Raw genomic sequence first — 57671 nt, 5'->3', positions numbered from 1 at the left:
ACCAACAGACGGGTAAAACGCTCCATATCATGGTTGTCGATAAATGTTCCCATTAAATAAGGGTCATCGTAAAACGTTTCATTGTATTTCCAGAAATTGAACAATCTGTCCATGGATGTATCTGGTTTCTTAAATACTGTACGCAATTCTTCAGCTTGAGGAAAATTAACGAACCCATCAATTCCAACATCGTTATATTCAGCTATCTTCTGGGGATCACGATCAAACACTTCACCAAGAAGATAAAAATCATCTTTCACTGATTTAACTTCTTTACTGAAATCGCTCCAGAAATCTTGAGGGACATGGCGCACCGTGTCCAGACGATAACCGTCGACATCCGTTTCTTTAATCCACCATTTGGCAGCATCAAAAAGATATTCCCTTACTTCGGGATCCTCTGTGTTTAAATCAGGAAGATCATACAACCATGCGTTCTGAAGACTTTCTTTGTCGGAAAAGTTCATTGGCTGTTTCTCATGGAACCAGTCTTCTTTTGCAGGATCATTAACCCAGGTATGTTCCGGTCCGACATGGTTAACTACAAAATCCAGTACGACCTTCATATCTCGTTTATGTGCTTCATCTACAAGTTTTTTAAACATTTCCATTGAACCGAAATGTTCATCAGTCTTATAGAAGTCTGTTATCCAATACCCATGATATCCTTTAGGCTGGTTGTCAAAGACCGGAGTCAGCCATATGGAAGTGAACCCCATATCCTTGATATAATCCAAACGGTCGATAATCCCCTGAAAATCACCGCCATGATAAGCCCGCGGGTCCTTTGTGTCCACTTCTTTATCATTGCTTGTATCACCATTATTAAAGCGATCTACCATTAGAAAATAAATTGTTTCATCCTGCCACTTTCGTTCTTCTTTTTCAACTGCACCTACCGGAAGGGCGTAAAAAAGAAGAAACGGGACTAAAATGAGAGATAGTACTCTTCTTTTCATCTCCGCTCCTCCTCAATAGTTAGTAACGCCTATAAGATTATCCTTTTGTACCCCCTGCCGTCAATCCTGAAACGAAGTATTTCTGGAAGAACAGGAATAAAAATGCGATAGGGACTGCAATTAACACAGAGCCCGCTGCAAACGTTGTGAATTCTGCACCGAATTGCTTTGCAACCATGTCATATAGGGCAACCGGCAGCGTGTACATTTCTTCTGAACGCAGAAGGATACTCGCCAGGATAAAGTCTGCGAATGGTGCAATGAACGAAAACAAAGCGACGACCGCAATGATCGGCTTAGCGAGAGGCATGACGATTTGGAAGAAGATTCGCAAATGTCCTGCACCGTCCATTTTTGCAGATTCATCAAGTTCTTTCGGAATTGTATCCAAATAACCTTTCATCAGCCATGTGTTCATCGGTATCTGACCACCGACGTATACAAGGATCAACCCGATATGAGTATCCAAGAGATCCGTTAACAACGCCAGGACGAAAATGGCGATCAATGCCGCGAAGTTAGGAATCATCTGCAGGATCAAGAATGTCATCAACCCATTTTTCCGTCCCGCAAAACGATAACGGGAGAAGGAATAAGCCGTCAAGCTTACCAGGAGAACCGTAAGTGCCATTGTTGACAAACTCACCTTTAATGAATTCCAATACCAAATCAGATAGTTGCTTCGTTCAAGATCAAATAATTCCTTATAGTGAGCAAGCGTTGCATTTTCAGGAATGATCGATGATCCTGATAGACTCTGCCCTGGATTAAAGGAAGATCCGATGATCCAGGCTACCGGGTAAAGGATGATAGCAAACATAATACCGATGGCGAGATAAGAAAATGTTAAACGTATGAGTTTCTGTCTTTTCATATTCATCTTTACATCATATCCTCTTCTTGGAATGATTTCGTGCGTTTAAACTGCCAGATCGCTACAGTGATAACGATAATGGAAAGTAATAATGTAATGGCCGCAGCTTTGGAGTATTGAGCCGAGGTCATCGTCAGGCTGTAGATCCATGAAATCAGGATATCTGTTCCACCTGCATTTTGTCCTGTTAAAGCCGGTCCTCCGCCATTGAATAAGTAAATAACATTAAAGTTGTTAAAGTTGAATGTATATTGAGTGATGATGATCGGAGCCGTTGCAAATAATACAAGCGGCAGCGTGATATTCTTGAACTTCTGAAAAATGGAAGCTCCGTCAACCGTCGCAGCTTCATACAATTCATCCGGAATAGATTGAAGTACACCTGTCGTCATTGCAAAAATGAACGGGAACCCTAACCATGTCTGAATGAAGATCAGAGCGAGTCGTGTATACATCGGCTCCGTCATCCAAGGTAATTCCCCAATTCCGAGGGCCGCGAGAATGTCCCTATTGATTGTCCCAAACGATTCATTGAACATACCTGCAAAAACTAGAATGGAAACGAATGCCGGAATCGCCCAAGGCAAAATGAATACGGTACGGATAACCGCTTTCCCTTTCAAATCCTTTTGATTCACAAGGATGGCCAGGAAAATACCAAGTGCAACCTGAAGTGTCGTGGCTCCAAAAGTCCATACAAGCGTCCAAGCCAAAACTGTGATGAAAGTTTCTCTCCAAATATCAATTTTGAAGATATCTACAAAGTTCTGGATCCCTACCCAATCCACCAGCTTTGCAGGCGGTGAATGATAAAGATCATAGTTAGTGAATGCCAGCAGCACAACGAAGATGATTGGGAAGATGACTACGAAAACCAGCAATAGAAAACCTGGGGACATGATGAGATAAGGAAATCCGTTATCTACCAGATTTCTGTATTGTTCTCTGATAGTGCTAAGCTTTTCCCCTCTATCCCTTTTCTCTCCATTTACGTATGCATCTCGTAAATTAAATAGATAAAAACCGATTCCGAATAATAAAACGATGATTGCGAGAATGCCATATACCATCAGGAAGATGGAGTGATCTCCGTATGATATGTCTGTTCCAAGCGTTGTGATTCCCCACAGACCGTAACTGATCAAATCACTGAATACCAGAATGAATGCGGCTGTCATAATCAGGAAAAATCCGCCTTTTAGATACTGTTTATGATACAACTGACCTAGACCTGGGATAAGGGAAAGGGCCAGCGCTGTTTTTCTATGTTTTGTTTGATAGGATTGTTGCTCCATCCTATATTCCCCCTTCTATACTTCAACTTGTTTACTTAAGCTTCAAGAGCTTTAGGAAGCAGAAACGCCTTTCTTCCTCCTAAAGCCCTTGAATAGGTCCTTAAAAGGATAGCAGTACCTCTCCATCCGGAGAAGGTACCGCTACAATTTTATTAATTTGAATGATTCGCTTCGATATTTTGCTGGATTTGCTTAACTGCTGCATCAAGAGCCGCTTTAGGTTCTTGCTTACCAGTTACAACCGTTTGAAGTGAATCAGCCATTGGTCCCCAAACCTCTCCCATTTCTGGAATGTTAGGCATTGGAACCGCATATTGAGACTGTTCAGCAACCGCTTTTGCACCTGGGTTTTCAGCAATTGCAGGATCTTCGATCAACCCTTGGTTTGTAGGTACTTCCTGTGTTTGTTCGAAACGCTGCTTAGCATACTCGTCTTGAGTGATGAACTCGATGAACTTTTGAGCCCATTCTTTATTTTCAGAGTATCCAGATACATGCCATCCTTTAACACCCATGAATGTTTTCATAGGCTCTCCGTTTGGAAGCTTAGGCATAGCAGAGATGCCGATGTCAATTCCTGCATCTTTATAACTTTGGAAAGACCATGGTCCATTCATAACTGAAGCCACTTTTCCTTCATTGAATAAACCGTCCATTGCAGAACTGCCGTTTTCACCGACGATACCTTTAGGGAATAAACCTTCTGTGTACCATTTTTGAATATATTCAGTACCTTCAACAGCACCTTCATTGTTTAAACCAAGATCTTTCGCATCTAATGCTCCATCATTTTCAGCAAACACATAACCGCCGAATCCGCCGATTGGTGCATGAGCGAAGTAGAAGTTATCCCAAAGAGCTAAGAAACCGTAGTTTCCATCTTTAGTGAAATCTTTAGAGAATGAATACACTTCATCCATTGTTTTTGGTGCTTCTTCCATTAATTCTTTGTTATAAACAAAGACTGGAGTTTCAGAAGATTTCGGAAGCCCATAGAGTTTCCCATCATAGCTTTGAGCTGTCATTGAAGATTCAGTGAAGCGGTCTTCAACTTCCCCTTCAACCTCTAATGGTGCGATATGACCTGCAAGAGCAAGCTCTCCGATTTGGTCATGCGGTAAAGTCAATACGTCAGGACCTGTACCTGCAGGACCATCCAGGCGTAATTGTTCTTTCATTTTAGTAGCCATTTCTACTTCTTTTACTTCTAGTTCGATACCAGTTTCTTCTGTAAACTTGGCACCTACTTCATCCAGCCATCCAGATTTCTCTTGATCTTCCCAGATAACCAGCTTTTCAGGCTTGTTGGCATCGTCTGTTTTTTTCTCGCTGTCTTTATTACCTGAAGATTGTTCTTCACGGTTAGGACCACAAGCAGCCAAAGCCCCTAGTACAAGCATAACTACCATTAATAATGATAATGCTTTCTTCATCTTGACCCCTCCTAAGTATAGGTGAATAAGTAATATTTCCTGGATTGTACAACCGTTTGCACACATAAGTGAATTCAAGCGCAAAATGTAACGCTTACATTTATGTGTGAAAGCGATTGCACAACCTATTTCCTATTATACAAATTAAAACTCATTTAGCAATAGTTTTTTTAATATTTTTAAGTTTAATAGAAAAATTAAAAACCGCTTTCATAGAGATTGCACGTTTTGTTGACAACACTATGATGGTAGAACACAATTAGTTTAATCTGTATTAATTATTCATTTTTAACGTTGGTATAATAAGGTTTAACGATTATAACAGTATTTTTATAATGGGTATGACAGAGTCATTGGGGACGAATTGGGGACAGATATTTCAAACGCTTGTCCTAATGGCTGATATTCTCTAACCTAAAAGGTAATGATAGACTATTCGTTTCTGTATAACTTATGTATAGTTTTTTAGTTTTCTTGTATAACCTCTCAACTAAGATAGAGGACGTTTTTCACCGGATTCATGTCCCCACGTCCCCAGGTACGTCCCAACCCTTGATACAATAGGCTTTTATCTGGGGACAGGCTATGTCCCCACGTGTCCCCTATGTCCCCAGGTGTCCCCAGCAGCTTAGAGCAAGGTAAAAAAACAGTAGTATTTTATATACTAGTCGCACTTCATTGTACTGTTCCTAACCATAGTGGACATTATGGCGTGATTGGATCGGTACTCTTCAATGAATTGTACACTACATGACCACCACTATGTCGCTTCTAATGACCCTTACTATGTAAAGGTGAAAGTAATTTTGTTGTAGAGCGTTTCTCACACATTGAGAAAAGAGTGACATTTACAAATCAGCCTAAAATAGTTATTGCTTTATCTAGTCCTTTGTGACTATACTTGTTTACAGAAGGATTCCACCCTTCTATTTTGAACAGTCAGTTAAATACCTGGCTGCTTTTTTTATGTCTCTTTTGACTCTATAACCTTCCAATCCTTCTTAAATTGGCCTAAATGACTCGCCTGGACTGTCCATCTATTTTCAGACCCTTCCAGACTCCTTATACAGCACTCTGTTTCTGTGTGTATTACCTTACCAATCATAAACCCCTCTTTGCTTCTTACAATGTCTCCATGCTTCATATAGACACTCCTTATATATCGAAGAAATCATCCATTTTCTTCCCTGGCTCTATTTGTCTAACTGTATCTAATATCTTTTTCATCACTTTCGGGCTGGGGATATACTCTTTATCATTACATAGGGTAGAAATGGTATTCCTAGACACACCAGATAGTTTTGAAAACTCTACCTGTTCGATACCTTGCTGATCTAACCACCTTCCAAACCTTGAACGTGGCTTCTTCCATCCTCCTACCATCTTGAGCAGCTCCTTTCACTTGCACAAAATATTTTATCTATTTGGGCGTTATTGTGCATATTGGACAAACAGTATCAAATATCCTCTATTAAGGGCGTCATTAAGGCGTCATGCTGACGTCATTTACAATAGAAAGGGTGTTTGCTTTGTATAGACCTACTGTAAGGTATTCAGACGTTTACAGGGCTTATGTGGACGATTTATTTCACGCTACAACATTAGACCGCAATCAGATTATAAGGGCAGCGTTATTTGTAGCTGGTCACTCTAAAGAATTTAATGAGATATTGAAAGATTACAAGAAAGGTGACGTCCCTACTCCCTCCTGGTCGCTATCTGAAAGGGCGTTATGGCTGGAAAGCAATCCAAAAAGAGAGGAGAGGAAGGACGTCAATGATCACACTAGAGGAAAGACGTCAATTAATGCAGCTAATGAGAGAGGACTCCACAAAAACGTGGAATCAAGACAGGACGAGGGACGAGAAAGGGCGTTTTCTTCCAGAACGGAAAAAGGAGGCATCACCATTACCATCGGTTAGGAGCATCAAACTGAAGAAGATAAAAGGCAGCTATAACTCATATCATGTAAAAACTCGTTGGTTATCATCTGAAGATAAGATATATTTGTGGCTATTCGTTGGGTTTATCGCCCTGGCCGTAGCTATATAAAGTATGCCTAAAAGAATTATTAATCACGTTCCATTTATAGTAAAATAGTCCTATGAGAGCATACTGCTTTCAAATATATGAGTAGGGCTTCTCAACCCCCATAATTAAAGGGCGTACCAATTAGGTACACCCTCTTTTTATTCAAAGAAAACCCCAAAGAAATTAAATTTAATAAATAACCATGAAAAGAATACAAAGAACCCTACTGCAAAAAATAGCCCCAATACTATATCACTAGTATCTTCACTTTTAGAACCGGAAGTGGCATATCCAGTTAATACAAACGAAAAGATTGCAGCACCCAAGAGATTAACTCCTATATCTCTCATGCCTGTTACACCGAATTTCATAAACAGTATTAAAACTCCCGCGGCAATTATTAACCATATTGTTAGCCATATATATTTTTTATATTTCGCCCACTCCATTAATATATAACCTCAGTTTCATATTGGCATGTTACACATTTATCATTTACGCATTTACTTTCTGAAGCTGACACATGGACTGTACTGATCACCATAAAAGATAATGCAATTAGAATTATTTTCACGCTTCACCACTCCCTAAGAATATTCTATCGTCAATCTTTACGTATTCACCAAAAGGAATACTTTTTGTCTTAAAGCGTTTCGCCTCGATCATACCCTCTAATTCTTCCCTGGTGTTAGCATCAATGAAATATGCCGCAACAGGCTTTCTATTCTCCATAAAGATAACTGCCGGTTCTTTTACTTGCTTCTGAAGTGTGTCTATTTCCTCGTATGTAGTGAATCCTGTATCTACTGTGTTAGAAAAAATCAATGCTTCATTCATTATTAGGACACTCCTTATATTGTATTTGTGCCCCATCCTCTTTATAATGAGGACAGGGCTTACTTCACTTACTCAACCTGGCCGGGTTAGTTTTTGATGTGAGCTTTTTTCTGTTTCCACTGGCAATAAGCTACATGCTCCAAAATACACATTTTCGTTTCTATACTTGTATTCGCCCATTCAGATACTTTAACCTTCAATTTCTTCACCTGCCAGAACCTTAGTGACGATCTCCACAATCTCACTGTCCTTTAACTCCTGGTCTTTCAATCCATGAATAGCAATTTGTAACATTCTTAAATTGTTCATTTTCTTCATTCCTTTCTTTTACTTTCTAAAGATAATATACATAAAATAAAAGTATACGTCAAGCACATTTCTTTAATAACTTGAATTTTTTCTTTAGATTAGTGTAGAATATATGTAGAGAGGAGGAGAAGACGTTATGCCATTCACGTATGATCCGTTATGGAAATTACTTATTGATAAAAAAATGTCCAAAGAGGCATTAAGAGAAAAAATAAAAACATCGTCTACAACTATTGCGAAAATGGGTAGAGGTGATAATGTCTCTTTAGATGTAATTGATCGCATCTGCAAAGAATTAGACTGTAATATTGAAGATGTACTTAAGCACGTAAAGAAGTAAGCCTGTAACAGGGCTTTTTTTATTGCAAAGAAAAAAGGTGAGGATTCCCCCACCTTAAATAGAGTATTGCCCCCTGGACTGAAGGAACAGCTGCATGAATACTTGAGCGTTAATCCTACCTAGTCCATTAGGTTCTATTTCTAATGTATGGTATTGCCCTCTTAGTACCTTTCCTTCGCTGTCCTTATCCATGTAAGGCACTAGGTCTAAACCATCGCCACTTGTAGAAGTATGAGGGACTGTATTGCCATCTACCTTAATAGTAACACTTGACGGTACTGTGCTTAATGTGAAGATACCGTGCTTTATAGGGTGACTATGTGGATCGATTTCAAAGCCATGAGAGTGTGCTGGGATATTTACGCTTACCTGGTGTGTATGATCACTCACTGAATGAGTATGGCTGCTCACTGTATGGGTATGATCGCCTTCTGCTTCATAAGTGTAAATGTCTCCGCCTGTGTCTGCTTCAAAGTTTACTGAAGTTGCTACATCACTATCTTTTAAATAAGCAAAGTATCTTCTTTTCGTAAAGGTTGCAGAAGCATTTTCCCCACCAACAAAGAGTCTATGGAAATGTGATCCATTCTCTGAAGATGTTTGACCCCCACCAGATGAAGTTGTTTGTCCTCCGCCACTCGCAGAAGTAGTTGATACTGTTGTACTCCCCCCGGAGGCTGTCGTCTTGCTTACCTGTCCCCCTGCCTCTGTAGTGCCTCCATACGTCCTAAATTCAGTCGTTTCAAAGGTAAGGTCTACCTTATTAATATTAACGGCCTCTGGTGGCACGTAGAAGCGTATAACCGCCGGATGATTACCATCTGCATTATCATCGTAGTTATAAGCTAGGATAGAGGTCGCTCCTTGACTATATGCCTCGTTGGTTTGAAGCTTTCTTTCAATATCTGCCTGTATGGTCGCTATATCATCGGTAAGGCTGCCAATTTCTAAATCAATGACCCCTTCACCTCCGAATATGTCACTTTTAGCCTCATACATGACTCTTTTATCAAGCGTCCCTAAATCTGGATCATAGATACGTCCCTTTTTACCCAGTCTATGCTTATCAATGGACTCGCCTGTTATAGAAGAAACATCTGCCGCATTGGTTCTATAAACTACTTTTGGATTTTTCCATTGGCTTAATAGAGATTGTCCATTGGCTTTAAGTGTTTCTGCGTTCTCAATCCTGCGATCAATCCAAACATAAGACTGTAAGCCATACTTATTAATGGATTCCGTATCTTCCAGGTACGTTACGCCATTATTTACATCTGAGACTGTCAGTTGGTTCACGCCTTCGCCCACGCCACGAGGATAAATCCTATTTACAATCTCTGTAGGGTCTTCCTCTTTTTCGATACCGACAAGATTATGAGCGTACCGGATAACCCATTCTAATTCTTGACTAGGTTTCACCAGGCTTAATTCAAAAGGGAATACCTGCGTATTAAATTGCCATTCATACTCTTCTGCGAATGGTTGAGGAATGGAGAACAGTGGTGCAAGAAGTCCGTTTTCTGATTCCCACTTATAATGGAATCTTGATGAAAACTCACAATCCTTTAGTACCCAGTAGGTCGTTGTCTGAAAGCCCAGGATAAACTCTATATTCTCCCTAGTAGTAAGGTTCGTGGTCTGTTCATATCCCTCTATAACGTCACTCACTAGCGTTGAGAGAGCATGTTGAAGGCTATACTCTATCTCATGGGTATTTGAGTCCCTTCTAAGGATATTCGGCATGATTCTAAACAAGCCAATGTATTCATCATACTTATCAATGATCTCTACAAAGTAGAAAGGTTTGCAATGTTCATTCTTCTCGTCGTCCAGGGGAAGAGTGAAGGTGGCACTCCATAATTGGTTATAATATTTCTCATAACCCACGTTATAAGCGTTCTCTAGGATTGCCACAGGCTGCATACTCTTATCAAATACTCTTAACATTCAATCCACTCCTGGAGACTCTTTTTAGAGCCTCTAAACTCTAATCGTTCAATCATTTTACTATGGAAGCTAACGGGACGGATGGAGACCCCTTTACTTTTAAGGGATCGCACCGTTTTTAGAATCTCGTTGTATGTCATCTTTGTATGAAGTTGGATCATCCACATGAATGTACCTTTATCGGCTAAACACTTTAATAAATTGCGTTCTTTTAGCGTTAATTTCATCGTATTTCCTCCTTTTTATTATCTGTTGTGTATGAATTTCATTAACTCGTCATCGTCTTCGTCCTTATCATCATCTTTTAACAGGTCTGTAAGTTGTTTAACGATGGCCATGTGATTCTTAATCATTGAATTATAAATCTGTGCTTCTGGAGAGATTTTTGTACCCCATTGATTAGCCCCATTCTGATATTCACTGACAGTCCCATTCTCTGCGATATGTTGCTGTAACTCGTCCAGTATTACTGACATAAAGGCAGCGTTTTCGATAAGGGAACGGACAGTATCTTTTTTACCTTGTTCTATATCCTTAAAGATGTTGTTAAGTCTGCGTAATTCCTTTTTAATCTTCTTTTGTACTTCTTTATCCTTCTTTAAATCGCTAACTCCTGGCATATTTCCACACTCCTTTTTATGGGTTACCTAGACCCCCTCTTAGACCCTCCAGAGAGATACATTATTCTCCCTATCTCGATGTCCCTATATCCCCTATAAGGGTACGATACGGGGGGATGTAAGCTTTTATCTTCTGATTAGATTACCTTCACTATCGAACATTACATCTTCTCTAACAGGAACAAATTTATTTTTATGAATAGAATTGTGACAGTCATGGCAAAGGGTAATAAGGTTACTGTGATCTAACCTCAACGCCCATCCCTTCTCACCATCCAACAACTCAACCTTATGATGAACGACATCACCACTTACTATCTTGTCCCTCTTCAGACAGTCCTGGCATAGTCCTGTATCTCTCTGGAATACGATGTTCCTAGTCTTACGCCATGCCTTGCTGTTGTAGAATTTCTCTGCTTTACTGTCCCTTTTGTATTTATCAAACTTACTCATAATCTCACCTACTTTTTATAGAGAAGGCAGGTTTCCCTGCCATTCCCATTACTTCAAGTGTTTATCTAATAGTTCCGTTAATAAGTCCCTAACCTTAATTGCATCTGGCTTACCGTACTTATCTTCATAGCGTTCTAACAGTTGCCCTCGTAGGAAGAAGTCTACATGCTGCCCTTTGTTTACCTGTGTTTTCCTGCGTTGCTTATCAGCCTTCTCCTTTTGCTTCTCAATAGCTTCTTTCGATACTGTCCATAGGATAGCCCGGATAAAGTCCTTCAGTTCCGTCCTGGAGTTCCTAGCCTCATTCACCAGTGCTTCTTTATCCTCTTTCTCAAATTCGTATGTCAGCCACTTCTTAGTACCTTCATCCTCAACCTGTGGAAACTTTAACTCTTGCATACTCTCAAAGTTCAGTAGAGCTTCACGTACAAAGGCGTGATAACCTTTATTGGACATTCTTACAGCTGCAATAACCATTTCATATTCTTTATTCGTCACATGCACTTCTACGCTGCTATCGTATTTCTCTTCCTTTGGTTTAGGCATCATTCGTTTGAATAGGTTTTCCTTCTGCTGCTGTTCTTCCTTAGTGTTGACTCTCTCTTTTACGATTTTCATATTAATCAATCTCCTTTGAATGTTTGATATATAGATAGTTCCTTGTATAGCCTGGATTCTCTGAATCATTTCCGTTTAGAGAGGCTTTTAACTTAAATTTCTTACCTCTTACAATGTTGTAATACATAATCGACTCTTTACGCCTTGCTGTGCAGATGATTTCACCAAAGTTATCATCAAGGAATTTAAAGGTTAAAACTCGTTTGTTTTTTCCAATGATTTTAGTTACATATCCTTCTAATTCGACCAATGGCATATCATTCATCGATGGTCACCAATTCTTGAACAATGACATAATTGTGTGAGTAACCATTGTTCACAACGCCCTTTAAAGTACATTTCATGAATAACTTTTTCCCAACTTCAATCTGATCTGCGTTTACCAGTCCTGTTTCAGTCTGACAAATCAATGTCCCTGTATAAGGTACTGATACCGTAAACGTCTTATATCCGTTCTTTTCTGCGATAGCTTCCTTAACTTCTCCAATCAATTCAATCTGCTTCACATTTTCCACGCCCCTTTTTCGTTTGTTTAATCTCAATTAAGATAAGTCTTTATTTACTCGATAAAATTCTAATAATGGTGATAGTCGATTCTTTACAAACTCCATATAACTTGAATCATCAGATATACAGTAGTAAGAAGGAAAATTGTCGTGGATCTCCATCTTGATAAGGTATTTAAACCTTTTAGGTTCTTCAGCAGAAAACACGCTGGCTTTTATATATCCTTCAGTACCGAACGCCATTTCATAGATAAAGTCACTGTCCAGTACGCCATTAAATATCTTTTTATCCTCAAGCTGCAGGAAGTTTTCTACTCCTATGTGATGGACTTCATTCCCTTTAACCTCGTACCATTCATCTATACATTTCATTATGAGCACCTCGATTTATACTCAATTACTGATTTTCTCAGCATTTCCTTACGAGCTTCTTTTTCAGCTACATGCTTTTTATAATTCATGTCTCCGATGTACTTACACATCTTATCCTCCGCTCCATATAGAGAAGCTTCATCAGATGGGATGTTCTTGAAGTAGTAAGCCTTAATGATGTTTTGTTCTGCCTCTGATAAGGTGTTCAACGCCTCGTTAAAAGCCTCTATCTTCTCCATATAGCGTTTAATCTTCTTATCAAACATTTCCCTTGTTTCAATAATCTCTATAGCCTTATCCTCAGTATTAACTCCTGTCTTGAGCCATCTATCTGTACTTGCATCATAGAACCGGGTAGAAGGTGAACAGTCATCATATAAACTTTGTATCGCTGCTTCCTTTTCCTCTTTCAACTGAGCCGCAAGTTTTATACTCATAGCATAGGTTCGCAACTCATACCGGGTAAATTCATCTGATATCATTGGCTGTAACCTCCATCAAATTGTATTAAGAGAAGTCACTCCTTTCCGCTTCCCTTTTCTTCTGTTGTCTGCTTCTAAGAATGTATTTGCCTCGTTTTATGCTCTCTTTCCATATCACTCGATCCAACTTGAGCAGGGTATGGATTTCATCGTGAGTCAGAAATACTGTGTGTCCTGGAAGCTTTACCTCGATAAATTTATTTTTCATGTTCAAACAATTCCTTTGTAATCCCCAGTCCATTCATAACCTTGTCATTAAATGAGATAATCGTTACCTTTCCATCACGACTAGGACACTCATGCTTATATTCCAGGTACGCCTCTTTAAATGATCTAATCGCTGTTGTACTCGCATTTACCTTCTTCAGATATTCGAGCATTTCATCATAATCTTTTGTGTTCGGAAAACACTGGTCATGCTTCACACTCCACGCCACCATACTAAAGCGATCGTCTGGACGTTCCTTATAGTGTTGAGCCATATACTCTTTAAATGTCATTGATACTCCCCTTTTCATGCTCCCATGTGCGTTCCATGAGCCTATTCTTTTTACGATTAAGCTTCATAATCTCGAGCCGCTGCTTAATTAATGTAGTCACTAGATACCTAAATGATCTGTTCATCATTTAACGCTTCCCCTTTCGTGCCGCTTCTTCTCCATGTAGTCAAAGTATTGTGAAACTTTAACTAGCACGTATTCAAGGGTGTTACCTGTCATAATGACTTTAGTGGAGACTGTCTTTCCCTTTTGGTATGTCTCTCTCCACGCTTCCCATTGATCACCAATCTTTTCTACATAGACATTACTTTTGTGATGAAGAGACTTTGTATAAATCTCACCAGGGACACCAACCATAAAGCCTCTATTTCTTGCCTCCTGGTCATTCTTGAGCGTTTCGACTATCTGTGCCTTATGTTCCTTTATCCTCTCTAGGAGGGAAGCAGGGAGGCGTGATATCCCCTCTACTTTAATGCGTTCCCCCTCAAGTGATAACGGACAGCCTATACTCTCCGCCGACTGAATGAGTTCGTTCATAACAGCCCACTCCCATCTGATTTCATCTCATATAGAGGCTTGTCCTCAATAACTTCTGGTTTAAAGTGAACAGGCTTAACCTCTTGTACCGCCTCTTCTTTATGTTTCATGTCCTTTGTAAGTGGATTGACTTCGATTGACTTAATATCTCCGCTTTTCTCTTCCAGGTGGATATAGTTCATATCTTCTAACTCTTTAAGAGCGTTCTTAAGCTTGTCAGCCTTAAACCTTCTTTTAACAGCGTGATAAAGCTTCCTGTAAGGAGTTACGCCTTCATCTTGTAAGTCGCAAACCCTTTTGAATAGATATTTCAAATCTCTTTGAGTGCCATCTTCCCCAACAATTCCGAAGGCTGTTTTTGTCATCGAGGATAAGTAAGGGAGTAGAGCAAATCCTTTTTCTATGTCCTCGCTTGTCAATTCATTAGAGATAACTTTTCCGTTTAAATCAATCTCTTCTGCGATATGCAGCAGTGCGATAATTCTTAAGATTGTTCCTGTCAACTTACCAAACCAACCTTGTAAGATTTCCGGATAGTCTTCGTTAAAAGCTTCTCGCTTGATTTCATTGTGTAAGTCTGTAAAACGTTGATACGCTTCCTCAGATACCGTAATCGTCCCCACATCGTCCATTTCTAATAGTTTAGTAATGTTTTCTTTGTACCTGTCCTTAATCACCTTAGGAATCGCCACTCCGAATCCTTCCTGGTACTTAGGAGACTTTAGACTATATAGGAAACGTTCTGAGAATCCCCTTCCATTAAACGCCCTTAGTTCACCTAATACACTAGGTTGGATGAATAGTCCCATTGTCAGTAATGGTCTGTTTAATACAATCGGATCGCCTTTCATCCTCTCAACTGTTGCACGTTCTCCACTGAACGCCTTTAGGAGTAAATCAATATCAACTTTGCCGCTATACTTACCAGACAGGATACTGATTAACTCGAATCCTTCATCTGTGGAGATTGTTAATTTTTCATCGCTATCCCTCAACAAGTGGAATAGTTTTTCAGTCGTGATGTTTCCGCTAGTTGTGAACGTTGGGACTCTCAGTTTCTTTTCCAATTCAGCCAATTCATTATTCAAGGCTTTCATTTCATCAAGAATTTTACTTTCTTGTTTGTCAGCATATTTATTCTCTAACTTTTCGAGAAGCTTCTTCTTTGCCCTGTATTCCTGTTTGTTGTCCCTTAACTCTAATTCCAATACTTCACGCTTTTCCGCTGCGTATTCCTCAACTGGTTGCATAATCTCCTTGTGTACGCCACTCTTACTACTCGAAGGTGGGGCAACCTGGATAATGTAAGTATTTAAAGGTTGTCTCCAATCTGTCTGAGCAAAATACACATCATATTTCCCACTGATTGACGTACTCAATGGTGTTATAGTAGCCATTGCAGGAATATCAATCGGCACTAACATCTGACTGGCCAATGCTTTAGAATAATCTTTCAACCATGAAGGAAGGACAGTAATTGGGAAACTTACTCCACTTTCATCTTCAAAAGGCATCGGAGTCTCCCACTTGTTTTCTTGTACTTCGTTGTATTCATTTAGAGTCCGATCTAATTCATTATCAATAGTCAATTTACTCCCCCTTCCTTCTCCTTATTTCAGCTTTCAATACTGAATTGAATGTTATTTTTATCTCTTCATCACTTAATGGTGGAGAGTTCCTCTCATTCCACGCTAGCACCAGCGACAATGCAATCTTAGGTTCAATGTTCTTTCTAAGCAGATAGCCTGTTAGTGAAGCTGTAGCGTGATTCCTTCCACCTTCACCCTCTCCACTTAGAAGGTTTAACCAATAATCTGTTGGTTTTCTTTGTTCTGTTTTCTGTTCCTTGAGCATGTGCTTAAAGTATTCTGGTAGTTCCGCTATTGGCGTATTTGAAGGAGAAGAGGATAATTCCCACTCGTAATCCCTACCGCTTATATGCCTTGATGGAGCTGCCACTATATAACCGCCATCACTTCGTATATCTACACCAGGTAAGAAGCCTACTTTATTTTTAACGTCTTCCTCATATTTGAAGAATAAGTGCCTGCCCTTACCTGTTATCGCTTCAACTGTTTCTGGAAGTTCATCGTATTTATCTTGTAACTCTTTGATTGATTCCTCACCTTGTTCACCGTCAATATCTACCACAATGATGTTATTTATCTTCCCTGTAGGTAGTCCGATATTTGACTCATAAGGTTTACTAAACCATTCGTTAATCTGATCAATGTCTTTTGAAGCTTCTTTCACTCCGTTTTGTACTCTAGGATGCTTACCAGGTGATTTACACCCATGATTTCCGCAAGTACATTTACCATCTGCAATGGAGTGTAATGGAAACACTGACCAATCCAGTATCTTCACATAAGCTTGTACAAAGTTCTGTACTTTTGATTGAAAAGGTGATATACTTGCCTTAATCAAAATTGTTTCGTTCCTTTCTCGCACCTACTCGCAATAGGTGTTTTTTTTATTGTCTAAATACATTGTTCTTCAGCTTGTGAAAGCCATTCCTCTATGCTGTGCCTCTTGAACAATATCCTCGAACCTATTCGCACATGTGGAATTTTCTTTTCCCTTGTCAGCTTGTATATGAAGTCCTCTGATAAATCCAACATCTGAGCAACCTCTTTTACATTGAGCGTGATCTTCTCCATACCATCAATCCCAATCATGTTTCTTTAAGATCTTTTTTAAAGATGATCTAATCTCCCAATACTTATAGAAATGTTCCAGGCTTTTCTCAATCAGTTTAGGACGAATAACCGGCATACCTTCCTCGTACTTCTTTAATGTAGCTGGTGCCATTCCTGTTTCTGCTGCCACAAACTGAAGTGGGAAACCATGATCTACACGTTTCTTTTTAAATTTAGCCCCTTGTTTCTTCCATACTTTGTGATTCTCCAGAATGTACTTATCTCTCTTAATTGTTCTGTGTGCTAATGCTTTCATTATTTGTTTCCTCCTTTTAATTGATTAATAGCTTTGAAAATTTTTGCTTTCTTCTCCAGGCTTAACTCTTTCCTTAGCAATCTAGAAAAATTACCCTCGTGCAATCCGTAAGCCTCTGCTACTTGCCACTGTTTCAAACCAGCCTCTTGGATCGCTTGTCTAACATCTTGATTTTTCATATCTTTTTCCTCCTTTCGCTTCACACTTGCCATGTACTCACCCCCTTTATCTAATCAACAACAATATAATACCGACTTTAATATAAAACTAGGCACTGTCTTTATAGAACCTGTTGATATGTGGATAAGTCTGTATATGTATCTTGTTGACTTCCATTATTTAATGCCTTTTATTACAGTTGTATTGTTCTATGGTGTTGATGTTAATTACAGTATATATGTTCGGTTTCAAAAATGCAACCCCTGGACAAGAAAAAGTTTTACAAAATGAAACCCATCGTTTATACTAAGGACAACAACAAACTTATTAGGAGGATTTTTAATGTCATTCGGTGTACGTTTGAAAGAAATTAGGAAAGAAAAAAACATATCACTTAGAGACCTATCTGCACTCACGGATATATCTAAAGGCTATCTGTCCAGGTTGGAAAATAACAAAATAGGCGTCCCTAAGGTTGATACCCTTAATAAAATTGCCAAAGGTTTAGGAGTGCCTAATGGGGATTTAATGATGTTAGCAGGGTATATAGACGATCCTTTCGACCCCAAACAGATGAAAGCTTTAAACAAGAAAATTAATGAATCTGAAAACAAGGGAAAATCTAATGAAGACATTTACGAAATTTTGAGTAAAAATAATTCCGCTTCCTATAGAGGGAGAATTTTAACTGAAGCACAAAAAAAGCAAGCTATTGAAATGTTGAATGTACTCTTTAAGGAGGGATAAAACATGGCCGGGAGCATAGAAAAGCGTGGAGTCAATTCCTGGAGACTTATATACTCGATGGGCTACGATCACACCGGGAAACGCGTGAAGAAAACAAAAACGATTAAAGCAAAGAATAAAACAGAAGCTAAAAAGAAGCTTGCTGAGTTCATTACCGAGATTGAAGCTGGGGAATATATCGACCCTTCAAAAATGAAGTTTGGAGACTTTGTGGAGGAATGGAAAAGTAAATATGCACGTAAACATTTGTCACCTACAACCATTCAAACATACGAGTACGCCATAAATAATTATTTAATACCTACGTTCGCTAATAAAAATCTGAATGAGTTTAAACCAATTCACATTATCAATTATCTGGACAGTTTAGAACATACTCGTTGTGATGGAAAAGAAGGAGGCTTATCCTCTTCTACAATTAAGTACCACCATCGTATATTGAGGGATATATTCACACGTGCTACTGAGTGGAAGATAATCAAGACTAACCCAGTAATAAGTGTTAAATCTCCTAAAGTCGCACAAGCAAAGCATGAAGTATATACAGAGGAAGAAGTGTTAGAATTATTCCAGTTTCTAAATGATGAGCCAATTCATTTCAGACTAATTGTTATGATCGCTATAAGTTCCGGATTAAGAAGAGGTGAAATATTAGGATTGCAATGGGATGACGTTAATTTTGAAGAAAGAACCATTAAAGTCGTTCATTCTCTCCAATATGTCAATAGAGAAGGTCGTAAATTAAGTAAGCCGAAAACAAATAATTCTATTCGTACCGTAGTTATACCAACATATATGGTTTCTGAGTTAAAGAAATATAAGTTACGTAAGCAAAAAGAACGCCTAAAGGCTGCTGAATTATGGGAAGGTGGAGATTATTTCTTCGTATTTTCCACATGGGATGGGAAACCGTACTTCCCTCAAGTCCCAGGTAGATGGTGGACAGGATTTTTAAAGCGTACAGGACTTAAAAAGATTCGCTTCCATGATCTAAGGCATACCGCTGCCACTCTCCTAATTAACCAGGGAGTACACGCTAAAGTTATTTCTGAGCGTTTAGGTCACGCTGACATATCTACTACCATGAACGTCTACGGACACTATATACGAGAAGCAGATGAAGAAGCCGCTGACAAACTAAATACACTGTTTACCAACTCTAAAAAGGCTTAATTTAAATATTGAGCCTCTTTTTTTATGCCCTGGGGACATCTGGGGACACTGGGGACATCTGGGGACATGGGGTGTCCCCACCTAAAAGCCTTTTATATCAACGTTTATAAGCTACTGGGGACATGGGGACACGATTCCAGTAAATAATGTCCCCTAGCCAACCTTATATATAATTACTTTAATATATTAACGTACTAAAGTATCTTTCGTTTTACTATTAGTTATACATGTACCATATACAATAGACAAAATACTAACTGGTATGATAATAATTATGTATGGTACACCTTTCTTAATATATATAGAGCATTCAATACTTTAGTACATTAAAGTATTAAAGTAAATACTATCTAAATAACTGTGTTTTTTATCTCATTGGGGACAAACTGGGGACGAATTCAGTTTAAATGTCCCCAACATAAAAATATATGAGCATGATCTATAAAATATGATTGTTATTATATCAAGGTTTATAATGGCATAACTGTATCAGTAATAAAGAGTGTCCGTATCTATGATAGTAGACTACTCTGTAATTAAAATTGCAAAAAAAGGAGGACACCCAATGTTACTTGAAGCGATTTATCATCGACCAAAAGATAACTATGCATACGCTTGCACTAATGAAGAGCTGCATATCCGGTTGAGAACCAAGAAAAACGATATAAAAACAGCTACTCTCCTTCACGGCGACCCTTATCACTGGGAAAACGAAGGGTGGATATACGATAAAATGGCAATGACCATGACAGGCAGCGATCATTTATTTGATTACTGGTTCGCTTCATTGACACCTCCTTTCAGACGTCTTCGCTACGGTTTTGTCCTGAATGATGGAGAAGAGGAAATCTTTTATGGTGAAAAAGGGTTCTCAGAGAACCCCTCATCAGACATCGGCGATTATTTTTGTTTTCCTTTCTTAAATCCGATTGATGTTTTTCAAGCTCCTTCATGGGTCAAGAATACGGTTTGGTATCAGATCTTCCCGGAACGATTTGCAAATGGTGATCGAAATAACGATCCAAAAGGCGCCTTGGAGTGGAACAGCGCGGAGCCTTCGACAACAAATTTCTTCGGAGGCGATCTCGAGGGTGTTATAGAGAATATTCCCTACCTTAAAGAATTGGGGATCAGCGGTATCTATTTCACCCCCATCTTCAAGGCTCATTCCAACCATAAATATGATACGATTGACTATTTTGAACTGGATCCTCAATTCGGGACAAAGGATACGTTGAAGGAGCTTGTAGGCAAGTGTCACGAAAATGGTATCAAAGTTATGTTGGATGCAGTGTTCAATCATAGCGGCTTCCATTTTCCACATTTCCAGGATGTTATTGAAAAGGGCGAAGAATCACCATATAGCGATTGGTTTCATATCAGAGAATTCCCTATAAATACTGAAAGCAGTCCACCAAACTATGATACGTTTGCATTTGAGGCTTACATGCCTAAATTAAACACTGAAAACCGCGAAGTGCGGGAGTATTTACTCGAAGTTGGCCGCTACTGGGTGAAGGAGTTCGATATCGACGGCTGGCGCCTTGATGTAGCAAACGAAGTAGATCATCAGTTCTGGCGTGACTTTAGAAAAGAAGTAAAATTAATAAAACCTGAGTTGTATATACTGGGAGAAATTTGGCATGATTCGATGCCTTGGCTGCGCGGCGATCAGTTTGATGCTGTGATGAATTATCCGTTTACCGCCAACATAATAAACCTGTTCGCAAAACAATCCATCTCACCTGCTCAATTTGCAGAGAATTTAACAAGTGTCATTCATATGTATCCCAAGAACATAAATGAAGTCAATTTCAATCTAGTGGGAAGTCATGACACCCCTAGGATATTGACAGAGTGTGGTGATGACATTCGCAGACTGAAACAGATCTATAGCTTCATGCTGTCGTTCACGGGTACCCCCTGTATATATTACGGAGATGAAATCGGCTTGACCGGCGAACAAGACCCGGGCTGCCGAAAATGCTTCCCCTGGGAAAAGGAGAAGCATAACGAGGAAATTTTCAATCATGTACAAAAGCACATCGAGCTTCGACGCAGCCATCCATTGCTTGCTAACGAAGGGAATCTCTCTTTCTTGCCGGCTGACCTCCATGAAGGCTGCATCGCTTTCACGAAATCGAACGGTGAAGACACGATTTTCATCCTGTTGAATTGCCTGGAAGAAGCGACCACCTACTCCCTGCCGTTTGATTTAAAAGGAAAAAAAATCGTAAATCTTTGGAATAATGAAGAGTTCGCTGCTGAGGCTGAAACCATCGAAGTCGAACTTGAAGAATACGGATTTGCCATTCTGCATTTTTAAATCTTGATTCCTTGCAAATAAAGGGACTAACTCAGTTTATAGAGTTAGTCCCCTTCTCAGTTTTTCGAACTTTTCACGACAAGGAGTAACTATATGAACAAAACACAGAATAAGATGACCTTGTTTGCGCTCACATGGCCTATTTTTATTGAAATCTTATTACATATGCTCATGGGGAATGCCGATACCTTGATGCTAAGCCAATACTCAGATGATTCCGTGGCCGCAGTCGGAGTATCCAACCAAATACTTTCTCTCATTATTGTGATGTTCGGCTTTGTCGCTACCGGTACTGCAATTCTGGTGGCACAGCATCTGGGAGCCAAAGAAGATAGTTTCGCAGGAGAGATTTCTCTTGTTTCGCTTGCCGTGAATCTTCTATTCGGCCTATCTCTGAGTATGGCTCTAATTCTGTTCACACAACCAATACTCTCGTCCATGGACCTCCCTCAGTCCTTGATGAATGAAGCTTCTTCCTACTTGAAAATTGTGGGGGGATTCGCATTTATACAGGCGCTGATAATGACTTCCGGATCAATCATGAGAAGTTACGGCTACACCAAAGATGCCATGTACCTCACAATCGGAATGAATATCTTGAATGTGATCGGTAATTACCTGTTTATTTTCGGGCCGTTTGGCATTCCTGTTTTGGGAGTTGAAGGTGTTGCCATTTCAACCATTACTTCCAGAATGCTCGGACTTATTGCAGGGATCATTTTAATCATGAAGAGAATCCCTTCCGCTTTACCGTTTAAAAGAATGTTCAAGCTTCCTTTTTTTTATGTAAAGAATTTACTTCGTATCGGCATTCCATCTGCAGGCGAACATTTATCTTATAATGGTTCGCAAATGGCCATAACGTACTTCATCGCAAGCATAGGCACTACAGCACTTACAACGAAAGTGTACGCGCAAAACTTAATGATGTTCATCTTCTTATTCAGCGTAGCCATCAGTCAGGGAACGCAAATATTGATCGGTCACCTGGTTGGGGCGGGAGAATACGAAAATGCGTACGACCGGTGTTTGAAAAGTTTAAAAATCGCCATCGTTATTTCACTCGCAATGGCTGGGATCTTTTCTCTCTTCGCAGATCCTCTTTTACGTATTTTTACAGATAATGAACAAATCATTTCACTTGGAAAAATATTAATCTATTTAACCATCATCCTTGAACCCGGCAGAAGCTTCAACCTGGTTGTCATTAATTCACTTAGGGCGACAGGAGATGTCCGCTTCCCTGTCTACATGGGAATCCTTTCAATGTGGGGTGTGAGCGTCACATTGTCCTATGTACTAGGAATCTCGTTCGGCCTCGGCCTAATCGGCATTTGGATTTCCTTCATCGCAGACGAATGGCTGAGAGGTTTAATCATGCTGAAACGCTGGCGTTCTAAAGTGTGGATGAAAAAAAGCTTTGTTAGCAATAAAAAGGGCTTGTAAGAAACGAAATGATTTAAAACGTGAAAGAGGCTGGGACAAAAGTGTTTAGCTCAATTAAAACCCGAACTAATTCGTCATCTAACTGGCAAATTAGTTCGTGTTTTTAGTTTAAATGTACATTTAGATATTTGCTCTTTCCAGCGGTTGATTGGAGTGCAAGACGAAGACTCCTGCGGGAAGAGTAGCTAATGTGAGACCTCGCAGGAACGAAGTGACGAGAGGCTCACGGGCTACCCGCGGAAAGCGAAGTCTTGCACGGAAATCATTAGCGGTATTTAGAGACCACTCTAGAATGTTTGTCTTTAGATAGTTGTTTTATTGTTTTGTCCCAGCCTCTTTTTTACTATTTTCTCATTTCACAAGATTGATGTTAGGTTTTTTTACATAAAAACGCTTTCAAGTAAAAAAAGTACTTGATATTTTGTTATTTTCTGAATATGATAAATAATATAACAAATAGATGTTAAGAAAACTAACATCGAAATAAAAACAATCATTAAAGGAGGAAAATCCATGAAAAAAGTGGAAGCGATTATCCGTGCAGAGGCTTTTATTTCATTACGTGAAGCACTAAGTCATCGCGGGTTCAGCGGATTAACTGTTTCGGAAGCTGCTGGATGCGGAAAGCAAAAGGGCAAACAAGGAATTTTTCGGGGAAATAAGTTTGAAATCAACCTGGTTCCACGCGTGAAGGTGGAAATGGTGGTAGACGATGATCAAGTGGAAGGAATCATTGATCTCATAGTCGAGCAATGCAGTACGGAAACCGTCGGTGACGGAAAGATTTTTATTTATCCAGTCGAAGAGGTTGTTAGGATCCGTACAGGGGAACGAGGAAAGGAAGCCGTCCTTTAGGCTTCTTTCTACTAAATTCATTTACGTTTTTCATAAAAAAATCGGAGGGATAACCATTGATTAAAAAAGTAACTGTTTTACTGCTATTGTCTCTTGTTTTTAGTACTTCTGCATTTGCCGCTGCTCCTACTGCTGAAACCGTTCAAGCTTCTGTAGACTCGATGTGGGTCATGATTGCAGCCTTTTTAGTATTTTTCATGCATGCCGGATTTGCGATGGTAGAAACAGGATTTACCCGTGCAAAAAACGCACTTAATATCTTAATGAAAAATTTCCTCACTGTTTCAATTGCAGCTGTTCTTTATTTCTTCATCGGTTTTGGATTGATGTTCGGCAGCAGCGCCGGCGGATTCGCTGGAATTGACAGCTTCTTTCTGTCAGGGCGTGAAGATATCGGATTCTTCCTATTCCAATCCGTATTTGCCGCTACCTGCGCCACGATTATATCTGGAGCAGTCGCAGAACGTATGAAACTAAAGAGTTATATTTTATTAACGATTGTCATGACAGGCGCTATTTATCCTGTTGTGGGACACTGGGTGTGGGGCGGAGGGTGGATCTCGACATTGGGGTTTGTTGATTTTGCCGGTTCTACAGTCGTACATTTAACAGGAGCTGTCGGAGCACTCATCACGGTATTATTCTTAGGTGCCCGCATCGGAAAATATTCCAAAGGGAAAGCGAATGCCATTCCGGGTCATAATATTCCTTTAGGGGCTCTCGGGGTCTTCATCCTATGGTTTGGCTGGTTCGGATTTAACGGAGGCAGCAGCTTGGCAGCCGACCCTGAACTTGTTCCTCACGTCATCACAACAACCTTATTCTCAGCCTCTGCAGCAATTCTATCCTCTTCACTTTATACGTTGTTCAGATTCAAGAGGGTGGACCCTTCTTTAACCCTTAATGGAGCATTAGGCGGCTTAGTCGGGATTACTGCAGGGTGTGCAAATGTATCCTTAACGGGTTCACTCATTATTGGGCTTATCGCAGGGGTCATTCTAGTCGAGGCCGTTACAATTCTTGATACGAAATTCAAAATTGATGACCCCGTAGGAGCAATCGCCGTTCATGGTATATGCGGAATTTGGGGAACGGCAGCCGTCGGATTATTCGATGTCCAGAACGGATTATTCTACGGAGGAGGCGCTTCATTACTTGCAGTGCAGGCAATTGGAATTGCTGCAATAATCGTGTGGACATCTGTCACAGTGGGCGGCTTCCTGTTTATCGCAACTAGAGTTTCAAGCATCCGCGTATCCAGGGATGAAGAATTATCCGGCCTTGACTTTACCGAACATGGATCAAATGCGTATGAACTGAAAGACACTGTACTCGAATCAAATGCTTCTCCTTCCCCATTCGGAACTGATCTGGTGGAACGTTTAAACTCAATCAGTCCCAGTAAGTTGAGTAAGGTAGATCAAAGGAATACGGTTTGATTGATTAACAAGCATAGACCCATCCGCTTTTGCGGATGGGTCTATTTTGTTAGAAATGTTCCAGACTGCATAACTCATTCTTTACTCCACGATTTGTATACCATAGTCCTCAAACCACACATGAATCTGACCAAGGTGAGCCAATAGCTGCGGGCCTGTCATCAACTGGCCGTACCACGGAACCTGAAATGCCGCTCCACCCGTTTTCACGATTTCCTTTAGCTTTTGTTCGTTAAACAACTCATACAGAACACTGGACCTGTCTGCCAGAATTTCATTCAACCAGTCACTCACTAGTTTTGTATAGACTGGATGATGCGTTTTGGGATAAGGACTTTTCTTTCTATATAGAACTTCATTAGGTAAAATCCCTTCCAGTGCTTTTCTGAGGATTCCTTTTTCCCTGTTTTCATACATTTTCATTTCCCACGGGATATTCCATACATACTCAACCAGTCTGTGATCGGCAAATGGGACCCTGACCTCGAGACTCGCGCCCATGCTCATACGATCTTTGCGGTCCAATAAAGTCGTCATGAACCATATTAAATTCAAATAGAATAATTGCCTTCTCTTCGTTTCGATTTCATTCTCGCCTTCTAATAAAGGAGTTTCAGCCACCGTTTTGTCGTATTGATAGAGTACATATTCCTGAAGGTTCAACTTTTTGTTCCAATCGTCTTTTAACAACCCCTGCCTTTCAGCGACTGAACGCATCCAGGGAAATCCCTTTCGGTTAAAGTCATCTTCACGGTGAAACCATGGATAGCCTCCGAAGATCTCATCCGCACACTCACCAGAAAGTCCGACTGTAAAATCATTCTTGATTTCTTTGCAGAACCATAACAGCGATGAATCGACGTCAGCCATTCCAGGCAGGTCTCTTACATGAACCGCTTCAATCAGATAATCCTTCAGCACTTCCTGGCTTATGACACTGCGATGATGAATCGTATTGAATTCTTTTGACATTTTTTCAATCCATGGGGCATCGGAATTCGGCTGGAAATCACTTTTGGTGAAATACTGATCATTTTCTTCATAATCGATTGAGTAGGTATGAAGATTCCCTTTTCCTTCGTCATGGTAAGTGTTGGCGGCGATTGCAGTTATTGCACTGGAGTCCACGCCGCCTGATAGAAATGAACAGAGGGGAACGTCTGATACAAGCTGACGTTTGATGGCATCGGTCAACAGGAATCGTACATTGGCTACCGTTTCCACAAATGAATGTTTATGCTGTTCACTCTTCACATTCCAGTATCTCCATATTTTCAATCCAGCTTTTGAGAAAACCATGGCGTGAGCCGGACGAAGTTCCTTCACGTCTTTAAATACACCTTCACCAGGTGTCCTGGAAGGCCCAAGTCCCAATACCTCCGCCAATCCCTCGTGTGTCACATGCGGTTTGACATCAGGGTGCGCCAGCAGCGCTTTGATTTCGGACCCGAACACGATCCCCCCATCTTTTTCAAAATAAAATAAAGGCTTTACGCCCATTCGGTCCCTCCCGATGTATACATGCTCCTTCTCACTGTCCCAAACGGCAAATGCGAAGATCCCATTTAAATGCTGTACACATTCTTCACGCCATTCAATATAAGATGTCAGTAGAACTTCCGTATCGGAGTGTCCTTTGAATGAGTATCCTTTGGCCTTTAAGACAACTCGCAAATCTTCCGTATTATATAACTCGCCGTTATAACAAATCGTATAGACATACCCTTGATGCGTGATGCTCATCGGCTGCCTTCCACCTTCGGGATCCACTACGATCAGACGTTTGTGGCCAAATGCCACATGATGATTCACCCACGTATTTGTTTCATCCGGACCCCTTTTGGTCAGTGTCTCTGCCATTTTTTTCACTAATTTTTCCTGATTTGAAAGATTTCGTTTATAATGTATCCAACCTGTAATTCCGCACATTGTGATCATCCTCACTTTCTGCTCAAGCAAACTGGGCTCTCTGACACATAGATTATCTTATGCAAATCAATATAAATGGTTAATTGACTCACTCAATCTTTACATGAATGAAATATGATAATTATGATAAGAAATGTAGTTAAGGAGGGATATTCATTTGAGTAACATTTACCGTTCAAACATCCTAAAATCCCAAAAGAGAGCATTTTCAGAAGGAACTGTCCTTTTAGATGAAGACATTTGGTTATTTTTCGAAATAGATGCAGAAGAAGAATCAGAACTGGAGTTTTATATCAACCATGAAATCAGACTATTCAGGGAGGATACCTGGATCACCGGAGTGTTAGTGGAAAACGGAGTTGTCGCGACTCCTTATGAACGCATAAGAATGCATGATGGCGACAGGATTCAAATTAAGAAGAACATTCTCTTTTCACTCGAAAGTCTGACAGAGGACATTTCTGATGATGCTTTCCATCAATTCATATCTACCTTAAACAATTTAAATTATTCACTTTATGATTGTATATTCTGTCATAATCACCTTGTTTTCCTGGGCAGCCAGAGAATGAAACAGGGGGTAAACTTTATCACCTTTGATAACGGTGAGGAAGTATGTGCAGTCCAGCACCACTTTACTTACTACAAAAAGAAGCGTGACCGCTTTGAGTTTACTCTCAGTACAGGAAAACGAATAGTGATTGAGAATTTCAATCCATGACCTGACAATTCATCCGAACCAAACAAAAAATTCGTGCTTAACCGACCGCAATCGGCAAAGCACGAATTTTTTTATTCATATAGTGGTGCCTTTTAATGCTCCTGTAGTGCTAACACTTTATGCTTCCTTAAAAAATCATACATCATGCATGACGCCATTGGTTTTTCAATGAGGAACCCTTGTGCATAGTCACATCCTAATTGTTTGAGAAGCTCCAGTTGGCGGGGTGTTTCAACCCCCTCGGCCACCACTTTCAATTTTAAACCCCGCCCCATCATGGAAACGGACTGTACAATGGCGACATCAGGGGAATGGTCATTCATATTGCGAACAAAGGAACGATCTATTTTCAAGATATCAAGAGGCAAGAGTTTCAGGTAGCTTAACGATGAGTAGCCTGTCCCGAAGTCATCAATCGCGAGCCTTACCCCCAGCTCCGAAAGAGCCTCCATGACCTGGATTGAATACGAGGCATCGTTAAGCATGATGGTTTCTGTCAGTTCCAGACAAAGATACTCCGGAGGCAGTCCCGAGACTCTTAACGCTTCCTTCACATCACTCAGAAATGCGGGATGCTGGAATTGAATGGCTGATACATTTACAGAAACATAGAAATCACCCAGCCGTTCATCCTGCCATTCTTTTAGCTGCTTACACGCCCCGATCAACACCCACTTCCCAACTTCCTGAATCAACCCGATTTCTTCCGCCAGCGGGATGAATTCTGCTGGAGAAATAAGTCCCGTTTCTTCATGCTGCCATCTCAGGAGCGCTTCACAGCCAATCAGCGACTCATTCGGAACTTCAATGATCGGCTGATAGACGATATATAATTCATTCTTGACAATGGCTTTACGTAGTTGAGCTTCCATTTCCACTTTACGGAGTGTTTCCTCATTCATATCCCTTGAGAAGTAGACAGTATTATTCCCCCCTCTGGATTTTGCTTGATTTAAGGCGGCGTCCGCATTACGCAGGACTTCTGAGGTTTTTTCTCCATCCCTTGGATATATTCCGACACCAATACTGACGGTCATGTAGAATTCTTTTCCCTTATAGAAAAATGGTGCTCTGATAGCTTTTAAAATAGCGTCAGTCAACGTAGTGATACTTTCCTCATTTACGTTTTTTGATAAAAGGACGGTAAATTTATCTCCGCTGAACCTGCCAAGATACGCACCCCTTGGAAGTGTTTCCCCAAGACGCTGGGCAAGTTCCTTTATTATGAGGTCACCTGCTCTGTGACCCAATGTATCATTTATGATCTTAAAGCGATCGATGTCCATGAAAAGCACGGCTAATTCACGCTTTTTCTTTTTTGCCCGATGAATATGTTCATCAATAATATCTCTGAACTTTTGCTTGTTAGGTAAGTCGGTGTCCCCATCATAGTATGCCAGCTGTGTAATTTTCTTTTCCGACTGCCTTTGCTGAGTGACGTCTTTACCTATTCCAAATATACCGACACACTGGCCATTAACTGTGATCGGAATATTTTTTATTTGAAAATGATTGATTCTCCCGTCCTTAGTGGCAATAGGAAGATCATAATACTGTTCCCTTCCGTCCATTGCACGATAGAAATGTCTCCTTACCCTCTGCTGATCCTGCTGCATGATATAATTCAATGCGTTTTTACCGATCAGTTCTTTTTCACTGTAACCGAATGTTTTTATAAAGGAAGGATTGAGTGAAGTGAAACGCCCCTTCAAGTCTGTGCTGTAAACAAAATCCGTATTGTTATCAAAAAGCGATCGGTAATATTCTTCTGATACCTCGATATTTTGAGTGAGTTCTTTGATATCAGTGGAAGCGGTATTGATCAAATTTGTCAAAGACATCATCGCATTCGCTTCAGGAGTCAAATGAAAATCTGTTTTAAAATCTATAAGAGGTTCCCTCACTCCTTCTGAAATTCCCAAGTATGTCAAGGAATGAGCCAGAAGTTTGGGTTTCTTGTTTGAATCATACCCAAATTCACCATACGAGAAAAAGCCGTTGACAGCTGCAATCGTATTCAACTTGGAAAGCTCTTGATTGGTAAAATCCCGTATATATCTTTTCCTCGCCACACAATTGTACACAAAATGAGACTCCACCGGCCTTCGCTTGAGCTTATTCAATTGCTTCGTTGTGGATTGCAGCAAATCCTGGACATTTACAAACCCGAAACTGACCTTGTCCCCCTCGTTCAGCTCCCTGCTTACTTCAATCGCACCACCGGTCAAAATGTTCATCACATAAACAGCTGTTTTTTCGCTGCCTTGTTGAACCAGAAAAGGAAATTCAATGGAAGAGTCCGGAAGTTCTTTAACGAACGCTTTCCCTAAATACCGCTCTAACAGCTGAAGAGGCTTTTTGTGGTTTATTTCATAGATGATGTTCCCGCCCGCTTTCGTGATTTCAAAAGCAGGACCGACCTCCTGCCAATGTTCAAGTGCATATGTATGTACATGTAAATCAGAGTTGTTCAATGAAACCGCTGCAAACCCGTCACAGGAAATTCTGTCGTTGGTGAATACATAGGAGGGCCGTACTTCAGGATCATCGGCACAAACTCCTCCAACAATTTTAAATTCATCATTGCGAGGGGTTATCCCCTCAAGGATTTCAGATAGATCCATTTTAAGATGACTGACAAAAAGCATTACCACTTTCGTATCAAACCGGATCAGTTCATTGTAAAATTGTTCGACATCCCTGCGATCGGGATTTGATTCATCAAGCAGAAATGAATTAACTTCGGTTTTTTCAAAAGCTGTAAAGCAAATGACGATACCAGAAATAAGGCGTCCCTCGAATATTTGATCAGTCGAGCTGCAGCCGATGAGTGTTGAATGGGGTAATAAATCATTTACTTCTTTTTGAAGCGAAGTAATGAAATGAATGGAAGATTGACCGACGAAGGCTTGAATGAGGAGAGAAGGAAATAAATGCAAATCATTCTCTTGGATAAATTGCTTTAAAGAATTTTCGTCTTTGTATATGTACTGAAAGGAAGTAATCATATTCCACACCTACTCTATAAAGACATGATACTACAAAAATACCACAATTCGACAGTTTTGGATATTATTTTTTGAAATTTCCCCCAACAAAAAAAGCCTGCTAAAAAGCAGACTCTTTTTCGAGACGGTATTATAATCCAAGCGGCAGTTGAAATCCTAAGATGAGAACGATGATAAGGGCAATGATCAGCTGAATCCAGAACATTTTCGTGCTTTTCCCTTTGTTCATGCGTACTAGGATCATTTCAAGCATACCGATGACCCAGATTCCGACCAATGCTTTTATACCATATAGAGCAGGATTGATGCCTTGATGTTTCCAGAACAATAGTGCTCCAGTCAGGATGATGAGCAAATAGAACAGGCGAAGAATCATCTGAACTACTTTCATGCCTTTGGCTTTGCCCGCGTTATGTAATCTAACGGCTACAAAGAAAAGGATAATCGCAATTACCCATGTTGTAATGTGGGCATGTGTGTTATCAAACATAGTGAACCTCCCAGAACTAGATTGTTTACGCTCATAATATATTACCACATACGCTTCAGCAACAGAAATGTAATCACTCACTGTAACTGATTTGTCAAAATTCCTATACCCTCGACTTCTATCTGGATCTTGTCCCCTGCCTTTAAGAAGCGAGGCGGCTTAAAGCCTTTCCCTACTCCTGCCGGGGTGCCTGTCGCGATGATATCTCCCGGCTCGAGGGTCATCCCTTTTGATAAGATTGAAATGATGTCGGGAATTTTAAAAATCATAAGATCCGTGCTGGAAGACTGCCGGATCTCCCCATTGACACTCGTACGAATCATGAGTTGGTGGGGATCTCCTATTTCTTCTTTTGTGACGATATATGGACCGGTGGGACATGTAAAATCCAAGCTTTTCCCGATAAAGAATTGACCATGCTTTTTCTGCAGGTCGCGAGCTGTAAGATCATTAACGATCGTGTAGCCAAATACATGATCCATCGCTTCATCAGGCGTGATGCCTTTACCTTTTTTGCCGATCACAATGGCAAGCTCACCTTCGTAATCCAGCTCACTCGTAACATCATCATGGACAGGAACCTTCTGTTCGTGCCCGATCACCGTAGATGTCGCTTTTGTGAAAATCATGATATTTTCAGGTATGTCTTTTTCACTCCCCATCTCAATGGCATGATCACGATAGTTTTTCCCTACACACATAATATTCCTTTTTACAACAGGGATAGGCGGAAGCCAGTTAATCTCTTTCAACCTGTACATATGATTGCCGGAAGCATTCTCTCTTCGGGCCAACCTTAGAAGCTCGGCTGCTTTCCCGAGAAACTCCTCCCCGCTCTCGATTCCTTCCTGTACACTCTGCGGTAAAACTTCACCATAGCTCTCGGATAAATTTAACAGATCAATAACATATTCTCCTTCAACAACCCCATATGTTTCTTTTCCATTTACTTCAAAACTCGTCAGTTTCATCCGCCTTCCGTCTCCTTTATTTCATCATTTAGAATATAAAATTATAATTCTTCCTTTTTTATCAAAGGTCTTTTCCCATAACTAAGTACTCGCCACACCTTCTCCACAGGACCAAACGAAAATTTCGAAAACCATATTTCAGAAAGGAGCACCTGGATGGCGAAAATACCTAGAGCCAAAAACGTACCGGTGGTCAGCGTCACTTCCCCATACAGACCAAATCCGTATGAATAAAATATCAATGTCCCGATAATAGACTGCAAGAGATAATTTGTTAAAGACATTCTGCCTGCGGATGCAAGGGGCTTGCTCCATTTCTTCATTTTTTTATTCTCTAATAATAAAGCCAGGATTACTGCATAAGATACTGATAAGAAAGGACCTCCCAGATAATCCTGTATATAAGAATACGCGGTATTCGTCTCTAACAGGATTGGCAGCATCTTGATGCACAGACTCGTGATCAGCAAGCCTCCGCCAAGCAGCATCCATCTCTTTTTAAATGAGGCTGCTTTTTCAAGCAATTTCAGTTTTCCTGCACCTGCACCGATCATCATGACCGGCAGAATGGAAAGGGCGAGGAATAATAGATTGCCAGGTGAATTCACAGTATACCAATCACTGAAGCGCTGCTTCATAATCTCGGGTAAACTGCCGGAAGCGTATGCGGCAACGGAATCTTGAACCGCGGCTATATTTGTATAATGAGCAACACCTGCTGGATCTGAAAATGTCATCAGAACTAGTAAAATACTAAAAAACAATTGAGGCAGAAGCAGCAGCAAGCTCCCCAGCAGCAGTAAACTCTTCCCGGAAAACCTCATAAATAATAACAGGAGGAGCCCGAATACTGCATAATTAATCAGAATATCACCTGACCAAATCAAGAAAGCATGTACGGAGCCGATCCCAAGCAATATCAACAGCCTTCTTATTCCAAAGCGATAAAAGGGCATCCCCTTCTTATCAGCCCGATCTTGTTGAATAGAGAGACCATAACCGAACATCATCGCAAACAGGGGATAGAAGCTTGCCTGCACAAATACATCTATCCAAGGGTAAAGCGCTGTATCACTTGGTGTTTTCCACCAGGAATACGGGTCCATATAAAGAAATGGAGAATGAAAAGAAATCATGTTAATGATGAATATTCCCAAAAGAGAGAATCCTCTTATTACATCTAAGCTTTGGATACGTTTAGAATGTTCAATCGGCGATAGTGTGTTCATCCATTTTTTCCTCCAAAATTTTTTACTCTTTCATTGTACTCGACAACGGCGGTTTAGGCGATTATCACTTATTTCTTCTACTCACATAGAATAACAATAATTAACTTAGTCTTAAAGGTGTGAGTCGCGATGCCCGCAATTGTAGGAATAGCTCAAGTCGTCAGCGTAGGTTCCAGCGGTGTTTTCCATATCGGGGATGTGTTTACGATCAGTCCCATCTCAACTGCTAAAACCTTTGCCGGAGCAGGCTCGTTCATAACAGGTAAAGGAATTTCAGTGTATAACGAAAGTTCACTGACTTACACGGTGGACGATGATGTCATGGACTCAGGTATAAACTTCAATTTATGAGGGTGATGCCAAATGAATTATTACCTTCAGCAAACCATTCAAATCCGCTTCATTAAAATAGGGGGAATGACGAACTCCTCCGTCTTTCAGATAGGTACTTGCGGCCAAATAAATTCGAACAGTTATCTATACAATACCGGCGGGTTTACCGAACCCGCACCAGAAGCGAAAAAAAGCGGAGGAGAAGCGGCAGCCGAGGTCCCGTCGATATCTCCGCTTGTTCCTTTACAAACTCCCGGAACAGCTTAATCCGCGGCGAAAGAAAGAGGTGTAAACATGAACCAATACTACATGACTCCACAACAACTCTATCAATATATTGAAAAATTGAATACGAAAATTGTCGCGCTGGAACAAAAAGTCAATACGCTCTCGGAAGAACTGACAACTGTCAAAGACTCCCCGAAAATCAATGTCGAAAGAATTGAATATAAATTTGATCAATTAAAGGTTGAATCGTTGGATGGCACGCTTAATATTGGTCTGAACCCCGGCGGGCTCAAAGAAGAGATCGAGGATTTCGCCGTGGCTCCGAACGGGAAGAAAAAAGCGGTAAAGGATATCACCCCTTACCGTGAAAAGATTACAGAAGAAGTAACAGCGTACATTAAAAATGAGCTTCCTTCACTGATATCGGATAATGAGGTTCAGCTTCAGCGATCGATTGACGCCTCTTATCACGAAATGATCCAGAACGATTTGCTTAATCAAATGCCTCAGCGAATTGATTTTTACGTAAACAACATCCCGTTTGTAGAAGGAAAGCACACGGATGAAGAATGGAAGGATAAAATCATTTCAAAAATCAAACAAGATATTCAATCGGCACTCTTTTCATTCATGTCACAAATGCCCGATAATATGGAAGGAATGAAAAAGGATGAACCTACAAGTGATTAACCGGGAATTGTCAGTCGGAAACATTGAAATTGCAGGGGTGGCCAGTGCCTCCCTGGTACTGATTGGGGATGCTGACATCATACAGCTCGCATCAGCCTTTGATACTCCCCCTGAATCTCTGCTGATCGGCCCGTTCGTCCCACTGACTCCGAAGGGTTAGTTGGTATGTTAAAAAGATATTCTATCGTGAATGAACTGTCAGGAATCACGCTTTCCTTCTCTTCCATCTATCAGCTTGGGGACTCACAAAATATTGTTTCTACTACGAAAGCCTTCGCTGTTCAGCGCGAAAAAGAGTTCTTCCTCAGCAGCGAAGGACGATTTGAGGCAGAAGTGTTCAATGAAGTCATAGAGCTCCCCCCCATCAACCCTGGAATTTCAGTGAGCAGATTGAATCTTTCGCCCATAAAAGTCAATTGCTTGAAAGTAGATGCAACAGCTTTTTCTTCCCTCGTCCACATAGGCAATACAAGTAATGCTTATATGGAATCAAGGGTAAAAAATATCCGTCAACTTGAGGGTGATGCTGAATATGGTGAAGAAGAAATTGAAAAAATTGAAGAGGTGGAAATCCCTGCAGCGGAAGTTGAAGAAGGAGAACCAGTTGAGTTCATTGAATTCAACAACAGGAAAAACGAAACTGACAATAAGTGAACGCTCTCATCTTTATCACATAGATTAAAAGTGTAAACTACAAAAGAAGGATGTTTTATATGCCAGCGATAATAGGTCCGGTTTCCATTCTAAGTGTCGGCGGCGGCAATGTTCAGTTTGGGGATGCTGCCATCATTTCCCCGAAATCCGCCTCTAAATCGTTTGGAGGTTCAGGTGGATTCAATACGGGTCCATTCCAATTAACTTATAATGTCTTCAGTATCACCAACACATTTGATTGCAATGTTGTAGATCAGCCGATTACAGGAAATAATTAAAAAGCAAAAAGTCAAACTCAGGGCTTTTTGCTTTTTGTTTTTTGCAGGATTTGGCTAACGTTTCCTTCTCTTGCGTTCATTACTCTTTTTTGTTTTGACTAATTTTGATGACGGCTGCTTGCGAATCCATTTAATGAATTTGCTTATCTTATCATCGTTCCTCAAGTCTTCGATGGTATTCAGCCTTGCTCCCAGTTCTTCATTAGTGTATAGCGAATGAATCTGTTTATGACAAGCCATACACAGTTCGGCAGTCGGCATGAAAGCACCTCCGACTTCTTTCGGAGTCAGATGATGGACTGTTGTGACAACTTCCTGGCGTGCACAAAGTTCACATGTTCCGATCGTTTTGTTCCTCATATTCTATCATATCCCCTGTTTAGTGTTATTTCGTCCTATCTTTTCCCTTTTACGGCCAAAATAAAAAGCCGCTTCTGAATGATTATCATTCGGAAGCGGCTCGTTTTTAAAGTTCCAGTAAATGGCCACCGTCAAAGAAATAGAGGTATTTTTCTGATACCGTTTCTTTCCATATGGACTCCAATGCTCTTGTGTAGAGTTCAATCTGTACTTTATACCGGTTTTCAAGTATATCTTTTGCCTCTTCAAAACCATTTTTATATCTGTCATGGATGCCGTCTGTTTTGTAATCCAATAGAACAAGACCATTTTCATCCCTGAATACACAGTCTATGACCCCTTGGACAAGTATCGTTTCTTCAACCGACTCTTCGCCTGTATCAGAAATTTCCCTTAAAGGAACACTCATACTGAAAGGGATTTCCCTTTGTATGTCCTTTGTTTTCAACATTCGCTGACCCAGTTCACCGTCAAAGAAACGAATGATATCCCCGACTGAAATCGACGTTTTTTGTTCTTCTGTGAGAATCTCTTTTCTGACCAGGTCATCCAATAGGACCGAAACCGTCTGTGCATCAGGATTGCCATCTGCAAAAGAAATATGCTGCATGACGGTATGCATGGCCGTCCCCCTCTCGGCAGGCGACAATTCCTTCGTCTGCATGAATGCAGGGCGATTATATACAGGCTTTTGCTGACGTCTGAGCAACTCAACACTTGATGCTTCATCCCTGATTTCATACATCCGTTTTAATTCAGACACCGACTGTTTCGAACGGAGGCTCGCAGCCCGCATATGTGGATATTTCCATAAAAGACGTTCAAACACTTCTTCCTTCATGAGTGATTCTGAGTCAATCTCTCTTCCGCCTTTTACTTTTTCTCTCCAATCGTCATCATGTTCCTCACGGGCGTCTTCTTCCTCGATCAGTTCGGATTTATGGATTTTGGTAATATTCCAGCATGATGGATGATGATGTATTTCTTCGTTTCGTGTGATTTCACCAAGCTCTCCTTCATGCAGTATTTCACAATGGGGATGACGGATGAGTGATGGTCCGATCCAATCGAGGTAAGACCCAGCCCCGGCACGGTCAAAATCCGGCAGCAGCCAGTCACCCTCTTTCAATGCCCCTTTCCATTTCTTCACTGATTTCTCGAAGCTTTTTACGGTACCGATGAGAAATAGCTTTTCTTTCGCACGAGTAAGCGCTACGTATAGAACCCTCATTTCTTCCGAGATGGCTTCCATCCGCTTTTTTCGTTTGAAGGCAAGCTGCGGAAGAGAAGGATAGCTTATCCGTTTATCTGGATCCGTAAACTTGCTTGCAAGTCCTAGATCTTTATCCAATAAGTATGAAGCATTCAAGTCCATTAAATTGAACTGTTTTGAAGTGCCTGCAACAAATACAACCGGAAACTCCAAGCCTTTACTGGAATGGATCGTCATTAAACGGACAACATCCTCTTGTTCACTGAGTGCCCTTGCTACACCCAGGTCATCCCCCCGTTCTCTCATACGGTCAATAAAACGAAGGAAACGGAATAATCCCCTGAAGGTGGTCGATTCATATTGACGGGCCCTATCATAAAGTGCACGAAGATTGGCCTGCCGCTGCTTGCCCCCTGCCATTCCCCCGACATAGTCATAGAACCTCGTGTCACGGTATAACTGCCAGATCAGTTCTGTTACCGACCCTTGACGCGCTCTTGTTCTCCAGCGGTCAAGCTGATAAAGAAATAGTTTTACCTTTTCGAATGTTTCTTCTTCACTTGGACGTGAAGGCTTTTGAGAAGCAAACTTTTTCAATGCCTCGTAGTAGCTTCCTGCTCCCGAATGTATACGGATACTTGCTAACCCCTCTTCATTCAGACCGCCAATCGGGGAACGGAGGACCGAAGCAAGCGGAATGTCCTGGTAAGGATTGTCGATCACTTTAAGCAGAGACAACATAATCGAAATTTCCGTTGCATCGAAATACCCTGTAGACAAATTGGCATAAATCGGTATCCCCTGGCGTTTGAATTCTTCCATGATTTCAGAAGCCCATGGCATGGATCGAAGCAGGATCACGATGTCCTTATATTGAATCGGCCGCTCCGTTTTTGTTTTTGCATCATAGACAGGGGTTCTTTCTTCAATCATCGTCTTTACCTTCTGGGCCATATACCTTGCTTCAAGAACAGACTTTTCTATATCTTCTTCATCAAAAACGGAAAGGGCTTCTTCTTCGTCTGCAGAAGCCTTTTCAACTGCTTCCTGATCGATCAACGCCACCTCGATCGGATATTCCTTCTCTTCAGGATACGGGGCGCCCTTGACTAGTTCAGCTTCCTCGTTGTACTCCATTTCACCTACAGATGCCCCCATGATCTGTTTAAAAAGAAAGTTGGTACCCGCAAGTACCTCTTTACGGCTTCGGAAGTTCCGGGAAAGGTCGATCTTCAAACCTGCTTCCCCCGGCCCGGGAAGAAAACGGTTATACTTAGTCAGGAATAAATTAGGTTCTGCCAATCGGAAACGATAGATAGACTGCTTTACATCTCCCACCATAAACCGATTGCCGGTCCGCTCCTCATCTCCTGTAATCAAGAGAAGAATGGATTCCTGGACCATATTGGTGTCCTGATATTCGTCCACCAGAACCTCTTTGAATTTATGTTTGTATTGCAAAGCTGCTTCAGAAGGAAGGAGTTCATCACCTTCGCCCGGCTCCCGGAGTATGTCAAGACAGAAGTGCTCCAGATCGGCAAAATCAACAAGTCCCTTCTCTTCCTTGACAGCTTTGAAGCGGCGTCCAAACTCAATGACCAGTTCTGAGAGAGTATGGATGGCATTTCTCATTTTTTTCATATCAGCAAGGAAAGATTGCGGTTTTCTCATAAAGAATTCTTCCTGAAGCTTCTCAAGCATCTTCTTTCCCTGATCCCGCAATTTCTTTGCCTCATCTACAAGTTCTTTATCGAATTCTTCCCCTCTGCATGGCTTCAATTTGGTGAAATGAAGACTCTGCATTCTTTCGTATAACACATTCCATGATACTGATTCAGCTTCGAGCAGACCATCAACTAGCCCAAGATCATCCATGAAGTTGTCAGCTCTGGGCGAAGGCCCTCCTGGAACCTTCGTCAAATCAAGCGCCCTATGGAACAGGGTTCTCGCACCTTGCAGCTGCAGATTGATATCGACTTTAAGAGGCTCCATGAACGGAAGAACGTCCATTTGTGTTTCCTCATCGATGTCATACATCCCCGCTAACTCCCGAAGCCACTTTTCAGGATTCGGGTGAGAACGGGAAAAATCATAAAGTTTCCGTATCATCTCTTGAAGGGCACCGTCACTCCGGTCGTTTGTATAGGTATCCACCAGTTTGAAGAACGCCGTGTTACCTTCTTTGCCGTACTCGTCTTCAAATAACTCATCAAGCACTTCGTCACGGATCAGGTCCCCCTCAGTTTCATCTGCGATCCTGAACCCGGGATCTATATCGATAAGATAGTAATATTTCCGTATCACTTCAAGACAGAAAGAGTGCAATGTCGATATCGAAGCACGGTTCAATAAGCTCAGCTGTTTCCTGAGATGTGTCGAGTGGGGATCTTCATTAATCGCTTTTTCGATCGCCTGACCTATGCGGTGCCTCATTTCTGCAGCAGATGCATTTGTGAATGTAACAACCAGGAGTTCATCGACATCCAATCGGTCATCTTCCGAAAGGATTCGTTGGATGATGCGCTCAACAAGCACTGCCGTTTTTCCTGATCCGGCAGCGGCGGCAACCAGGATATCCTGCCCTTTTGCCCAGATGGCTTTCCACTGATCATCTGTCCATGTTACATCTTCCGGTTTAACGGGAACGGTGTAATTACCCATCCTCTTTTACCTCCTCTCTGACTTTTGCGAGCAGATCGTCCGCTTTCGCTGTGGGCAGGACTCTGTACTCATTTTCTTCCAGCGATTGATCGAATTGGCAGACAGGACGATACGAACAGAATTGGCATGGAGTCCTGTCTTTCAGTTTATAAGGTGTAATGTCCACGGCTCCGGAAACAATTCGATTGCCTGCATTTTCATAAAGTTTTCTGACATGTTGACGCATAAAATAGAAATCTTCCTTCGAAGCGGCCTTGGACCTGGATGATAGAGAGCCGTCCTTTTTTATCCCGGCCGAAATGATATCCGAGCTTCCCGTATCAAGGGTCTGATCCATCATCCGGATGATGTCCGTGTCACCCAGGACGAGTCCCTTCATCTTGAAGCTCTTGAATATTTCCTTCTCTATTTGAGCCAGCGTCAATATCTTTTTACTGTTGATCATCGGATTATGGACATGGAAATACAATACCCCTGCAGGCTGCGCCTCTTTTCCGACGAATTGCTTGGAGTGGGATAAGACGATATCTAAATATGTCAGCATTTGCAAAGCAAGTCCATAATAAACCTCGGTTACATCAAGGTCCCTTGCGCTGGATTTATAATCGACAACGCGAAGATATACGCCATTTTCATCTTCTGCCTTATCCACCCGGTCAATCCTGCCTTGAAGCTCCATTTTTGTGCCATTGCGTAATTGAAATTGAAAAGGAGGCAGTTCTGCATTTGGTCCGAATCCCAGTTCTACACCGACCGGTACAAACCCGCTCGCTTTGGCATGCTCGCTTAATATGAGGCTTGCACGGCTGATGATATGCTCAAGCTTCTGTGCGATATAATGAAGCCGGTTTGAGCTTAGCAGAATTTGATGCTGCAGTTTTGGTGCCAGCATCGCTACTGCATCCTTAGCCAGCTGCAGGCATTGTGCCTTTGTGAGACCCGCCCAGGTCAGGCCATGTCTCTCAACCTCTTCCGATATCCATTTTAGTGCGGAGTGGAACATCTCCCCGATATCCGGAGCCTCCAGCTTAAAGAACTCTCTTTCCCTTAGTTTCAAACCGTGACCTGCGAAATGTGAGAAAGGACAGCTATTAAACAACTCCATCCTCGATACACTTGCAAGTATATGATCACCATAAAGTTCCCTGCTCGTTTCTTCTGTCAGACTTCCCGCTTTATTCTCATAGAATAAACTCGATAAGATATGCTGTGCCTGCCATTTCCACTCTGTTGAAGATGCATAGAAGTTATAGACATCCCACCAGAAGTCATAAATCGGGTACTCCCTCTTCTTTAATTGCAGCTGGGAAGTCAAGTGAGAAATCGTAACATTCGGATGACATACATAATGCAGCTGTTCTTCTTCTGACAGTTCGGACGGCTCATTGAACAATAGTTTGGTATCAGCCTCAGGATACATTTCTTTCAGCCTTTTTATATAAGATGAAGGAAGCAATGCTTTCCCTTCTTCGTTTGCAATCGGATAGCTGATAAACAGTTTTTCACTCGGAGTTGTAAAGGCTTTATAGGCAACGAATTCCTCATCCAGAAGCTTCGTCCTGTTTGTAGGCGCAATCTTAAAGCCTTTTTGAAGCATTGCCTCCCTATCTTCATCTGATAATACGCCTTCCTCACTCATTTTGGCTGGAAGGACTCCGTCGTTCACACCAATGAAAAAGGCAGCCCTGATATCTGCAAGCCTGGATTTTTCCATATCAGCAATGATCACCTGATCGATTGCCGGCGGTACCAGAGAGAACTTCATCGATTCAATACCTGCATCAAGAATCGAGGTGAATTTCTTAACCGTCGTGTTCTCATCCCCAAGCATTTCAACATACTGATCCAATAATTCTATGACCGCGCTCCAGGCCTGATCATGCTCGCGGGCAGCAACCAGGTCCCCCCGCTCTTCAGCTTGTACTCTCAAGCGTTCAAGCTTCGCAGGTATATCCAATTCTTCTAAATACAGATAAAGCGTTTCACAAAACTCTCTGCCTGTACTTTGTTTCTTCAACCGTTTGCCGAGTCGGACGATAGGCGCGGAAATGAATAACCGAAGCTCATTTATCTCCTGCTCAAGCTCCCTTTCCCTGTCTGTTTGCGGGGAATCCACATGCTCAAGCCCTCTGAAGCGGCGGTACTTCCAGCGGTCTTTACCCGTCCATCGATCCCCCTGGATGCCGTATGCCAGCACGTAATTCTCCAAACGATCCATCTGCTCACGCAGTTCGGCCGGATCCTTCTGAAAGGGAAATAGTAAATCCGTTTTTACTGCCCTGAATACAGGTTCGTATCTCCAATTGGAATTCATGATCTCAAGTGTTGAACGTATGAGTTCAATGAGAGGATGATTCAGCATCGTCCTCTTCTGATCAAGGAAAAAAGGAATCTCGAAATCTTGGAATATCGTTTCTATTTTATCCCGGTAATCTTGACTATTCCGTACCAATACCGCGATATCTTTATATCTGTAACCTTCAAGGCGGGCAAGTTTTCTGATCTCTCTCGCAATCCCCTCTATTTCAGCCCGGCGATTGGATGCTTCCAGAAACTGAATAGAATCCCGGGCAGCCTTCCCCGTAAAGGGAACAGCAGGCCGGTCTTCGAAATGCTTCTCCATGTGCTGCATGGAGCTGTGCCTAAACCGGATCGGTTTGACGAACACTTCCTCTTCAACCGATTGATGCGCCCTTTGGCAGATATCCTGAAGCGTATCATACGTTTCATTCGTCATTCTGAACAGACTGAGCTCGTTAAATGGACCAAACTGCTGATCAGAATCCGCAGTCAGAGCGATTGTGACTTTTTTGCTATGGTGAATCAGTTGTTCAATAATGAGATATTCCTGCGGAGTAAAGCTATGAAAACCGTCAATATAAATTTCGGCATCTTTAAGGAGCTCAGAATTTTTCACATTGTCAGCGAGAAGCTGAAAATAATCTTCTGAGTCAATATATTTTCCAAACAGTTTCTCTTCGAATTTATTATAAATAAGTTCAAGATCATGAAGCTTATCCTTTAATGCCTTGGACTGCCCCTCTTCCTGCTTGAATTCCTCCAGCTCCCCAGGTGTAACGCAATACCGTTTGAATTCTGTCAGCATTGCCTCAACATGGTCAATGAATCCCGGTTTTTCCGATGCCTTCGAAAAGATATGAAGGTCGTCTTTGTTTTCTTCGATGATCTTTCGGATCATCATATTTAAACCGACATTGGATAGATGATACCGGCTCATCCCCCCTGTTTCCTGAAGGATCTTCCATGCAAGCCTCGTAAAGCTGAACACCTGCGCACGTATCATCCCGTTCAATCCGGGAGTATTTACTAATTCGTACTCCGATATAAAAGACATTTGATCAGGGACCAGATAAATGATCGGATCGCCATTCGGCTGATCGAGCAGCTTTTCTTTTATTTCAGACAGCATTCCATAGCTCTTTCCCGTACCTGCCCGTCCCAGCAAAAACCTGACAGCCATACTCTCACTCCTTTTTATGTACTTCTATGATAACCAATAGGTTCTTTGAATTTTTGTATAGGTCCATTATAAACTATATTCCCTCTCAACAAATCCCTCCTGCTTCATTCTTACTTGAAAATATTTGGGAGCTGCTGCATAGAGTAAAGAAGGCAGGTGATTGAGGCAATGCATGTTTCGTATAAATTCATTTCTGTATTATTGGTAAGTATGGGGATCATGGTGGCGAGCAATATCTATACGTTCATACCGATTTATGGGGATATTGCCGTTTCAATCGGTATCCCCCCTGGATCTGTCGTGATTGCAGGGAGCTCATTTACGTTTTTCTATGCATGCGGGCTATTGACATTCGCCAACGTCGCGGACCGGTTCGGTAAGAAAGAAATATTGATTCTGGGAATGCTTGCTTCCGCCGTCTCCACAGCACTGGTCATGATTTCTTTTAACTCTTGGAGCTTATTCATCACCAGGGGGGTTCAGGGGTTTTGTTTGGGGAGCTTTGCGCCGGTGGCTTTTTCCTATACGTACGACCTGTTTGAAGGTAAAAAAAGGACACTTCTCCTTGCCCTGATCAATTCCGGGTTTCTATTCGCAGGTATTCTCGGACAGTTACTCAGCGCAGGGATCACGTTTATCAGTCAGTGGACGGCAGTCTTTTTATTTTTTTCCATCATGTATTTCATCCTATTCCTCATAGGTAAAAGAACCCTCCCGCATACTCCCGTTTCTCCAGAGAGGGCCGAAATGCGTCCAGCTGACATCATTTACAGGTTATTGCTTAATAAACAATTACTCACGCTCTATGCAATCGTATTTACACTTCTTTCTTCGTTTGTCGTCTACTATGACAGTTTGACAAGATTCCTTTACGAAGAAGACGCTCTTCTATTGAAAATAAGACTTATCGGGTTGCTGGGAGTGAGCCTCTCCCTTTTCACCGGCAGACTGCTGGAGAAATTGGGAGCCTATCAAACTCTATTTATTGGGTTTGCCCTAGCCACCGGTTCCATAGGGATTTCGTTCATTTATCTGCCTGCATCTCATTCCATTTTCTTGATGATGTCATCGATCCTATTCGTGTCTTCCATTTCCCTGCTGATCCCTACTGTCATTACGCTGATAGGAGATATCAGCGGGGCGGACAGAAGTCAGGCGCTCAGTCTTTACTCATTCATTTTATTGGGAGGAACCAGTTTGGCCCCTCTCATCGCAATGAAGGCAAGCTATACTCAGGCAATGCTTTTGCTCCTGGGGTGTTTTATGGTGAACGTTGGCCTTGGGATCGTGCTGACTTTCAGGAGGAAACTTGAAATGAAGAAAGAATAATACAGAAGGACGGCAGTCAGGTGGGTAGACAAAAAAAAGAAGGAGCTCATCCTTCTTTTCTGTGTTTATTCCATTCATGAGAAAGCATCCCATACAAATGCATATCATGACGTTCTCCGTCTCTCTGCAGAAATTCACGGAAGCTTCCTTCTTTCGTGAAACCAAGGCTTTCATATAAACGGATGGCACGTGTATTGTAAGAAAACACCGTTAACTGGAGCCGGTGTAAATTGAGTTCACCGAACGCATAAGCCAATACGCATTCCATCGCTTCCTTTCCATAACCCTTGCCTTGACATTCATCTTCCCCGATCAAGATCGACAGCCCGCCGACCCGCTGCGCCCACAGAATCCCGTCCAGCTCAGCATATCCGATCAACCGGCCGCTGTCCTTTAAGCGGATTGCCAAGCGATAGGTATTTTGCTCATCGCCATCCATCCATTTCTTCAGTTCGTCTTCCGACTTCGGTTTATACGGCAGGGCATCCAGTAATCGCTGAAGCTTTTCATTTCTGCCCCATTTTGTCAGCAGATAGACATCGTCTTCATGAAAGCCTGTCAGGTAAATATTCTTTCCATTGAGTAATTGGTTCATCTGTTTTCACCTCGAGTTTGTAGAATTCGAGGTACGCGTGGATTTTCCCTTTATTTTTTGAATATAGTTTTCTACTAATACTTTTTTATTTACTTTCCCAACATCTGTTTTTGGAATTTCTTCGATAAAGTAATAATGCTTTGGAATCTTATATGCACCGAATTTTTCAAGACAGTGGGCCTTTGCTTCGGTTTCTGATATTCCCCTGCCCTCACGCAATGTAATAAAAGCAGTGACGACCTCTCCCCATCTTTCATGCGGCAGCCCGACGACGGCACATTCTGAAATGGATGGATGCTCGCATAACCAATGTTCGATTTCCTGAGGATAGATATTCTCCCCTCCTGAAATGATCATATCTTTCTTACGGCCGACGATATAATAATCTCCTTCATGATCCACCCTTGCCAAATCGCCCGTATGCAGCCACCCTTCCTTAAGTACTGCTGCAGTCTCTTCGGGTCTTTGCCAATACTCTTTAAAAAGGTGGTCCCCGCCGAGAAGCAATTCCCCTACATCCCCGCGTTTAACCAGCTGCCCTTCATGATCGACAACCTTCACTTCATTAAGCATCATCGATTTCCCAATGGATCCTTTCTTCATTTTTCCCGGGTCGATATAAAAGTTATTCGGTCCCGCCTCGGTCAATCCGTATCCTTCTTTAAACTGAAGTCCTTTAGCTTTAAAGACATCATACACCTTTCCGGGACACGGTGCTCCTCCTGATAAAAACACCTTCATCTTCGGAAAAGAGGCATCTTTGAATTCGTCTTCTTCCATCAGCCCATGATACATCGTCGGTACCAGTAACACGATCGTACATCCATGCTGATTCAGCATATCAATCGCTCGGAGAGGCTGGAAGCGTTCAGCGGTGACCACCTTTCCCCCAATCATCAGAATCGGCAATGAAAGGGCATTCAGCCCTCCCGTGTGAAAAGTGGGTAAATACGTAATCGTACTGTCCCCTTCTGTTAAGTTCCAGCTTATTACCGTATTCAAGGCATTTGCATTTATTGATCTGTACGAAAGGATGACTCCCTTGGACTTACCCGTAGTCCCGCCGGTATAGATCATGATCCAAGGATCATCTATTGTAACGGGGGTTTGTGAAGCCAGTTCATTCCCGCCATACACCTGATCAGAGACCCCTTCTATCTTTTCTGCTTTATACCCGTACATCATATCCTTTATAAGCGGTTCAAATTCAGCTTGAAAGAAAATCAGCTCAGGCGTGCAGTCAGAAGCGAGCGAAATGATCTCAGCAGAAGACAATCTCCAGTTTAAAGGCACAAAAACAGCTCCGATTTTACTGCAGGCAAACAGCAATTCAAAACATACAGGATGGTTCTTCGCGATAAAAACAATCCTGTCGCCTTTTTGTATCCCTTTTTCTTTCATATAATCAGCCCACTTTGCCGCTCTCGCATCAAGTGAACGGTACGTAATCATCTCATTGGTGGATCCATTTACTAGCGCCACGCGTTCAGGAGAGATGATTGATCGCTTCTGCAACCAATCTGTCACTCTTTCCATCTCATCTCCTCCTTGGATTGGGTTGATTTTATTTTAGGGAGGAGAAGTTACAAATGAGTTACAGGATAGCGGCAGCTGCAGCTGGTTTAGTATTGGGCGGTGAAGCGATTCGGAGTTTTCGACATGTGGCGCAATTACTGTGAAAGTGGCGCAATTATTCGGAATGTTGCGCAATAATCCTGAGAGTGGCTCGATGATTGAAAAACTGGCGCAATAAATCAAGATCTGGCGCAATTATATAATGCGAGAAGTCCAATCCCTGGCCGATTACTTATCTAGAACTAATACCATCAAGATGTTCATCCACAATTTTATGAATTTCTCCTGATTACATTCAAAATTCTCATTTTCCACACGATTACTAGTGATTAACCATAAAAAAACGCCCGGGACATCAAAATGCCCCAAGCGCCTGGAAAGTTCCTATCACCAAATCATCCCTGCCCATTCCGGATGGTCGATGAATGGGTTCCGGTTTCCTTGATAATCTTCAAAAATAATATTATTGCGGCGGATTTCCCTTGAGTCTACAGGATCTTCTGCATGCCACTCCAGCAGAACGGACATTTTCCCGTGATAAGGGGCACTGCCATTATTCACATAGTTATTTAGTTCAAGGTCTAATTCACCGCTGTCACCTTCATAGCGGACTGCCATATAGAAAATCATCCGGGCAACATCGCCTTTCACTTCGTCTCGGGGTTCCCAGGAATCACCGTCATAATAGTTTCCGGGTGCTTCTCCGTGTTCACCGCCCCCATTGTCAAAATCCAGATTCCCCCTGGAGGAATTCACCGTCACGTCTGTGGGTCTCAAGTGATGCAAGTCTGTCCCGGGTCCCTGTGCAGTACCGAAGTCACCATGTGATTTCGCCCAGACGTGTTCCCGGTTCCAGTCATCCACATTTCCGCCGTTGGTGAATTTTGATTGAGACCGGCCGGAGTATAATAAAAGAACGTTGTTTGAATTTGCAGGATCCTCATCTGTGTTTCTGAGTGCTCCCCATACTTCACTGTAGGAAAGTGTGGTGTGATCATCAATGATATTGTGAAGTGCAGATTTAAGGTTAGAGCCCGTTTTTCCTTCTGCAGTACTATAGTATTCTTCATAGACAGGGGGATCACCAGGATCTGTCGGGTCTGAATCTCCCTGAACCACTTCAAATGCAGTTGTCGACTTCACCCCTGGATGAGAGAAGTAAGCCGTCAAATTTCCGGTCACTTTAAGCTTTTGACCCATCAGGCCCGGGTTGCTTTGAAGTCCATAGCTTGAACGAAACGCAGAAGGGATCTGAACAAATACCATATCCGATGTATTTGTCTCATTTGGCGAGTCAGCCAGTGCCAGCGCGTAATCATTCGGAAAGCCACTCGTCAGGACAGAGGTTTGTGAGACAGGCTGCCCCACTACATATCCCTCAACTGAATAAGCTGCCCCGCTTTGATTTGAAATTGCCTGACTTACTGAAAAAGGAGAACTCCATGTGCCGCTGCCCGCAGCACTGATTTTGTCCAACTGCATTCCGCTGATTATGCATAAAAACATGACGATCACGGTGAGGATACTGACCAATTTTCCTGAAAACTGTTTCAAACATAACGCCTCCTTATTATTAGTACGTATTTAGCGTACAATAGAAAATTTTGTAACAGGGTTAAAATAATGTAAATTTTCTAAAATAAGTAAAATGATGTATGGGGACGCTTCGTTTGTTTGATAGAAAAGACCTCACCGATGGATATATGTGGATTTTGATAGGCATTCAGTCACTCCGTGTTCAAAAAACCAGCTGATCATATGTACAGAAGATCCAGCAACTTCATGAAACACTGGTTTCAACTTTCTTTAACAACAAAAAAAGTACCCGTCCTTTTCCGAGACTGGTACTCTTCCTTATCTTTGAACCTTACATGCTTTCTATTAAAACAGAAGCACCCATGCCTCCGCCTACACACAAAGAAGCAATCCCTTTTTTCAGATTCTGCCTCTTCAGTTCATGGACAAGTGAGACCGCGATACGGGCACCCGTGCACCCGACTGGATGGCCGATGCTTATGCCGCTTCCGTTTACATTCACTTTATTCCGGTCAAGGCCAAGTTCTTTTTCCACTGCCAGGTACTGGGCGGCAAATGCCTCATTGATTTCAAATAAATCGATATCATTCAACGACCAGCTGCCATTATTTAATCCCTTTTGGATGGCTGGCACAGGTCCGATTCCCATTACTTTTGGATCCACACCTGCCACCGAGTATCCGGCAATCCGTGCAAGCGGTTTGAGCCCTCTTTTCTCTGCCTCCTCTTCACTCATAAGAAGAAGGGCGGCTCCCCCGTCATTCAAGCTGGAAGAGTTTCCTGCTGTTACTGTCCCGCCCTCACGGAAAGCAGGCTTTAATTTAGCAAGCTTGTCTGCAGACAAACCAGGCCGCGGACTTTCATCGGTATCGACCACTTTTTCTCCTCTGCGTTCCCTTACTGTAATAGGCACGATTTGGGAATCAAAGTAACCCTTCTCGATTGCATTTACCGCTCTTTGGTGACTCAGCATCGCAAATTGATCCTGGTTCTCGCGGGAGATTTCGTGGCTTTCTGCCAGGTTTTCGGCGGTTTCTCCCATCATGATCCCGTGAATCGGATCCTCGAGGACTTCCCATACCGAGTCGCGGATTTCTCCGTGCTGCAGCCGCTGACCGAACCGGTGCTGCTTTAAGATATAAGGACTTGAACTCATGGCTTCAACTCCTCCAGCGAGGACGACATCCGATAAACCTGTCTGTATTTGCATGGCAGCCGAGATGATTGCCTGCATCCCGCTGGCACATTGCCGCTGAATGGTGAAGCCTGTTGTCGTATCATCAAAACCAGAAAGCAGTGCAGCTGTCCGGGCAGTATTCGGCTGATCCGTTCGCTGTATACAATGTCCGAGGATGACTTCATCTATATCGCTCTTTTTCAGACCACTCTGCTTGGCTGCTTCTTTCATTACAGGTACAATCAGATCTGTAGGCAGCAGGTCTTTGAATGCTCCCCCAAATGCTCCCACCGGTGTGCGAAGGGCTGATGTGATCACTACATTTCTCATATTCCTCTTCCCCTTTCAATGTTGGTTGATCGTTTGAATGCTGACTTTACATCATGATGCCGCCGTCTACATGCAAAACGGTTCCATTCACATAATCACTGTCATCTGACGCTAAGTACAAATAAGCTTTTGCAATATCTTCGGGCTTTCCCAGTCTCCCTAACGGTATCATCGATTTCATGCCTTCAATCACATTCTCAGGAACGCTCGCAACCATTCCGGTTTCAGTGAAGCCCGGGGCCACTGCATTGACGTTAATTCCTTTACGCCCAAGCTCTTTCGCCCATGTCTTGGTCATTCCTACGACAGCCGCTTTAGCTGCAGCATAGTTTGTCTGCCCTACATTCCCATACACACCGCTCACAGATGAAGTGTTGATGATTTTTCCTTTTCCGTTTTCAATCAGATAAGGGAGAACCGCCTGGGTACAATTGAATACTCCGGTCAAATTGACGTCCAGCACTTTTTGAAAGTTTTCAGCTGACAGCTTGTGGAGCATGCCGTCCCTTGTTATGCCAGCGTTATTGATGAGAATATCGATTTTCCCGAAATGCTCTTTGGCTTTTGCTGCGAAGCTGTCCACGGAAGACCGGTCCGCTACATCCCCTTGGAAGAATGCAGCTTTTCCTCTTCCCAGCTCATTCAATGACTTTACTTTGGCTTCCCCTTTTTCTGCATCAAAATCAATAAGTGCGACATGACAGCCTTCTTTTACAAACACTTCGGCTGCCGCGTATCCGATCCCATTCGCAGCTCCTGTGATGAGAGCCACCTTTCCTTCTAATCTCATGAAAATTCCTCCTTTTGCTGCATAAACGACGTTACTTCTCCGATCAGCTGTTCCAAATCATCCACCAACGGCGAATGACCGCTATTCTTTAATTCTGTCAATTTCGCATTTTCACCAATATCCTGAACAATCTCCTCTGTCATCTCTTTCGTTACGACATAATCCCTATCTCCCCTTAATACGAGCACAGGAATGGAGATGGAGCTTGCCTGATTGGTTCCCTCCACAAGGCCATTGTGACGGTCACTGATGTTAAAAGTATTTAACGCATGATAGATATCGGCCAGATTCCGCTGTGTTCTCATATCATCGATATACTCTTCATACAATTCTGGATGCGGTTTTTGATCCGTATAAATCAATGCATTCCATAAAGCACGCAGGAACTCCCTGTCATTTTTATCATAAGCGGATTGCACTGGTATGGTCTTGCCTTTATCCTCCCTCACTTCTTCCAGCGTTTTCAATCGATTGGCAACATCCGGCGATCCATCTTCTCCTGTACCAAAAAAAGGATAACCCCTTGTTGAAGCTGAAGCTAAAAGAATCAGTTTCTCACAATACCCCGGATGATCTGCCTCGAATTGCATGGCAACAGCGCCGCCTGTCGACCAGCCAATCAAGCAAAACTCCCCGAGTCCCATTTCATCCACCCAATCTTTTAAATCCAGGGATAAATCTTTGATGCTCGTTATATTCTGATGATAACTGGATTTTCCAAACCCTCTCATATCGATCGCATAGAGTTTGTAGCGTTCATCCATCCGGTCTAATAACAGGTCCCAATGCTTTGAGGAAGTCATATTCCCATGAATCAGCACGACTGGCAGATGCCCCCCGCTTCTTTCTCGGTAAGCCATTGTTTCTCCATTCGCCAACAGGTTTTTTTTCAATTCAATCTCCGCCATTTTCAGTCCCCCTTAAGGATTCCCCCCAAATGATCGTTGATGCCCCCCAGGCATAGCCTATCCCTGCACTCACCAATACAACCACATCCCCTTCTTTCAGTTTGCCTCTATCTGCTGCAAGCTCAAGGGAAAGTATTTGATCAAATTGGCCGATATGCCCGTATTCTTCCAGATAGATAGATTGCCCTTCACTTAACCCCAATTCCTTTAACACATAGAGATGTGCCGACTTCTTCATATGAAGGATTGCTGCATAAGCAATATCTTTCTCTTCATAACCGCTTTTATAGAGTGATTCACGGATCACCTTCAGAAAGTTATCCATAGACTTTTGTTCCAGTCTTTTCTTCATTCCATCAGGGTCCGGGACATCAAGATAATAACGGTCTTCTGAAAGGGCTTGGGAAGTCAATGGTTCAACAGTACCTCCGACAGGGACAATGACATCTTCTGAAAATGAACCGTCAGTTATCAGTGACGTTTCAAGTAAGAGGTTCTTCTTCAATCCTTTCTGGAGAATCACCGCTCCCCCACCGGCAGCCAGATTAAACATGAAACGTGTGCTCTCATTTTTGTAATTGATGAAGTCACTGTTTCGGTAGCCCCCCGCCAAGAGCACAGTCCTGATATCTGGATCGGTTTCCATGAGACTTTTCGCAAGCTTCATGGCCATGATGGTCGTCCCGCATCGCAAAGCTGTGTCAAATGCCCATGCACGGTAGGCACCTATCTCTTCCTGAAGCTTAATGGCCGCTGTCCAGAGAGGATATTCCTTATACTCTTCTCCGACATAAATGACGACATCTATCTCCTTCGGGTCGATTCCCGATTTCTCGATGGCGGATTTTGCCGCTTTGATACCCATGGCACATGTATGGTCCTCAGATCCTGGAACCGTTTTCTTTCTTATTCCCATTTTATTTTCGACAACTTCTGCCGGAAGTCCTGCTTTCTCTGCAATTTCGAATCCCGTCATTACCGTATCCGGTAAATAGATTCCTGTACTCAGAATTCCCACCGTCATGGTGTTCCCCTCCTTAACCCGCTATTTTCTTCTGTTGTGGGTTTTGCTTCTTCACTGCTTTCTTTTTTTGTCCCAGCTTACGGAGTGAACCGACTATACCCGCAGGGAAGAACATGACAACAAGAATGTAGAGGATACCAAAGAAAATGATCCATCTTTCAAAAATCGGGTATGTCCCCGCAAGCTCCGTCAGCCAGTGGTGAGCAAACTCAATCAATCCTGCCCCTATGATCGGCCCGATCAGAGTTCCGACTCCACCGATGATTGTCATAAGCAGGGCATCAAGGGTGACATCCATCGTAAAGACGCTCGTGTTGACAAAACGTAAGGAAACAGCATAAAGCGATCCTGCCAAACTGGCTAAAACCCCTGCTATGACACTCGCGATAATTTTATAATGAAGCACCTGAAACCCGAGGGATTCGGCTCTTTGTTCATTTTCCCTGATGGCTTGAAGGACAGAGCCTGCAGGTGAATGTGTAAATCTTCTAAGTATGATAAATACCAGTGCCATGACTCCCAGACAGATAAAGTAAAAGGTCATTCGATCCTTCATGAGTTCAGGTGTACGAAATGTAAAACCATCATTACCAAAAGTCAGCGTTCGCCACTTTTCGGCCACAACAAGGAACAATCCGGCAAACGCGAGCGTCAACATGGCGTAAAAGTGACTTTTGAGCCTCAGCGTTAAAAGTCCCACTATATAACTTACAATCCCTGCAATCACGAAACCTGCAAGGAGAGAAACTAAGAACCAAAACATGTTCGGTTCCATCCTGTCTAAAAATATGCCCGTAGAATAAGCACCTATACCGAAAAACATCGCATGGCCGAACGATACGATTCCCGTGTAACCAAGCAGTAGGTCGTAGCTCATCGCAAATACCCCGAATATGAATACTTGTGTCAATAAAATCATCATGCTTCTTGAATCATTAAACAAAGGAAAAAGCACCAGTATCAGAAGTGCGGCTCCCAAAAACAAAGTTGAACGGTTGTGCAGGATTTTCATCGTCTCACCCCTTTACTGTAAATAACCCCTGTGGTCTGAAAACGAGCACGAGTGCCATCAGTATCATATTGACAGCCAGTGACAGCTCCGGAACATAATACGTCATAAAAGACCCGGTCAATCCTACCAAAATGGCCGCAAACAGGGATCCAGGAAAGCTTCCCATCCCTCCGATCACCACCACGATGAAGGCCAGGATCGCAAACTCCATCCCCATTTCTGCGTAAATGACTCCTGAATAAGGAGCCAGCAAAATCCCCCCGAGCGCTGCCAGGGCTGAGCCGACCATAAATACATACATGAATACTTTTTTGATATTTATCCCAAAGGCTTCTACCATTTCTTTGTTCATGACTCCTGCACGAACGACCAATCCGACTCTCGTCTTGTTCAATACGAGCTGCACGATTCCAAAGACCAGAAAGCCCACCGCAATGATGAACACCCTGTATTTGATGATAATGACTTCTCCGATCACCCAGCTTCCCGCAAGGTAATCCGGGGCGGACGTCGATAATTGATTAGGCCCCCATACAACCTTCAACAGTTCTGATAGAACAAGCATAAATCCCAAGGTGATCAGAATCTGCTGCACATGGTTTCCATAAACCGGCTGAATGATGAACTTTTCAGTAATCATCCCGAGTATCAATCCAGTCAGCAGGGCTCCCATAATCCCAAGCACAAAGCTTTCTGTCAACGCATAGACCCACACCCCGCTGTAGGCTCCCCATGCAAATAAACCGCCGTGGGCGAAATTCAACACATCCATTAATCCAAAGATCAACGTTAAACCCGCCGCTAACAGGAATATCAGCATCCCTGTCGCCAAACCGTTTAACGCTAAATTGATGATGAGGTCCATTTGATACCCTCCCTTATGCAATCCCGAGATATTTCTTTTTCATTTCGTCATCTTTCACAAGCATTTCCATTTTCCCGTCATGAACCGATGTCCCATCATCGATAATGTAGAAGCGGTCCCCTATTTTGCTCGCCATGATGAAATTTTGCTCGACCAGCAGAATCGTCGTCCTTTCTTTCATTTCAACGATTGACTGCATCACCTTTTCCACTACAATCGGAGCAAGTCCTTTACTAGGTTCATCAATCAGGATCAAATCATTATTATTCAGATATGCTCTTGCAATCGAAAGCATTTGCTTTTGTCCCCCGCTCAGATTGCCCCCTGCTTTCTTCCAAAACTTTTTTAAATCAGGAAACAAATCAATGACCCAATTCATCCGGTCCTTCGTTTCACCATCCTGTTTTTTCATGGCTACTTTCATATTTTCCTCGACGGTCAGGTCTCCGAATATCCCTTGATCTTCCGGAACATACCCGATCCCTTTACTTGCTGTTTTAAAGGTCGGCAGCCCTTGGATTTCTTCCCCTTTGTAAATGATCTTTCCAGATGAAGGAGGTGTAAGACCCATGACGGTCCTCAGACTTGTGGTTTTCCCTGCGCCATTCCTGCCCAGAAGGACGGTGACCTCACCCTTTTTCACTTCAAAGGAGACCCCCTGAAGTATATGATATTGTCCGATATATGTTTCGATGTTTTCCACCTTAAGCAGTGTGCTCATCGTAAAGTCCCCCCAAGTAAGCCGATTGCACTTGTTCATTCTTCATGATTTCTTTCGGATGATCATCGGCCAGTAATCGTCCATTGAATAACACCATGATTGAATCGGACAGATCCATGATCATATCCATCTTGTGTTCGATCAGAACGATCGTCTTGCTTCCTTGTTCTTTGATATTTCGAATCACGTCAAGAATCGCCGGCACTTCTTCCAAAGACATCCCCGCCGTCGGTTCATCAAGCAGCAGGATTTCTGTATCCAGTGCAAGCAGCATGGCAATCTCCAGCTTCCTCTTCTCCCCATGCGCCAAATTAACGGCAAGAAAGTCAGCTTTTTTCGTCAGCATCACCAGTCCCAGTAATCGATGGGCTTCATCCATGATATCTCCAAATCCATTCTTATCACGATGCATGATATAGCGGATTCCCCGTTTCGATTGCACTGCAAGTCTCACATTCTCCAAGACTGTCAGATTGGGAAACACATTGGTTATTTGAAAAGAACGGCCTATCCCGAGGCGCGCCCTTTTTGTAGGAGAAAGCTTCGTCACTTTTTTTCCTTTAAGGAAGACATCCCCGCTTGTAGGTTTCAATTGTCCGCTTAATAAATTAAAGAGAGTCGTCTTCCCTGCCCCATTTGGTCCGATGATTGATTTGAATTTCTTTTCGGGAACAGAAAAGGAGACGTTATCCACCGCTGTGTGACCGCCAAACTTAATCGTTAGATCTTTCGTTTCTAATATGTTCACTTCAATCACCTCATTTTGTTATGAAATAGGCTGACCGTACCCCAGCCTTCTACTAATGGAGAGCGAAGGACAAGCCGGTCAACCCTGGCTATCTTAATTCATGATTGGTGGAGCTGTTTCTTCTGGAGAAAGTTCTCTTATCAATACAGGCACTGGATATGGTACGCCTTCTTTCTTCTCGAGCCTGATGGCATAAAGAGTTTGCAGTGCTTGATGATCCTCTTCACGGAACGTCATTTTCCCTTTAGGCGTTTCAAAACTCATCCCTTCCATCGTTTCGATTAGCTTATCTGGATCTAAATCCCCTTCAGCCTTCTTGATTGCTTCCACAATTGAGATTGCAGCACTCATCCCGCCTGGTGTAAACAAATCCGGAACCTCTCCGTCATATTTCTTTTTATGTTCTTCGACTAACCAGTCATTGATTTCGTTATCTGGAAGCTCATGATAATAAACAGAGAACCCTTCCATTCCCACAAGCGGTTCCATTGCCGACAGTGCTGCAATATCCGGTGCTCCGGTAGAGATTTTTATTCCCTTCTCCTGCAGCTTCATATCAGCGATTTGATTCCAGGGTGAATTGGCACCTGCCCAAATGACAAATAAATAGTCGGGCTTCGCTTCTATCACTTTTTGAATATTAGAGGTAAAATCCGTCGCTGCAGGATCTGCATACTCTTCATGGACAATTTCTGCACCAAGTTCTTCCGCTGCGGTTTTAAAAGCAGCCACCCCGTCGCGTCCAAATGAGTAGTCAGGTGCAAAGGTGGCAATCTTCACTCCATCTTTTGCAATGGCAGCTGCTCCTGCTACAGCATCTTGTGAAGAGTTGCGGGCTGTTCTGAATATATATGGATTAAACTCAGAACCTGTGATACTATCAGCAACTGCAGGTTCGACAAGCATGATCTTTTCATATTCTTCTGCAAGCGGGAGTACCGCCAGTGTATCCCCGGAGCTTGACGACCCGACCAGGAAATCCACTTCATCTTCTTCCAACAATTTAGTAGCTTTTTGCACTGCGACTTCCGGTTTCGTTTCAGTATCTTCAAAGACCACTTCAATCTTCTTTCCTGCCACTTCCATCGTTCCATCTGTCGCATATTCCAACCCAAGTTCAAAGCCTCTTTGCGTTTGCTTGCCATACGACTCCAATGCCCCCGTCAAGGAAGCCAGAACTCCAACCTTTACAGTTTCTTTCTCCGATGACCCATCGCCAGATCCTCCACTTGATTCAGAATTACAGGCTGTTGATACGACCAACATGCATGACAGCAGAATCATTAAAGCAGACCACTTCATCGATTTCTTCATCTTTTATCCCCCTTGTTAATGAACTAAAGCGACAATAGCTTTGACCATATAGTAGGAAAAAAGAGTTACAAATGAGTTACAAGTAGAAAAGCGGAGGGGCTTTGCTCAGAGGCGGGTGGCATAAGACGAACCGGCCATGAAGGCGTTCTATGCCTTCTTGGTTGGTTTGGCTTATGACATGTGCCTCTAAGCCCCGGAGCTGGACAAGACCGAAAAGCGGAGGCGGCTTGCTCAGAGGCGACAAGCATAAGACAGGGCAGCCACAAAGGCGCTCTTTGCCTTTTTGGA

General features: G+C 42.3%; 59 protein-coding genes (1 of these 59 running past the window's edge). 16 read left to right on the top strand and 43 right to left on the bottom strand.

The features are described from left to right. The 5 genes from AAEO50_RS12325 to AAEO50_RS12305 form a co-directional block, all read right to left on the bottom strand. Positions 1 to 959 carry the 5' portion of an alpha-amylase family glycosyl hydrolase gene (locus AAEO50_RS12325; protein WP_341984019.1) on the bottom strand. It extends 583 nt beyond the left edge of the window, so 959 of the gene's 1542 nt are visible here — the first part of the coding sequence; the start codon lies at positions 957 to 959; its stop codon lies beyond the left edge, outside the window. A gap of 37 nt (positions 960 to 996) precedes the next feature. Continuing rightward, a complete protein-coding gene (locus AAEO50_RS12320; protein ID WP_341984016.1) occupies positions 997 to 1839 on the bottom strand; it encodes a sugar ABC transporter permease in 843 nt (280 codons plus the stop codon). A 2-nt stretch (positions 1840 to 1841) separates the two neighbouring features. Then, on the bottom strand, positions 1842 to 3128 hold the full coding sequence (locus AAEO50_RS12315) for a sugar ABC transporter permease (RefSeq protein ID WP_341984014.1): 1287 nt from the start codon (positions 3126 to 3128) through the stop codon (positions 1842 to 1844). Between the two features lie 152 nt (positions 3129 to 3280). Further along, entirely contained in the window at positions 3281 to 4561 is a 1281-nt protein-coding gene (locus tag AAEO50_RS12310) for an extracellular solute-binding protein (protein ID WP_341984011.1), read from the bottom strand. A 1155-nt stretch (positions 4562 to 5716) separates the two neighbouring features. Continuing rightward, positions 5717 to 5944, bottom strand: coding sequence for a helix-turn-helix transcriptional regulator (locus AAEO50_RS12305; RefSeq protein WP_341984009.1), 228 nt, complete (start codon positions 5942 to 5944; stop codon positions 5717 to 5719). A 110-nt stretch (positions 5945 to 6054) separates the two neighbouring features. Here AAEO50_RS12305 and AAEO50_RS12300 point away from each other — a divergent pair, with 110 nt between their 5' ends. Beyond that, positions 6055 to 6483, top strand: coding sequence for a hypothetical protein (locus AAEO50_RS12300; protein WP_341984007.1), 429 nt, complete (start codon positions 6055 to 6057; stop codon positions 6481 to 6483). Positions 6484 to 6750: 267 nt separating this feature from the next. Here AAEO50_RS12300 and AAEO50_RS12295 read toward each other — a convergent pair whose 3' ends face one another. Both AAEO50_RS12295 and AAEO50_RS12290 read right to left on the bottom strand, forming a co-directional pair. Further along, positions 6751 to 6963: a hypothetical protein gene (locus AAEO50_RS12295; RefSeq protein ID WP_341984005.1), complete on the bottom strand. Its 213-nt coding sequence runs from the start codon at positions 6961 to 6963 to the stop codon at positions 6751 to 6753. A 199-nt stretch (positions 6964 to 7162) separates the two neighbouring features. Continuing rightward, positions 7163 to 7429: a hypothetical protein gene (locus tag AAEO50_RS12290; protein WP_341984003.1), complete on the bottom strand. Its 267-nt coding sequence runs from the start codon at positions 7427 to 7429 to the stop codon at positions 7163 to 7165. Between the two features lie 445 nt (positions 7430 to 7874). On the opposite strand from AAEO50_RS12290, the gene AAEO50_RS12285 reads away from it, so the two are divergent. Next, positions 7875 to 8078, top strand: coding sequence for a helix-turn-helix transcriptional regulator (locus tag AAEO50_RS12285; protein ID WP_341984002.1), 204 nt, complete (start codon positions 7875 to 7877; stop codon positions 8076 to 8078). 54 nt (positions 8079 to 8132) lie between these two features. On the opposite strand, the gene AAEO50_RS12280 is transcribed toward AAEO50_RS12285, so the two are convergent. From AAEO50_RS12280 to AAEO50_RS12205, 16 genes are all read right to left on the bottom strand, one after another. Beyond that, entirely contained in the window at positions 8133 to 10025 is a 1893-nt protein-coding gene (locus AAEO50_RS12280; protein WP_341984000.1) for a phage tail protein, read from the bottom strand. Next, positions 10019 to 10252, bottom strand: coding sequence for a hypothetical protein (locus AAEO50_RS12275; RefSeq protein WP_341983998.1), 234 nt, complete (start codon positions 10250 to 10252; stop codon positions 10019 to 10021). The genes AAEO50_RS12280 and AAEO50_RS12275 overlap by 7 nt, the downstream gene beginning before the upstream one ends. Positions 10253 to 10270: 18 nt before the next feature. Then, entirely contained in the window at positions 10271 to 10645 is a 375-nt protein-coding gene (locus AAEO50_RS12270) for a hypothetical protein (protein ID WP_341983996.1), read from the bottom strand. 126 nt (positions 10646 to 10771) lie between these two features. Further along, positions 10772 to 11098 carry an HNH endonuclease signature motif containing protein gene (locus AAEO50_RS12265; protein WP_341983994.1) on the bottom strand — a complete coding sequence of 109 codons (327 nt, stop codon included), beginning with the start codon at positions 11096 to 11098 and terminating at the stop codon, positions 10772 to 10774. A 48-nt stretch (positions 11099 to 11146) separates the two neighbouring features. Further along, positions 11147 to 11716: a hypothetical protein gene (locus AAEO50_RS12260; protein WP_341983992.1), complete on the bottom strand. Its 570-nt coding sequence runs from the start codon at positions 11714 to 11716 to the stop codon at positions 11147 to 11149. A 1-nt stretch (position 11717) separates the two neighbouring features. Beyond that, positions 11718 to 11981, bottom strand: coding sequence for a hypothetical protein (locus AAEO50_RS12255; protein ID WP_341983990.1), 264 nt, complete (start codon positions 11979 to 11981; stop codon positions 11718 to 11720). After that, the gene (locus AAEO50_RS12250) at positions 11974 to 12222 is read right to left on the bottom strand and encodes a hypothetical protein (RefSeq protein WP_341983988.1); all 249 of its coding nucleotides are present in this window, start codon (positions 12220 to 12222) and stop codon (positions 11974 to 11976) included. Before AAEO50_RS12250 ends, AAEO50_RS12255 begins: the two co-directional genes overlap by 8 nt. A 36-nt stretch (positions 12223 to 12258) precedes the next feature. Continuing rightward, entirely contained in the window at positions 12259 to 12594 is a 336-nt protein-coding gene (locus tag AAEO50_RS12245; protein WP_341983986.1) for a hypothetical protein, read from the bottom strand. Beyond that, on the bottom strand, positions 12594 to 13076 hold the full coding sequence (locus AAEO50_RS12240; protein ID WP_341983984.1) for a hypothetical protein: 483 nt from the start codon (positions 13074 to 13076) through the stop codon (positions 12594 to 12596). The genes AAEO50_RS12245 and AAEO50_RS12240 overlap by 1 nt, the downstream gene beginning before the upstream one ends. A gap of 197 nt (positions 13077 to 13273) precedes the next feature. Continuing rightward, positions 13274 to 13576: a YozE family protein gene (locus tag AAEO50_RS12235; RefSeq protein ID WP_341983982.1), complete on the bottom strand. Its 303-nt coding sequence runs from the start codon at positions 13574 to 13576 to the stop codon at positions 13274 to 13276. Positions 13577 to 13699: 123 nt separating this feature from the next. Further along, positions 13700 to 14113 (bottom strand): hypothetical protein, encoded by a 414-nt coding sequence (locus AAEO50_RS12230; RefSeq protein WP_341983980.1) that lies wholly within the window; start codon positions 14111 to 14113, stop codon positions 13700 to 13702. After that, positions 14110 to 15702 carry a YfjI family protein gene (locus AAEO50_RS12225; protein ID WP_341983978.1) on the bottom strand — a complete coding sequence of 531 codons (1593 nt, stop codon included), beginning with the start codon at positions 15700 to 15702 and terminating at the stop codon, positions 14110 to 14112. The genes AAEO50_RS12230 and AAEO50_RS12225 overlap by 4 nt, the downstream gene beginning before the upstream one ends. A gap of 1 nt (position 15703) precedes the next feature. Continuing rightward, positions 15704 to 16480, bottom strand: a complete 777-nt coding sequence (locus AAEO50_RS12220) for a bifunctional DNA primase/polymerase (RefSeq protein ID WP_341984049.1) — start codon at positions 16478 to 16480, stop codon at positions 15704 to 15706. Between the two features lie 113 nt (positions 16481 to 16593). Then, positions 16594 to 16791 carry a helix-turn-helix domain-containing protein gene (locus AAEO50_RS12215; RefSeq protein ID WP_341983976.1) on the bottom strand — a complete coding sequence of 66 codons (198 nt, stop codon included), beginning with the start codon at positions 16789 to 16791 and terminating at the stop codon, positions 16594 to 16596. After that, a complete protein-coding gene (locus tag AAEO50_RS12210; protein WP_341983974.1) occupies positions 16778 to 17068 on the bottom strand; it encodes a hypothetical protein in 291 nt (96 codons plus the stop codon). The genes AAEO50_RS12215 and AAEO50_RS12210 overlap by 14 nt, the downstream gene beginning before the upstream one ends. Beyond that, complete coding sequence (locus tag AAEO50_RS12205) at positions 17068 to 17280, bottom strand: hypothetical protein (RefSeq protein WP_341983972.1); 213 nt, start codon at positions 17278 to 17280, stop codon at positions 17068 to 17070. The genes AAEO50_RS12210 and AAEO50_RS12205 overlap by 1 nt, the downstream gene beginning before the upstream one ends. A gap of 289 nt (positions 17281 to 17569) precedes the next feature. On the opposite strand from AAEO50_RS12205, the gene AAEO50_RS12200 reads away from it, so the two are divergent. The 6 genes from AAEO50_RS12200 (at position 17570) to AAEO50_RS12175 (ending at position 25213) form a co-directional block, all read left to right on the top strand. Next, entirely contained in the window at positions 17570 to 17974 is a 405-nt protein-coding gene (locus AAEO50_RS12200) for a helix-turn-helix domain-containing protein (protein WP_341983970.1), read from the top strand. 3 nt (positions 17975 to 17977) lie between these two features. Further along, on the top strand, positions 17978 to 19147 hold the full coding sequence (locus tag AAEO50_RS12195; RefSeq protein WP_341983968.1) for a tyrosine-type recombinase/integrase: 1170 nt from the start codon (positions 17978 to 17980) through the stop codon (positions 19145 to 19147). A gap of 565 nt (positions 19148 to 19712) precedes the next feature. Next, positions 19713 to 21473: an alpha-glycosidase gene (locus tag AAEO50_RS12190; protein WP_341983966.1), complete on the top strand. Its 1761-nt coding sequence runs from the start codon at positions 19713 to 19715 to the stop codon at positions 21471 to 21473. Between the two features lie 93 nt (positions 21474 to 21566). Further along, a complete protein-coding gene (locus AAEO50_RS12185) occupies positions 21567 to 22919 on the top strand; it encodes an MATE family efflux transporter (RefSeq protein WP_341983964.1) in 1353 nt (450 codons plus the stop codon). A 513-nt stretch (positions 22920 to 23432) separates the two neighbouring features. Then, complete coding sequence (locus tag AAEO50_RS12180; RefSeq protein WP_341983962.1) at positions 23433 to 23774, top strand: P-II family nitrogen regulator; 342 nt, start codon at positions 23433 to 23435, stop codon at positions 23772 to 23774. Positions 23775 to 23830: 56 nt separating this feature from the next. Further along, positions 23831 to 25213 (top strand): ammonium transporter, encoded by a 1383-nt coding sequence (locus AAEO50_RS12175; protein WP_341983960.1) that lies wholly within the window; start codon positions 23831 to 23833, stop codon positions 25211 to 25213. Positions 25214 to 25294: 81 nt separating this feature from the next. Here the strand turns inward: AAEO50_RS12175 and asnB are convergent, their stop codons facing one another. Continuing rightward, positions 25295 to 27151, bottom strand: a complete 1857-nt coding sequence (gene asnB, locus AAEO50_RS12170) for an asparagine synthase (glutamine-hydrolyzing) (protein WP_341983958.1) — start codon at positions 27149 to 27151, stop codon at positions 25295 to 25297. Between the two features lie 148 nt (positions 27152 to 27299). Here asnB and AAEO50_RS12165 point away from each other — a divergent pair, with 148 nt between their 5' ends. Then, a complete protein-coding gene (locus tag AAEO50_RS12165; RefSeq protein WP_341983956.1) occupies positions 27300 to 27863 on the top strand; it encodes a DUF2777 family protein in 564 nt (187 codons plus the stop codon). 92 nt (positions 27864 to 27955) lie between these two features. Here AAEO50_RS12165 and AAEO50_RS12160 read toward each other — a convergent pair whose 3' ends face one another. From AAEO50_RS12160 to AAEO50_RS12145, 4 genes are all read right to left on the bottom strand, one after another. Further along, positions 27956 to 30871 (bottom strand): EAL domain-containing protein, encoded by a 2916-nt coding sequence (locus AAEO50_RS12160; protein ID WP_341983955.1) that lies wholly within the window; start codon positions 30869 to 30871, stop codon positions 27956 to 27958. A gap of 130 nt (positions 30872 to 31001) precedes the next feature. Next, positions 31002 to 31361: a YisL family protein gene (locus tag AAEO50_RS12155; RefSeq protein ID WP_341983953.1), complete on the bottom strand. Its 360-nt coding sequence runs from the start codon at positions 31359 to 31361 to the stop codon at positions 31002 to 31004. 77 nt (positions 31362 to 31438) lie between these two features. Further along, positions 31439 to 32332 carry a fumarylacetoacetate hydrolase family protein gene (locus tag AAEO50_RS12150; protein WP_341983951.1) on the bottom strand — a complete coding sequence of 298 codons (894 nt, stop codon included), beginning with the start codon at positions 32330 to 32332 and terminating at the stop codon, positions 31439 to 31441. A gap of 41 nt (positions 32333 to 32373) precedes the next feature. Continuing rightward, complete coding sequence (locus AAEO50_RS12145) at positions 32374 to 33561, bottom strand: DUF418 domain-containing protein (protein WP_341983949.1); 1188 nt, start codon at positions 33559 to 33561, stop codon at positions 32374 to 32376. A gap of 129 nt (positions 33562 to 33690) precedes the next feature. On the opposite strand from AAEO50_RS12145, the gene AAEO50_RS12140 reads away from it, so the two are divergent. Genes AAEO50_RS12140 through AAEO50_RS12115 form a run of 6 tightly spaced genes read left to right on the top strand, consistent with a single transcriptional unit; the run spans position 33691 to position 35744 of the window. After that, complete coding sequence (locus AAEO50_RS12140; protein ID WP_341983948.1) at positions 33691 to 33912, top strand: spore germination protein; 222 nt, start codon at positions 33691 to 33693, stop codon at positions 33910 to 33912. 12 nt (positions 33913 to 33924) lie between these two features. Beyond that, positions 33925 to 34161, top strand: a complete 237-nt coding sequence (locus AAEO50_RS12135) for a spore germination protein GerPB (RefSeq protein ID WP_341983947.1) — start codon at positions 33925 to 33927, stop codon at positions 34159 to 34161. A 27-nt stretch (positions 34162 to 34188) separates the two neighbouring features. Then, positions 34189 to 34812, top strand: a complete 624-nt coding sequence (gene gerPC / locus AAEO50_RS12130) for a spore germination protein GerPC (RefSeq protein WP_341983946.1) — start codon at positions 34189 to 34191, stop codon at positions 34810 to 34812. Then, on the top strand, positions 34793 to 34972 hold the full coding sequence (locus AAEO50_RS12125) for a spore gernimation protein GerPD (protein WP_175988336.1): 180 nt from the start codon (positions 34793 to 34795) through the stop codon (positions 34970 to 34972). Before gerPC ends, AAEO50_RS12125 begins: the two co-directional genes overlap by 20 nt. A gap of 5 nt (positions 34973 to 34977) precedes the next feature. Then, on the top strand, positions 34978 to 35466 hold the full coding sequence (locus AAEO50_RS12120; protein WP_341983942.1) for a spore germination protein GerPE: 489 nt from the start codon (positions 34978 to 34980) through the stop codon (positions 35464 to 35466). Positions 35467 to 35525: 59 nt separating this feature from the next. After that, positions 35526 to 35744, top strand: a complete 219-nt coding sequence (locus AAEO50_RS12115) for a spore germination protein (protein ID WP_341983940.1) — start codon at positions 35526 to 35528, stop codon at positions 35742 to 35744. Positions 35745 to 35798: 54 nt separating this feature from the next. Here AAEO50_RS12115 and AAEO50_RS12110 read toward each other — a convergent pair whose 3' ends face one another. The 3 genes from AAEO50_RS12110 to addB form a co-directional block, all read right to left on the bottom strand. After that, entirely contained in the window at positions 35799 to 36104 is a 306-nt protein-coding gene (locus AAEO50_RS12110) for an HNH endonuclease (RefSeq protein WP_341983938.1), read from the bottom strand. A gap of 106 nt (positions 36105 to 36210) precedes the next feature. Further along, positions 36211 to 39978, bottom strand: coding sequence for a helicase-exonuclease AddAB subunit AddA (addA, locus tag AAEO50_RS12105; protein ID WP_341983937.1), 3768 nt, complete (start codon positions 39976 to 39978; stop codon positions 36211 to 36213). Beyond that, a complete protein-coding gene (gene addB / locus AAEO50_RS12100) occupies positions 39971 to 43459 on the bottom strand; it encodes a helicase-exonuclease AddAB subunit AddB (protein WP_341983935.1) in 3489 nt (1162 codons plus the stop codon). Before addB ends, addA begins: the two co-directional genes overlap by 8 nt. Before the next feature lie 168 nt (positions 43460 to 43627). On the opposite strand from addB, the gene AAEO50_RS12095 reads away from it, so the two are divergent. After that, a complete protein-coding gene (locus AAEO50_RS12095; protein ID WP_341983933.1) occupies positions 43628 to 44788 on the top strand; it encodes an MFS transporter in 1161 nt (386 codons plus the stop codon). A gap of 46 nt (positions 44789 to 44834) precedes the next feature. On the opposite strand, the gene AAEO50_RS12090 is transcribed toward AAEO50_RS12095, so the two are convergent. The 12 genes from AAEO50_RS12090 to AAEO50_RS12035 form a co-directional block, all read right to left on the bottom strand. Beyond that, positions 44835 to 45383: a GNAT family protein gene (locus AAEO50_RS12090; RefSeq protein WP_341983931.1), complete on the bottom strand. Its 549-nt coding sequence runs from the start codon at positions 45381 to 45383 to the stop codon at positions 44835 to 44837. Between the two features lie 6 nt (positions 45384 to 45389). Next, the gene (locus AAEO50_RS12085; RefSeq protein ID WP_341983929.1) at positions 45390 to 46919 is read right to left on the bottom strand and encodes a class I adenylate-forming enzyme family protein; all 1530 of its coding nucleotides are present in this window, start codon (positions 46917 to 46919) and stop codon (positions 45390 to 45392) included. Positions 46920 to 47345: 426 nt separating this feature from the next. Further along, positions 47346 to 48440, bottom strand: a complete 1095-nt coding sequence (locus AAEO50_RS12080; protein ID WP_341984047.1) for an endonuclease — start codon at positions 48438 to 48440, stop codon at positions 47346 to 47348. A gap of 385 nt (positions 48441 to 48825) precedes the next feature. Further along, entirely contained in the window at positions 48826 to 50001 is a 1176-nt protein-coding gene (locus AAEO50_RS12075; RefSeq protein ID WP_341983927.1) for a thiolase family protein, read from the bottom strand. A 46-nt stretch (positions 50002 to 50047) separates the two neighbouring features. Then, positions 50048 to 50791: a 3-oxoacyl-ACP reductase FabG gene (fabG, locus tag AAEO50_RS12070; RefSeq protein ID WP_341983925.1), complete on the bottom strand. Its 744-nt coding sequence runs from the start codon at positions 50789 to 50791 to the stop codon at positions 50048 to 50050. Further along, on the bottom strand, positions 50788 to 51699 hold the full coding sequence (locus AAEO50_RS12065) for an alpha/beta hydrolase (protein WP_341983922.1): 912 nt from the start codon (positions 51697 to 51699) through the stop codon (positions 50788 to 50790). Before AAEO50_RS12065 ends, fabG begins: the two co-directional genes overlap by 4 nt. Beyond that, a complete protein-coding gene (locus AAEO50_RS12060; RefSeq protein ID WP_341983920.1) occupies positions 51686 to 52723 on the bottom strand; it encodes a 3-oxoacyl-ACP synthase in 1038 nt (345 codons plus the stop codon). Before AAEO50_RS12060 ends, AAEO50_RS12065 begins: the two co-directional genes overlap by 14 nt. Before the next feature lie 13 nt (positions 52724 to 52736). Continuing rightward, positions 52737 to 53735: a branched-chain amino acid ABC transporter permease gene (locus AAEO50_RS12055; protein ID WP_341983918.1), complete on the bottom strand. Its 999-nt coding sequence runs from the start codon at positions 53733 to 53735 to the stop codon at positions 52737 to 52739. Positions 53736 to 53739: 4 nt separating this feature from the next. Further along, on the bottom strand, positions 53740 to 54600 hold the full coding sequence (locus AAEO50_RS12050; protein ID WP_341983917.1) for a branched-chain amino acid ABC transporter permease: 861 nt from the start codon (positions 54598 to 54600) through the stop codon (positions 53740 to 53742). A gap of 13 nt (positions 54601 to 54613) precedes the next feature. After that, entirely contained in the window at positions 54614 to 55321 is a 708-nt protein-coding gene (locus AAEO50_RS12045; RefSeq protein ID WP_341983915.1) for an ABC transporter ATP-binding protein, read from the bottom strand. Then, positions 55305 to 56069 carry an ABC transporter ATP-binding protein gene (locus AAEO50_RS12040; RefSeq protein WP_341983913.1) on the bottom strand — a complete coding sequence of 255 codons (765 nt, stop codon included), beginning with the start codon at positions 56067 to 56069 and terminating at the stop codon, positions 55305 to 55307. Before AAEO50_RS12040 ends, AAEO50_RS12045 begins: the two co-directional genes overlap by 17 nt. Positions 56070 to 56162: 93 nt before the next feature. Continuing rightward, positions 56163 to 57383: a substrate-binding domain-containing protein gene (locus tag AAEO50_RS12035; protein WP_341983911.1), complete on the bottom strand. Its 1221-nt coding sequence runs from the start codon at positions 57381 to 57383 to the stop codon at positions 56163 to 56165. Positions 57384 to 57671 lie beyond the last annotated feature (288 nt).

Source organism: Rossellomorea oryzaecorticis (assembly GCF_038405515.1).
Classification (GTDB): Bacteria; Bacillota; Bacilli; order Bacillales; family Bacillaceae_B; genus Rossellomorea; species Rossellomorea oryzaecorticis_A.
This window is presented reverse-complemented; position numbering and strand designations above follow the sequence as displayed.

Bases quoted from the DNA above. Each gene is read 5' to 3' on its own strand.
- AAEO50_RS12320 (WP_341984016.1), bottom strand. From the start codon at position 1,839: ATGAATATGAAAAGACAGAAACTCATACGTTTAACATTTTCTTATCTC.
- AAEO50_RS12315 (WP_341984014.1), bottom strand. From the start codon at position 3,128: ATGGAGCAACAATCCTATCAAACAAAACATAGAAAAACAGCGCTGGCC.
- AAEO50_RS12310 (WP_341984011.1), bottom strand. From the start codon at position 4,561: ATGAAGAAAGCATTATCATTATTAATGGTAGTTATGCTTGTACTAGGG.
- AAEO50_RS12305 (WP_341984009.1), bottom strand. From the start codon at position 5,944: ATGGTAGGAGGATGGAAGAAGCCACGTTCAAGGTTTGGAAGGTGGTTA.
- AAEO50_RS12300 (WP_341984007.1), top strand. From the start codon at position 6,055: ATGCTGACGTCATTTACAATAGAAAGGGTGTTTGCTTTGTATAGACCT.
- AAEO50_RS12295 (WP_341984005.1), bottom strand. From the start codon at position 6,963: ATGAAATTCGGTGTAACAGGCATGAGAGATATAGGAGTTAATCTCTTG.
- AAEO50_RS12290 (WP_341984003.1), bottom strand. From the start codon at position 7,429: ATGAATGAAGCATTGATTTTTTCTAACACAGTAGATACAGGATTCACT.
- AAEO50_RS12285 (WP_341984002.1), top strand. From the start codon at position 7,875: ATGCCATTCACGTATGATCCGTTATGGAAATTACTTATTGATAAAAAA.
- AAEO50_RS12280 (WP_341984000.1), bottom strand. From the start codon at position 10,025: ATGTTAAGAGTATTTGATAAGAGTATGCAGCCTGTGGCAATCCTAGAG.
- AAEO50_RS12275 (WP_341983998.1), bottom strand. From the start codon at position 10,252: ATGAAATTAACGCTAAAAGAACGCAATTTATTAAAGTGTTTAGCCGAT.
- AAEO50_RS12270 (WP_341983996.1), bottom strand. From the start codon at position 10,645: ATGCCAGGAGTTAGCGATTTAAAGAAGGATAAAGAAGTACAAAAGAAG.
- AAEO50_RS12265 (WP_341983994.1), bottom strand. From the start codon at position 11,098: ATGAGTAAGTTTGATAAATACAAAAGGGACAGTAAAGCAGAGAAATTC.
- AAEO50_RS12260 (WP_341983992.1), bottom strand. From the start codon at position 11,716: ATGAAAATCGTAAAAGAGAGAGTCAACACTAAGGAAGAACAGCAGCAG.
- AAEO50_RS12255 (WP_341983990.1), bottom strand. From the start codon at position 11,981: ATGAATGATATGCCATTGGTCGAATTAGAAGGATATGTAACTAAAATC.
- AAEO50_RS12245 (WP_341983986.1), bottom strand. From the start codon at position 12,594: ATGAAATGTATAGATGAATGGTACGAGGTTAAAGGGAATGAAGTCCAT.
- AAEO50_RS12240 (WP_341983984.1), bottom strand. From the start codon at position 13,076: ATGATATCAGATGAATTTACCCGGTATGAGTTGCGAACCTATGCTATG.
- AAEO50_RS12235 (WP_341983982.1), bottom strand. From the start codon at position 13,576: ATGACATTTAAAGAGTATATGGCTCAACACTATAAGGAACGTCCAGAC.
- AAEO50_RS12230 (WP_341983980.1), bottom strand. From the start codon at position 14,113: ATGAACGAACTCATTCAGTCGGCGGAGAGTATAGGCTGTCCGTTATCA.
- AAEO50_RS12215 (WP_341983976.1), bottom strand. From the start codon at position 16,791: ATGATTGGGATTGATGGTATGGAGAAGATCACGCTCAATGTAAAAGAG.
- AAEO50_RS12210 (WP_341983974.1), bottom strand. From the start codon at position 17,068: ATGAAAGCATTAGCACACAGAACAATTAAGAGAGATAAGTACATTCTG.
- AAEO50_RS12205 (WP_341983972.1), bottom strand. From the start codon at position 17,280: ATGGCAAGTGTGAAGCGAAAGGAGGAAAAAGATATGAAAAATCAAGAT.
- AAEO50_RS12200 (WP_341983970.1), top strand. From the start codon at position 17,570: ATGTCATTCGGTGTACGTTTGAAAGAAATTAGGAAAGAAAAAAACATA.
- AAEO50_RS12195 (WP_341983968.1), top strand. From the start codon at position 17,978: ATGGCCGGGAGCATAGAAAAGCGTGGAGTCAATTCCTGGAGACTTATA.
- AAEO50_RS12190 (WP_341983966.1), top strand. From the start codon at position 19,713: ATGTTACTTGAAGCGATTTATCATCGACCAAAAGATAACTATGCATAC.
- AAEO50_RS12185 (WP_341983964.1), top strand. From the start codon at position 21,567: ATGAACAAAACACAGAATAAGATGACCTTGTTTGCGCTCACATGGCCT.
- AAEO50_RS12180 (WP_341983962.1), top strand. From the start codon at position 23,433: ATGAAAAAAGTGGAAGCGATTATCCGTGCAGAGGCTTTTATTTCATTA.
- asnB (WP_341983958.1), bottom strand. From the start codon at position 27,151: ATGATCACAATGTGCGGAATTACAGGTTGGATACATTATAAACGAAAT.
- AAEO50_RS12160 (WP_341983955.1), bottom strand. From the start codon at position 30,871: ATGATTACTTCCTTTCAGTACATATACAAAGACGAAAATTCTTTAAAG.
- AAEO50_RS12155 (WP_341983953.1), bottom strand. From the start codon at position 31,361: ATGTTTGATAACACACATGCCCACATTACAACATGGGTAATTGCGATT.
- AAEO50_RS12150 (WP_341983951.1), bottom strand. From the start codon at position 32,332: ATGAAACTGACGAGTTTTGAAGTAAATGGAAAAGAAACATATGGGGTT.
- AAEO50_RS12145 (WP_341983949.1), bottom strand. From the start codon at position 33,561: ATGAACACACTATCGCCGATTGAACATTCTAAACGTATCCAAAGCTTA.
- AAEO50_RS12140 (WP_341983948.1), top strand. From the start codon at position 33,691: ATGCCCGCAATTGTAGGAATAGCTCAAGTCGTCAGCGTAGGTTCCAGC.
- AAEO50_RS12135 (WP_341983947.1), top strand. From the start codon at position 33,925: ATGAATTATTACCTTCAGCAAACCATTCAAATCCGCTTCATTAAAATA.
- gerPC (WP_341983946.1), top strand. From the start codon at position 34,189: ATGAACCAATACTACATGACTCCACAACAACTCTATCAATATATTGAA.
- AAEO50_RS12125 (WP_175988336.1), top strand. From the start codon at position 34,793: ATGAACCTACAAGTGATTAACCGGGAATTGTCAGTCGGAAACATTGAA.
- AAEO50_RS12120 (WP_341983942.1), top strand. From the start codon at position 34,978: ATGTTAAAAAGATATTCTATCGTGAATGAACTGTCAGGAATCACGCTT.
- AAEO50_RS12115 (WP_341983940.1), top strand. From the start codon at position 35,526: ATGCCAGCGATAATAGGTCCGGTTTCCATTCTAAGTGTCGGCGGCGGC.
- AAEO50_RS12110 (WP_341983938.1), bottom strand. From the start codon at position 36,104: ATGAGGAACAAAACGATCGGAACATGTGAACTTTGTGCACGCCAGGAA.
- addA (WP_341983937.1), bottom strand. From the start codon at position 39,978: ATGGGTAATTACACCGTTCCCGTTAAACCGGAAGATGTAACATGGACA.
- addB (WP_341983935.1), bottom strand. From the start codon at position 43,459: ATGGCTGTCAGGTTTTTGCTGGGACGGGCAGGTACGGGAAAGAGCTAT.
- AAEO50_RS12095 (WP_341983933.1), top strand. From the start codon at position 43,628: ATGCATGTTTCGTATAAATTCATTTCTGTATTATTGGTAAGTATGGGG.
- AAEO50_RS12090 (WP_341983931.1), bottom strand. From the start codon at position 45,383: ATGAACCAATTACTCAATGGAAAGAATATTTACCTGACAGGCTTTCAT.
- AAEO50_RS12085 (WP_341983929.1), bottom strand. From the start codon at position 46,919: ATGGAAAGAGTGACAGATTGGTTGCAGAAGCGATCAATCATCTCTCCT.
- AAEO50_RS12080 (WP_341984047.1), bottom strand. From the start codon at position 48,440: ATGCAGTTGGACAAAATCAGTGCTGCGGGCAGCGGCACATGGAGTTCT.
- AAEO50_RS12075 (WP_341983927.1), bottom strand. From the start codon at position 50,001: ATGAGAAATGTAGTGATCACATCAGCCCTTCGCACACCGGTGGGAGCA.
- fabG (WP_341983925.1), bottom strand. From the start codon at position 50,791: ATGAGATTAGAAGGAAAGGTGGCTCTCATCACAGGAGCTGCGAATGGG.
- AAEO50_RS12065 (WP_341983922.1), bottom strand. From the start codon at position 51,699: ATGGCGGAGATTGAATTGAAAAAAAACCTGTTGGCGAATGGAGAAACA.
- AAEO50_RS12060 (WP_341983920.1), bottom strand. From the start codon at position 52,723: ATGACGGTGGGAATTCTGAGTACAGGAATCTATTTACCGGATACGGTA.
- AAEO50_RS12055 (WP_341983918.1), bottom strand. From the start codon at position 53,735: ATGAAAATCCTGCACAACCGTTCAACTTTGTTTTTGGGAGCCGCACTT.
- AAEO50_RS12050 (WP_341983917.1), bottom strand. From the start codon at position 54,600: ATGGACCTCATCATCAATTTAGCGTTAAACGGTTTGGCGACAGGGATG.
- AAEO50_RS12045 (WP_341983915.1), bottom strand. From the start codon at position 55,321: ATGAGCACACTGCTTAAGGTGGAAAACATCGAAACATATATCGGACAA.
- AAEO50_RS12035 (WP_341983911.1), bottom strand. From the start codon at position 57,383: ATGAAGAAATCGATGAAGTGGTCTGCTTTAATGATTCTGCTGTCATGC.